The sequence below is a fragment of the Haemophilus parainfluenzae genome (assembly GCF_003252755.1).
In the GTDB taxonomy this organism is placed as follows: Bacteria; Pseudomonadota; Gammaproteobacteria; order Enterobacterales; family Pasteurellaceae; genus Haemophilus_D; species Haemophilus_D parainfluenzae_N.
Genome location: NZ_QEPT01000005.1, coordinates 1 through 57,671 on the forward strand (window position 1 = coordinate 1; position 57,671 = coordinate 57,671).

Below are 57,671 nucleotides of genomic sequence, written 5' to 3' on the forward strand. Positions count from 1 at the left end.
GTTTTAAGTTTTCTAAACCTTGTTCAATATTGCGAATATTTAATATATCCCCCTGCGCCATTGGCATGGCAAACCATAAGGTACCACGGGTGGCAAACGGAATCGCACTTTGGTCTTGTAATTGAATACGACCTACTTTACCTGGAATCACAGTGAGTACGAGCATGCCTGAACGCAAATCCTGTGGCTCTACCACCACACGGGTAGTGACATATCCCAAATCAATTAAACGATTTTGAATACGGCGAAGTAATACGTTAATCCCCTCCGAGCCTATACAAGCCGGCAGCGCAAAATCACGCTCAGCATAAACAGACTTCAATGCCCAAGAGAATTGGCTTGGTTGGATTAATTTAAGAGAAGAAGCTGATGAATTTTCTTCTTCAGCTTGATAATCGGTTAGCACCAATTGATTGATAGGAAAACACTGTGCTTCATTCTGTGGAAAGCCACGAGAGGCTTCTTTTTCCCCCTCTAAACGCACATTCGCGGATTGCGTTTGCTGGGCTAAAATAGCCGCATCCTGTTCAGCTTGTTGCCTCTGTTGTTTGGCATCGATTTGTTTTTCTACATTTGCATTTGGTGAGCTTGGCGCCGCCAACGCGAAAGAGGAAATAAATAATAAACTAGAAAGAAAAGAGCGAGATAAGTTTTTCATTATACATCAGAGATTAAGTTATTGATAAATCTGCGATATGATATCAAAACTTGTTTTAAAATTCTATAAACTCATATTCTCAATAAAAAAGTGCGGTCAGTTTTTAAGAGGTTTTAAAACGCTTTGAAAATTGACCGCACTTTATAGCTAGATATTTAAATATTTTATGCTATCCAAACCAAATATCCCTCTGGGTGACCAAAATACGATTAGCTAATTCATTTAGCTTTCAGTATTCGCCCTAAATAAAAACAAAAGAAGAGAGAGATAAATACTATAGGGAAAAAATCCAATACTTTTAATATATTAACTTTACTAAAGTTAAAATTAAACTTTGATAATACATACAAATATGTCATAGCTAATACAAATATCGTCATTTTAAATATCTTAAAAAGATCTGTCTTATTCATTTTTAAACTCATGTTCACTTAATCCTAGATCATTTAGCTCTTTTTTAGCAAAATCTAGCATATAGGCTATTAATTCTCTATATTTGTTATCCGGATGTATTTCTAGAAATCTTTCACAAGCTTTTTCTGTATATTCTAGATTTTCCCGTTCTGTTACAATAGCTATCCAATCAGGATCATCAAATCCATCTTGAAAATAAACTCCTTCAAAATGATCTCTTGGATCGGGGCTATTCATATCTGGATGATACCAATAACAACCTTCTTGTGTATAACCATCCTTATCTACTAGCACTAAATAAACCGCATATAAGAAAACACCATAATCATATAAAACAGAGAAACATTGCTTTACTGTTCTTTCAGGATTATCTTCATCAAAATTTACTTTATAAAAAAAATTATATGATTTAGATCTGATTGGTATATAAGAAAAATCATCTTGAGTGAACATTCTTAACCTCTACTGTTTTTATTCAAATATATTTTATATTCAATTCGTTATAAATTACATTTTCCCTTATCCCACTTAGAATCTTGATAGCCACATTCAGCTGGCCAGTATCGGTAATATCCCTTTCTTTCCATACAAGATTGAAATTCTTTGTATTTACCAGTTTTATTGATATAGTGAAGTTCTTGATCTCCATATTTACTACCGCAGCTAACAGCATCTTTCCAACGCTGTTGCTGATCAGTTTTACCTATACTATAAGGCTTTTGATAATGTGCTATAGCTGGCCATAATTTGCCTTTATCAACACAATTAACCATTTGTGGAGTATAAAAACATCCGTTTGAATACCAACATCCGTTTAATATAAAACAAAGAAGAAATGAGGTGTATCTCATTTTATTACCTCCTATTTTCATCAAAAGTTCAAACAACATATTAATTTCCTGTTGGCGTATTTTTCATGATTCTTTCAAATTGCTTACCATCAACTGAATAAGATACAAATTTCAATAGTAAAGAATATCACAGAAGTATTGTCTAACCACATCCCATTAAGCATTATGGGATTCACTTAAAGTAAAACACCACAGATAACCTGCCGTTTTTTACAATATATTTGCTATAAAAAATAAGTGCTATAAAATAGCCACAACAAGCAAATGGTAATTAATGAGATTGGCTCGATATGAACAATGTACAAAAGAAATATTTTATTGGCCTAACCCATTTTTTGGGAAATGTTCTCGGCCCTAAATACGAAGTCGTATTTCATTCTTTTGATAAGAATAAGGCTCATATGGAAGCCATTGCGAATAGCCATGTTAGCGGACGGACCCTTTCCTCTCCACTTAGTTCTTTTGGTTCTAGTTTGTTGCAGGATAAAGTATATTTAGATAAGGATTTTGTCTTTAACTACAAAGCGGTGGCAGATTCCGAAAAAGTCATTCGAGGTGCAACTTATTTCATTAAAAATGGGGATAAATTAGAAGGCATCCTTTGTATTAATCATGATACCTCTGAGTTGGTTGATGTGATGACCAAATTAATTTCACTGGAAAACCTTGGAAACTTCGTCAATATTTTAGGTATTGATGATGCCTTTGCTGAAGTGGAAGAAGCCGAAATAATTAATAAAGAAAAACTCGAAAACTCCATCGAAGATATCCTTTGTGAATACCTTGATTTCACCCTATTACATTCCGATAAACCACTCAGCTTAAGACAACGGGAAAATGCAATTAAAGTCTTATTTGATAAGGGTATTTTCAATATCAAGGGTGCCATTCCGATGGTGGCGAAATATTTGAAAATCTCAGAACCTAGCGTATATCGCTATCTCAAAGCGATCAAGGAAAAAGCATAAAAAAGCGCGGTCAATTTTCAAGAGGTTTTAAAACTCTTTGAAATTTGGCCGCACTTTATATCCCAGGCTATAAAAGCAAACTTTCGCTAATTACCATTAAATAAAACCTCCATAAACTCAAAGAAATCTTTTTCCGATACTTCATCAGGAGAAATCATTTTGTTATATATAATATCTATATCTCTATTTTCTAATTTATATATTTCCAACCCTACCCAATGACTACTCCAGAGCTCAATAGTTGCTGTTTTTTTATTTGAATATAAGTCAAATCTAGTTAAATAACCAAAATCTCCCTCTTTCTCAAAATCAACTTGAACAACTCCGAATTTTTCAATTACCCTAGGGTAAACAACATTTTCAAAAAAATTAAATATATCCATTATTTTTTCTAGCACTCTTATATTATTAATTTACCTATAAAAATAGACACAAATTTTGACTTTTATTTCATCTTTGATGTTTCCCAGTTGTTTAAAATATCATAAATAAACTCTACATATTCTTTTTCAGGATGTAATTCTAAAAAACGTTTGCATGCCTTTTTAAAATACATAAAGCAGATTTCTTCAGATACATGAATCTGGTATCTAGGATCACATAGGCCTCCAATCTCAAACCTTACCCCTTCAAAGTGATCTTCTGAAAATGGGCTATTCATATCAGGGTAATAGCAAGCAGCTCCCTCCTCACAGAATCCATCTTTTTCTACTAGAACAGAATAGATAGATTTTAAAAAATCTCCCTCATAATATACATTGTCAATATACCCACTTATAGTAAGTTCTATTTTATCATTTTCATGTACAACTTCTTTAAGAATAGGTGTATAGAAAGCTCCTATAGGAATGTACTTAGGAATGGTGTTATTTAGGGTGAACATTAGTTACTCCTTTAGTATCTTTATCAATATAATAACGAAATTTTTTCACTACCAATAGTAAAATGACACCTTTCCCAAGACTGATAATAAAATAAAAGAGCGGTTAAAAACACAGTGATTTTTAACCGCTCTTTTTATTTTAATCCGTATTATTAACCCACTACTTCAGGCAATATACCTAATTTAATTAGGAATGGGATACTCACGATAATAATCCCTAGAATTGAGACAAAGAGTAGGACCCCTGAACCACCCGGCACACGATAAGGTAAGTTTGGATGTTGATGACGAGCTTTCCAAACCAATGCTGCCGGCAATACCACTGCATAGAAAGCAAACATTTGTCCTGCATAGCCTAATGCAAGGATGAAGCCTTCTGGATAGAAGAATGCAAAGAGCAATGGCGGAAGGAAGGTTAAGAAACCTAAACTTAAACGGTTTGCTGAAATATTGAAGGCACGTTTTAATAAGTCGTCAATACATTCTAGTAAACCGAGTGCTACCCCTAAGAATGAGGTAATCAGTGCTAAGGCAGAGAAGATTTTCACGACAGCCGCAATAATGGTGCTGCCTGTAATCACACGAACGGCCTCAATCAATCCATTTAATGTTGGATCTTGATTAAGGATTTCTAAGAATCGGCTTTGGCTTAACACACCGTGAGTAGAAAATTGCCATAAAAGATAACCCACTAATGTGATTGCAGAGCCCACAATAATAGAAAATCTTAAGGCTTTTACATCACCTTCTAAATATTTATTTAAGCAAGGAATTGAGCCGTGGAAACCAAAGGCGGTAAAGAAAACCGGGCTAGCCGAAATCAATAGCGCTTTATCAATTGGCATAGCCATTAAGTTATCGATTTTAATTTCGGGGATCATCAATCCAAGCACAATGAATAGCGCTGCAATCATCGCGATAAATAAGAAACGATTTAAGGCATCCACAAAGCTTGTGCCAATTGCCACGAAGATACCAAAGAAGATCGTAAATGCCAGGATAGAACCTTTCATTTTGAAATCAGGTGTCGCAAAATCAGGTAAAGTTGAAGCAAGAATTGCACCACCACCGGTTACATAGGCGGAAAGTAATGCATAAAGGAAAATCATTAATACGCTGGTTGCGACAATTCGTCCTGGTCGACCAAAATACTGTGCGGCAAGGGTGCCAATACCGGCATCATGTTCAGCAGTTTGATAAACCTCAACAAATAATAATGCGCTATAGGTGAGCAGAATCCATAAAAGAACAAGTAGAACAACTGTAAACGTGAAACCTATTCCTGCAGAGGTGAGAGGCATGGCAAGCATCCCTGCCCCAATCATCGTCCCTGAGGTAATCAAGGTACTTCCCAATGTTTTGTTCATAAGTTTTCTCCTTTCCGATTATCGTAGAAAGGCTAGTCACTTCCTTATTTGACAATACATCAAACTACAATGTCATTAGAATGTTTTCGCATTTTTCTCATTAACCAAATATTTTTTAGATACAAAAAGCCCTTACCCCGTTACTGAGGTAAGGGCGGTAGGCCTATTTTTGTTCAAAACGTGCAGTGAAGAAACGTAATTGTTTTGGTTCATACACGAAACGAAGCCCTTTAATATCCTCTTTATGTTTGAATAAGTGGATAATACCATCAGCAACTAAATCCATGTGCGCATAGGTGTAAACACGACGAGGAATAGTAATACGTACAGTTTCAAGTTTTGGATGATGGTTTTCGCCAGTTTTGATATCACGACCAGCTGAAATAATACCACGTTCCATTGTACGCACACCGCATTCAACATAGATTGCTGCCGCTAATGCTTGTGCTGGGAAGTCTTCTTCTTGTTTCAAATGTGGACAGAAACGACGTGCATCTAAGAACACCGCATGACCACCAATTGGTTCTACAATCGGTACACCCGCTGCTTTTAATTTTTCACCGAGATAACGTACTTGTTTAACACGGTGTTCAATGTACTCTTCCTGAGTTGCTTCTTTCAAACCGATCGCCATCGCTTCCATATCACGACCAGCCATACCACCGTAAGACGGCATACCTTCGAACACCACAACCAATTCTTTCGCTTTCATGAACAATTCTTCATCATTCATACATAAGAAACCACCGATATTGGTTAAGCAGTCTTTTTTACCACTCATTGTACAACCATCTGCATAGCTGAACATTTCTTGAACGATAGATTTGATTGAGCGATCTTGATAGCCTGGTTCTTGTTCTTTAATGAAATAAGCATTTTCAATACAACGAGTTGCATCGTAGAACACTTTAATGCCGTGTTTTGCGGTTAATTCACGAACAGCTTTCATGTTTGCGATAGAAACCGGTTGACCACCCGCTAAGTTTACTGTTACCGCCAAGCACACATAAGCAATATTTTCAGCGCCTTTTTCGTTAATTAATTTTTCTAATTTTTTAACATCAATATCACCTTTGAATGGGATATCTAATGTCGCATCATGTGCTTCATCACGAATAATATCGTAGAAAATACCGCCATTGGCTTCTTGGTGGAAACGTGTAGTAGTGAAATACATATTACCTGGTACGTATTGACCCGGTTTAATCGCGATACGAGAAAGAATATTTTCAGCACCACGTCCTTGGTGAGTTGGCACAATATGTTTGAAACCAAATAAGTCTTGAACTGTTTCTTGTAAATGATAGAAGTTGCGGCTACCTGCATAAGCTTCATCACCCATCATAATACCGGCCCATTGACGATCACTCATTGCATTTGTACCACTATCGGTTAAAAGGTCGATATAAACATCTTTTGAATCAAGTAAGAAGGTATTGAAGCCTGCGGCTTTCATTGCTTTTTCACGTTCTGCTTTTGGTAAGATTGAAACAGGTTCAACACTTTTAATACGGAACGGTTCTGCTGGATAGTATGCCATAATAAATCTCCTATTATGTTAGGTTTAAAGTCCATGATTATTAACCCGCTACTAAAAACATCTATCATCGAGTTGCTGGCATAGTACTGAATTTTTTTCTGCAATACTGTGATCAAAGTCACAAATCGATAAAATTTTATCAAATTCATATAAAAATATTTTTATTTGATAATTTTATATCAAAACATCATAAGCATTCTGATTATTAGAGCAAGTAAACAAGCGAGTTGGACTAACCAGTTTTCTCAATAGAACAACATAGGAATGGTGTTGCAGGCGGGATTGCTATGAGAGGACGATATTTCGGCAAAAGAAGCATCAAAAATACAAAAAGTGCGGTCAATTTTTGAGAGGTTTTAAAACTCTTTGAAAATTGACCGCACTTTATAGGTTTACGCTATCTTTAAAAAGAAATTCACATACCATTTTAACGTTATTTTGAACACTATCATTTTTTCATGGTGTGCATACAATCCATAACTTTCAAACTTATGACCTCTCGTTCCTCATTTGTCTTATCAGGAAGATTTTTATATTTCTCATAACATGATTCAAAAGTTTTTTGTTCCTCATATGTCCTTTTAGGTATCACATCCCCATTCCAGAAACGAACAAAATAACTATCAGAAGAAACACATGCAGTCAAAATACTACAAAGCAAAAAAATACTGAGATTTATCTTACTCATGTTTTATCTCCAAAATATTTTTTCATTCCAACCGATCTAATCTCGTTTGAAAAAGAGAAGATATATCGGCAAAGCAACCACCTGAAATTTTAGAGACATAATTAAAGCTTCTTTCATAAGAACTACATATTGCAAATTATTTCTTCCCATATCGAACTGAACTATCACCATAAACAAGAAAAATATGAATGCAACAGCTATAAAAAATTTTAATATTTTTAAAATCATTATTTATTTAGATGGCAAGTATATACCCCACCTTTCTCCTTTCCTCTAACGCATATTCCTTTTATATATTAAATAGTCATACAAAATTAAAACTAAAAACATAAAAAACCAAGGACTCTTTGTAAAAATTTTTTCTGAAAAATCTATTAATTTAAGTTCAATGATCTATCTTCTCTTTTGCTAAAATCGCAAACACTGCAACAACAAAAGCATAAGGATAAACATCTTCTAGAAAATCTACAAAATTTTCTACACGCCCATACCAAACCCACTCGGTTATATATAAAATAATAACGCCAGATAAAACAACAATAGATAATTTAAATACTTCCAAAATAAATTTCATTAAATATCCTTATTTTCTTCCTGTAAGAAGATAACTGCCTAAAATCGCTGGTATGGGAATCAACAATGATAACAATATCTCAGTCTTTGAAGAAAAAACAACCCTTGTAGAAAACTCACCATTGGCTAAAAAATCAAGCAACAAATTTATCGATAGTAATAGCAAAAAATACAAAAAACCATTAATAAATAAAATTTTATCAGTTTCAATATCATTATTTATATCTCTACATCATTGATGTATCAATCATTCTATAGATTCTTTAAATATATAAATACTTATTTACTATTATTACCACCTATAAATTTATTTATAAAAAAGCAAAATAAAAACAATACAAACAAAACCGGAAATAATTTAACTATTGATATCAAATCAATCTTATTAAAATTAAAATTGAACTTCGATAGCGAATATAAATATAAAAAAACTAAAGCTAATAATGTTAATTTTAGAATTTTAAAAAAATCACTTTTTCTCATTTAATTATGACCTTATTACAGTCTGTGTATGATATACAAATTAATATCCTTTTTCTTTCATGCAACTATCTACATATCCTATACGATCATCATATCCTTCTTTTTCATTAGGATATATTTTATAAGCCTTATCAAGACATTCTTTAATTGCACTCATCTTAGATTCGGAAGGACGAATACCATCATTCCAGAACCTAACTATGGGATCATTGACATCTGAAGTACAAGAAGTCAGTAGTGTAAATAAAGGTATTAGTATATTTTTTTTCATTTTCTTACTCATTATTTTATTACTTGAGATTTAACTTCAATTAGTGAAAATAGATTTTACAACATCTGACTGAATCACCTATTAAACCTCTCAACAATCATACCAAAAATTGCTCATTCTTAAACCAATTGAACGACCCTTTTGAACTAACTAATTTTCCACATAGTCAAAGCAATCGTAAAAGGAATGCTTTTACACGCCGGATTGCATAAGTGCTTAGGCAAGCAATCCCGACAAAAATAGAGGAGTAGATTTATGAAATCTAAATTGATGAAAGGGTTAGTGATTGTTGCATTAGCAGGAAGCTTAACCGCTTGTGAAATGGACAGACAACAACGTCATACTGCAACAGGTGCAGCAATCGGCGGTGTAGCCGGTGGTTTATTAGGTGGTGATATTGCCACAACACTCGGCGGCGCAGCATTAGGTGGCGTAATCGGTAGTCAAGTGAATAAAGGCGGAGACTACGATGACAGAGAATATCGCCATCATAAAAAACATAAAAGACATCACCACAACAGAAGACATCGTGATTGGGATGACGACTGGGATGATTAATTCAAAATACAGATAAAAATGACCGCACTTTTGAGATACAAATCAAAGTGCGGTCGTTTTTTTAGGGATTTTTTTATGAATTAATAAGGATTACCACCAACCGAGTAGTTTCATCCATAATCCACCTACACCAAACCAAATCACTAATGAAAGGATGGAAACAATAAAGCTCACGCCCCACCACTGACCGGTTGAGTTATAACCTGAACCGTATAGTGCTGGACCAGGACCACCTGCGTATTGCGTTAAACTCATGGATAAAGTTGAGGTGTAACCTAAACCAATTGCAGCAATGATTGGCGGTGTACCCACAGCAATAGCCGCTGCCACGAAAGCGAGATACATTGCGGAAATATGCGCCATGGCTGAAGCAAAGAAATAGCGGGTATAGAAATACACCAACACTAAAATAGTAAAGGCAACTGGCCAGCTGAAATCGCCCACAGATGCGGAAATGTGGGTGGAAATCCAAGTGATTGCACCGTATTTATTAAGCGCATTCGCCATCATCACCAATACCGCAAACCAGAACATCGTATCCCATGCGGTGGTTTCTGCCACGATATTTTTCCAGCTCATAATATTGGTTAATAATAAAATCACTAAACCGATAAACGCTGAAATTGTTGCAGGAATATGGAAGACTAAATCACCCACCGTCCAAAGGAATAAAAGAAGGATAAAGTCTAGGGCAAGAATCCATTCCGCTTTGCTCATTGGGCCCATGCTTTTTAATTCTTCACGTGCCATTTCTGCCATTTTAGGCGTATCTTTTAATTCTGGCGGATAAATTAAATATACGAAATAAGGTAAGACGATTAAGCTCACAACACCCGGTACGATTGCCCCTAAGAACCATGTCATCCAAGTGATTTCTACACCTTGGCTTTTCGCAAGTTCTGCAATTAACGGGTTACCCGCCATGGCGGTTAAGAACATGGTACAAATAATGGTATCGATTTGAGAAACAGCAATCGCTAAGAATGCACCTGCACGACGAGCAGTTGGACCCGGTTTGGACTCATACGCATCAGCAATAGATTGCATAATTGGGTACATAATACCGCCCCCACGCGCAGAAGCCGAAGGAATCCCTGGACCGATGACAACATCAGCCAACGCCATACCATAAGCCACACCCATCATTTTTTTACCAAAACGACCAACGAAGTACAGCGCGATACGTTTACCTAAACCGGTTTTAATCACCGCGCGAGATAAAAACATGGCAATAGCAATCAACCAAATTGTGCCGTTTGCAAAACCGGATAACATGCCGACATCGCCTTGTTTTGGCGAAATTGGCGTAAGCCCTGTCAAACCACTAATCACCAAGGCAACTAGCGTTGCAGCTCCCATAGGCATCGCTTTAGCGATAATAGCCACAATGGTTGCCACAAACAGCGCTAGCATTCCCCATGCTTTTGCGGATAAACCTTCTGGTGTCGGGATCAACCAAATCCCTAAACCAACGATGACGGCAATCAGCAGCCCCTGCCATTTAAAGCCAAGTTTGACTTCTACTGCTGGAATTTTACTTTCCATAGGATAACTCCTAGATAAATGAACAAAAAATAATTCATCACGGATAACGACTGTGACGCAATCGATTAAATAAGTGGGTATAAAGATACCACTTATTTAGTATGAGTAAAGATTTAAGCGATGTTTTTAATAAAATTTGATGGAAACTTGATGCAGATTAAAAAACAACTTTAAGAATGAAGAAATTGATTCACGCGTTCAAGTACCACTTTTCTCACGTTATCCTTTTCAAAAAGGATTTCATGTTTTGCTTGAGGTACAAGCATAGATTCGGCATGCGGAAAAAGTGCGGTCAATTTTTCAAGATTTTTGTTATCTACAATCTTTTCTTTTTCCGCTTGTAGGATAAGCACTGGTGTTTCCACTCTTGGAATGATTTTAGGGAGCGCTTTGATTGCATTTAAACACAAATGTACCCAACGGAAAGTCGGGCCGCCTAAGTGAATAGTAGCGCGTTTTCGATTAATTCGGTTCATCCATTTCATTCGCGTTTTAGAATGGCTGAGTTCATTAAGGTTTAAATCTGCCGGTTTGTAATGTCCTTTACCAAAAACATAGCGATGACCTTGACCAAATGCCATCATTGTTGCAATGATGACTTTATCTCGTAATGGATGTTTCATCGGAACACCAAAGAAAGGCGAAGAAAGCACAGCCTTTTTAATATGATGATCGTAATTGGCTAGATAATAGGTGGAAATCAAAGCTCCTAGGGAGTGGGCGAGAATATATTGCGCTTGATAAGCATAAAGTGCGGTCGTTTTTTCAATGATTTTTGCCATATCATCGGTATAAAAACGAAACTCATCTAAATGCCCTTTTTGAGGAATAATACGCTGTGAATAGCCTTGTCCTCGATGATCGAAAAGCAAAACATCATAACCTTGTTGGTAAAAATCATAAGCCAACTCAGTCCATTTCAGCATATTTTCTGCTCGACCATTGACCAAAATAATCAATTTTCTGACCGCACTTTCAGGCTGAACCAAATGACGATAAGCCAATTTGATATTTCGTTCACCGGAAAGATATTGCGTCGGAAATTGCTCAAAAAAAGGCAATAACTCCGTAAGAGCAAATTGATGAAAATGAGGTTCTCTGATCATAATTTTCCAATGAAAAGGGCGTAGTGAATACGCCCTTTGCCGTGAAAATAAAACTTATGCTACCAATTGTTTTAAGATACGGCGAACTGGCTCTGCAGCACCCCATAATAATTGGTCACCTACAGTGAATGCCGCTAAGTATTCTGGACCCATTGCCAATTTACGTAAACGACCAACTGGTACGCTTAATGTGCCTGTTACTTTAGCTGGGGTTAATTCACGTAATGTGGTTTCTTTGTCGTTTGGAATTACTTTCACCCATTCGTTGTGAGCCGCTAAAATTTGTTCAATTTCTTCTAACGGTAAGTCTTTTTTCAGTTTGATGGTGAACGCTTGGCTATGACAACGTAATGCACCGATACGTACGCATAAACCATCTACTGGAATTGGATTGTCGCTTAAACCTAAGATTTTGTTGGTTTCTGCATAGCCTTTCCATTCTTCTTTAGTTTGTCCTGTTTCAGGAAGAAGTTTGTCAATCCAAGGGATTAAGCTGCCCCCTAATGCTGCACCAAAGTTATCCGTTGGGAAGCTATCAGAACGCATTTCTGCAGTCACTTTACGTTCAATATCTAAAATTGACGAAGCAGGGTCTTTTAATTCGCTTGAAACCGCTTGTTCTAATAAGCCCATTTGTGAAAGTAATTCACGCATATTTTTTGCGCCTGCACCTGAAGCCGCTTGGTAAGTTGCGACAGATACCCATTCCACTAAATCTTTTTCAAATAAGCCACCGATAGCCATAAGCATTAAACTTACTGTACAGTTACCGCCCACGAAAGTTTTAATGCCTTTTTTCAAGCCTTCAGAAATCACGTGTTGGTTTACCGGATCAAGCACGATAATCGCATCATCTTTCATACGTAGTGCAGACGCTGCATCAACCCAATAACCGTCCCAACCTGTTGCTTTTAATTTTGGATAAACTTCATTGGTATAGTCGCCACCTTGACAGGTCACGATAATGTCTAATTTTTTAAGTTCTTCAATGTCGAATGCACTTTTAAGTTCACCCGCTTCTTTACCTGCAAATACAGGGGCTTTTTGACCTGCTTGAGAAGTGGTGAAGAAAACTGGATTAATATTGGCAAAATCTTGCTCTTGCACCATACGATCCATTAATACGGAACCGACCATTCCGCGCCAACCGATAAAACCGACGTTTTTCATGAGTTTTTCCTTATTTTATGTTGTGTTGAATGGGTCTATTAATTACAGGCTTTATGCTACAAAATCAAGCTTTTTTAGAAAAAATGAGGCTTTGTTTAATTTTTCTCAATAAAAAATCCCCTTTCGGGGATTTATTGATTATTTATCTGCTTTTTTCGTAGTTTTCTTTACCGTTTTTTTCGGCTCTGTTTTAGCTTCAGATTTGACCGCACTTTTCTTTGTCGTAGTAGACTTTGTAGCCTTCTCTTTTGTGGTTGTCGATTTAGTCACTTTTTTCTTTGGCTTTTCAGCTAAATTTGCTGCTTTCCATTCCTCAAATTTTTCAAGTAACACTTTACCCATTGGGCTTGGATCGCCTGTAAATAAGGTTTGTAAGCCATTATTTTCAATGATATGACGGCGAAGTTCTAAACGCTCTTGATGATTTTCAGCTAAACGAATTGCACGTTCAACATATTCATCTACCGTATTTGCAATTAACCATTCCGGTAAACCTAAACGTTTGAATAACCCCTCATCAATATGTTCATGGACTTCTGCACCGGTTTTACATATACCTACTAAACCTAATGTCACCATATCAATAATGCCATTCGTATTCCCGAATGGGAATGGATTCACCATCATATCGCAGTTATGCAAAATACGAAGATATTGATCATAAGGCGCATGTGGATGAGCTGTCGCATCATTACCTAAATAAGATTTAATAAAACGCTCAACATAAGGATGAGTCACACCACTGGATTGACCTAAAGCAAAGTGGAAATGAACCTTAACATTCGCACGATCACGAATAGCCTTTAATGCTGCTAAGAAATATGGGTTAAGCTTCATTGTGGTAGAAGCAATACCAATATTCACCACTTCAGGATTTTCACGTAAGCGATATTCTACGTGTTGCGGTGCAAGCGCTGAAGGCACATAAGGTAAGGCATCTTTAGGTAAACGCAATAATTGCTCACTAAAGCATTTTTCAGAACCAACGTAGTCATCTTCTACAATTACATATTCAATAAAATCAGAATGTGTCGTCGCTGGATGGCCTAAAGCAATCACTTGAACCGGTGCAAGACGCGTATTACTTGCAAAAATGGTAGTTAAATCCATCCCAATACTTGGCATATAAAGAACGGCTGCACCATTTTTTTCACAAATCTCTTTTAATTCATTCAATTTACTAAAAATATTATCACCTTTTAATAAATGGAATTCATCAAACACTGCTTGGCCTGCTGCATCTACAGCATCATTACCTACACCAATTAAATGAAAACGCTCACGCGCAGCAATCATTGAAGTGGAATGCGTACGGTAAATTGAATGAGATGAATGGAAATGCTCCAATAACACCACCATCACAGGTTTACCATTACGCTCACCTAATTTAGTGACATCGCGATCTGTCCATCCACCTTGCAATAAATGACGGCGAATAACTTGGTTTAATGCTTTTTTCACCCAGTGTTTATTTTCAGCAATATCGTAGCTGCAATGCATATACACATCATGTGAAATTGCACTCGGCACATTATTTAAGTTTTTAATCGTCGCTAATTTTTCAGGGAACCATTGTAAAAGCGTACCACGCTTAGAAAACGCTTGATCAGTACCGATAAAACGGGGTGATTGCAATGCAAAACAAAGTGATGCACATAATTCAGGGTCTAAATTCCATAAAGCATCAAGATTAACATTCACATTAGATTCTGGCAGATAGAAAATACAGAATTTAATTAATGATGATCTCGCATTATCTAAATGAAAATCGGATAAATTGGTTTTATCTGGATTGCGGTTATAAGTCTGCAACACATGATCCGCATTCACAAAAGGTGATGATGCAAAAATCATGTTAATCCAACGTTGTAAAGTAAAGAAACGCTGTGCCCCGCCTTCCGAAATATCTAATTTAGGATCAGAAAACAGCTCGCTCATTGCTACTGCTACACGGGTACAAAAATGCTTGATCTTCTCTTGTGCTAATTCATCATTTAATTGGCTAGGATAATCAATTTCAATGCCTTCAATGCCACCAAAATTAGTATCAATTTTGCTTAAAATGTCGAGCAATTCTACGCAAGCAGCTTCATAATTTTTTGCTGCAACTTCTTGTTCAAAACGGATAACACTGGGTTGTTTTTGTGTTTCTGCCATTTCTAAATTCCTTTGGTAAAAAATAAATAAGATTAATAATTAACAGGTTCCCCACAGATCGTATTCATCTGAATGGGTAATGGTTACTTTAATAAATTCGCCCACTTTCACAGGCACGCCACTTAGATTTTCAATATAAACTAAGCCATCAACTTCGGGTGCATCGGCTTTTGTACGGCCAATGATACCTTCTTCATCAATTTCATCCACGATTACATCAAGCGTTTGGCCAATTTTTTGTTTTAATCGTTCAGCCGAAATTTCTTGTTGTAACTGCATAAAGCGGTGAAAACGTTCTTCTTTTACATCTTCAGGCACTTGGTCGGCCATTTCGGTAGCCGGTGCGCCTTCTACTGGGCTAAATTTGAAACAGCCCACACGATCAAGTTGTGCTTCTTTTAAGAAATCCAATAACATTTGAAAGTCTTCTTCTGTTTCACCTGGGAAGCCTACAATGAAAGTTGAGCGTAGGGTTAAATCTGGACAAATCTCACGCCATTGCTTGATACGCTCTAAAGTGCGGTCAATTTTTCCTGGTCTTTTCATCGCTTTTAAAATTTTTGGACTCGCGTGTTGCAATGGAATATCCAAATAAGGCAACAATAGACCTTCCGCCATTAATGGAATTAAATCATCCACGTGAGGATAAGGATAAACGTAGTGTAAACGTACCCAAATGCCTAATTTTCCAAGCTGTTTACACAAGGTCATTAAGTCATTTTTAATTGGCATACCATTCCAGAAAGCCGTTTTCACGCCACCTTCTTTACGTTGTGTATCCATCGCATAAGCAGAGGTATCTTGTGAAACGACCAACAATTCTTTCACACCCGCATCAGCAAGACGTTTTGCTTCATCCAATACTTGCGTGATAGAGCGGCTTTCCAAATCCCCACGTAATGAAGGGATTATACAGAATGTACAACGGTGATCACAGCCTTCTGATATTTTCAAATAAGCATAGTGTTTAGGTGTTAATTTCACCCCTTGTTTTGGTACAAGACTGGTGTAAGGATTATGCTCTGGTTTTGGTACATATTTATGTACTTGTGCCATGACTGTTTCATAACTGTGCGGACCGCTCACTTCCAAAACTTTCGGATGAACTTGGCGAATTTGATCTTCTTTCGCCCCTAAACAGCCGGTCACAATCACGCGTCCGTTTTCTTCCAACGCCTCTCCAATGGCTTCTAGGGATTCCTGCACGGCACTATCAATAAATCCACAGGTATTTACAATGACTAAGTCCACATTTTCGTAACTTGGTACAATGTTATATCCATCTGTACGTAATTCGGTCAGAATTCGTTCAGAATCTACTAAATTTTTAGGACAACCTAAACTTACAAAGCCAATATTTGGCGTTGATTTTTGCATAAATTTATTCTCAGCTATCATCATCTTTCAAAACTTCGGATTTTACTCAATTTCAAGCAGAAAGGCGATAAATTAAAGGTAAATAGATTGTAAATTTACCCATTAAAGTCCTTTTTTCAGGTAGAATAACGCCCGTTTTTTTAATTTACTCATATTCATTATTAACATGGAAAATTCTTCTCTTTTTTCGACCGCTCTTGAACAGATGGCTTATTTACTTATCCTAGGGAAAATGCTTCTCGGCCTTGTACTTGGTGGGATTATTGGCTTAGAACGTGAACTTAAACACAAACCGGTTGGTGTCAAAACTTGTGCCATTATTGCGGTGACAACTTGTGTACTGACGATTGTCTCCATTCAAGCCGCAGAACATTATGCTCAAGTTTCAGATAATATCCGAACTGACCCTATGCGACTTGCCGCACAAGTAATCAGTGGCATAGGTTTCTTAGGTGCAGGGGTTATTTTGCACAAGAAAAATGATGCGATTTCAGGTTTAACCACTGCAGCAATTATCTGGGCTGCAGCGGCTATCGGTGTAGCAACAGGTGCTGGTTTTATTTTTGATGCCATTATTGCCACTTTAATGATTTTAATCGCCATCCGTATCAGCCCGATTGTGCAACGTTATGTTCGTCGTAAAACCTATAAAAAGCGTACTCGTTTAGCTATTCAACTGAGCTCTGCTAACGGCATCAGCAAAGTGACAGATTTATTATTGAAACATGATTACCGCATTGAAAATATCTCAGTAAAAGACCAAGCGAGTGGCGAAGTTCGCTTGCAAGTGAGATGCTACAACATTGATAATGAAATGCTAAAAGATGTCTATACGCTGTTAAAAACAGAAGATGAAGTACTGAGTGTGGATGTAGAAAATTAAATCAGATCGCAATATAACACTATCATAAAACAACTACTTGCTAAACATATAGTTAAATTGGATAACGTCATGAATTTACAAGATAATTTCGAGCAGCATACGCCTGATGCATAAGGCTATGTTTGTTTATTTGCAAGGGTTCGCGCGTTTTGGAAATGAAAAGCTACATAATAACCTACACTTATGTAGCTTTTATAGCTGAGGGGGCAAATTATCTCAGAGATGTTTGAGTGAAATACCCAATAGAATTGTCTATGATATCTGGGTATTTTGACCAATCAATGTTGAGTATAAACTTACTTTTACACTTTTCAAGACATCTATTCGTTTTTAGTCTTAAGTTTCTATTCACCTTTGTATCATCATCTACTTTAGCTTGTAGATACGATTTAACCGCTAGAGGAATACTTTTCTCCTCTTTTATATAAGGAAGGAAATCCTTAAATTGAGAGGCGATTTTATTTCTTCTATAAATGAGAATTCTACTGAATGGGTTTTCTAGCATTGAAACCTCCGATAGAAAAAGTGGTTGTTGATATGGCGGTTTTATTCTTAATTCTAAGCGAGTAATGCTCCGCTTAATATGTTCTCTCTTAACTATAAGGTTATTTTGGTAAACATCTTCAACTTCTTGAAATTTTAGTTTCTCATATACTAAAAGGTAAGAACTAGAACGTTGAGAACCAATAGCATAATTGTTCTTACAATCATCTTCGTTACCTAAGAAATTCCGCCCTGTTCTAGCATTAGGAATAGAGAAGTAATAATTTCTTAGAAATCGCTTGCTGTGTACATCAAGGGTAAGATCGATTCGAGTTACTCTACTAGTTTGTAACAGCATATCAATAACCTCTACCCCAATATGTTTCTTCAGCCATTTGATCACATTAGGTATGTCTCTATTTTTTGCATATTGTGGAGATAACTCAAATCTAACTCTAGGCTCATTAAGTTTTCTTGGGAAATCGTAAGATAATAGCAGATAAAAATCAGGATTTTTCATCGAAGTAATTTTTATACCACAGCGGTAATGTTTAACTTTTATACTACATATCTCATATTTTCCAGATCTAACCTGCTTTAACTTATCAAATTTTTTGTATACACCCCAGAATTCTTCAGCTGGTATTATTTTTGATACAAAAGATAGCTTATCAATTCCCATATAAATAGGGTATTTTTTGAAAGTACCTACACAGATAAAGTTATTCTTTCTATAAATAGCATTTCTGTTTACAAGAATGGTATTTTTCATAGCTAATTTCCTATTGAGTTGTTGTATTATTTAATAAATATGCTTGTAACGTGCTAATAGAGTGATTGGAACTTGAATTACATGCACATCCTCTATTTACAATCCATTCATCAATTTCCGTTTCTAACCACGCAACAGCTCTCAATGACAGTTTCTTTGGTGGTGGAAAATCAGATGTTTTGATTAGTCGGTATATAGTTGATTTGGATAACGTTGTTTTTGCCATTACTTGGCTTAGTTTGATTAGTTTCATAAAAACCTCATTTATTACCAAAAGGCGGAATTACCCTTTGCGAGGTTTCCTTTACAGAAGTGAATATTTAGCTCTTAAACTGGCTGACAGTCAGTTATAAATAGCCTAAAATAACTGACTGTCAGTTTTATTAATTTAGTTGCTGACTGTCAGTTGATTTAAGGAAGAAAAGTGAGTACGAATTTTATTGGACAAACAAGAAAGCAAAAGAGAAATTGTGAAGAGCAACAGCGTAGAAGGAAATCAATCAAGGAACGCTTTCCCAAGACGGTTACATTCCATACTTATGAGGATATTGATGAAAAAATAGCAAGAAGACAGATGAAGATAGCAAAAGCCTTTGAAATAGTAGGAGAAAAGATAAGACAAGCGGAAGTAAAATCTTTAGCTATTACTTATTATATTTATATTCACGCAAGAAAAGAAAAATTAAGAATATTGCGTCAAATCTATAGATATGCAGGTGAGGAAAATATGACTTTAGATAAATTACTTAAGTTGTTAGATAAAAATGTTCCCCTGAAAAAAGAGAAATGGAATCGAGAAATCCTACTTGCTTATTTATTCTTTAGGGATGAAAGAGATAAAAAATAGTGAACTAGGTAAAATTTCAGAGATTTTTACGCTATTTGTACCACAACTATCAAAAAGAACTAATTTTTCGTTATCGTAACTTTTTATCAAACTCCAATGATAGTTAGTCGAGAATAATACTATTGAGTTAGATTGGCTTTCTAGATGAGAAGATATAAGTAAGGGAATTTTTGAGTGTCTTCTTATGTTAGGGTAGTCTATTCTTATTTGCTTATGTATTTTAGCGGTATGATTTAATAAATACTTCATTTGGTGAAGATCCAATCCACTCGTGAGTAGATCATAAATACCCCAGTTATTCATATAAGCTAAAAGTAGCTCGTGAAATAATGGTTTTCGCTTAATTTTCTTATTTGATACGAAATAGACTGCATTTACTATGCTATAAATTCCGCATAAACAGTCTAATTCCCCCTGTTGCAATGCTTTCATGCAAAATAAAAATATGTTTATATATCAATATTTTAACATATTTTTTAGCATCTACAAAATAGTCTCAAGGAAGACTAAAAGACCACGTTTTTTGTCCGCACTTAACCTATCTAAATGAGCATAAAGTCTATTTCTAATACGATCTTCTGAAACAGGAATAAATTTCTGTTTATCATTAATTTTTTGATCTGATATGCAATCTATAAAAAACCAGCTAATTTCGGTATTCAATGCTGCGGCAATTTCGACTAGATGTGCAACATTAATCTTATTTTCACCTCGCTCATAACGAGAAAGTTGCTGTTGTGCGATACCAATTTGCTCCGATAGCACGGAGGCACTTAATCCAAGCTCTTTACGCTTTTGCTGAATCCGCTTTCCTATCAATCTATCGGTTTCTGTTACTGAAAGTTTCGACATTATCTAGCCTTAAAATCATCTTTTATAGCTATTTTGTAGCTGTTTTACTCCTTTAAAAATATCGGTTATAGTATATTTTACGAATATCACCTATTTAAGGATTTTGTTATGAAGCATTCTTTTACACTTATTCATTGGTATGGACCTTTTGAGCTTTCTGAAGTGATTGAATCAGATTGGGGAAAAGAGAGCGGGCTCTATTTGTTTACAGGAAAACAAAAAGATGAGACTGAGAGCCAAATTCAATACTGCGGTATTTCGGAACAGTCCTATGCATCCCGATTTAAAACTCATCATAAACACTGGAAAATTGATAGTGAGCGAGAGGTTTGGTTAGGGATTATTGAATCTACACCTTACCCTCATATGAATGGAGCTTATTTAGCCTATTTGAAAGAGCCTGAGCGCTTACTTACCTATTATTTACAAGCTCCATTAAATGAGAAAAATCGTATTTTGAAACCACGACCAATGACAGTAATCAACTATTGGTTTACAAAAGATAAAGAACTTAGAAGAAAAAATGTTCACGTAGCTCAGCAAGGTATGCACAGTGTCATTTCTTGGGATGGTGAAAACTGGCATTTAGGTGATCTTAAAATTGTTTCAGATGAAGAGGAATAACCAGCTATGCAATTAGATGATTTTAATATTACTTCTGAATATATGGAATATTCAGATAGTAGTAATAAATCCGAATGGGGGGAACCACTACCTTGCTGGATTAAGTATGAAAGTGAATCTAAAGAATTAAGTATTAAGTTTGAATATGAACAAGAGGGAAAGCCTAATACTTATGTTTGGTTTAAAGGCATAGTAGATATGCTCACTTATCCTTGTTCAGTAGAGCTAAGATCAAATAAACCTAATGTTACAGAAGAATCAATGTTGTTAGAAATAATAAATGATGGTGAAAATTGGTACTTTGAGGGAGTAGTTTATGATCCTTATACAGAAAAGATTGATGGTGTATTAGTCAATAGAATTGCTGAACGAATGATCTATATCAATCAAGTTGATCCTGATGAAAGCGATCTTGACTTTTAATTAATAACCCAGAGGTTTTTATGTTTTCAGATAATTTGTTATTTCCGACAGATTTATTGGATAGACATTATAATGTGAAATTGCCAGATATGAAGAAAGCGTTATCTATGTTTGGAATCACAAATGCAAATATTAGCTACTCTATTGGCCCGGTGGTAATAACTTACTATATCAAATTAGAATTTGATCGCTTAGAAAAGGAAAGTATCAATCAAATTTCTGATCCGACAAAATGGGCTAAAATATTGAATGTTCGTGCAGTAAGAATGATTCCGAGTGAATTTGGCATACTATCTTTGGAAATTCCACATAATAATCACCATACAATTTCACTTAAAGAGGTGATTGGTTCCGAGGTTTTTATTAATAGCAATGATAAGTTACCGATCGCTTTAGGTGTAAATCCAGAGGGCAATCCTGTAGTAATTGATTTAGCCAAGACACCTCATCTTTTGATTGGGGGAGGTACAGGAGCAGGAAAATCAGTCTGTATTAATACTATTCTTATCAGTCTATTATCAAGATTTGATGAAAAACAACTTAAATTGATATTAATTGCTCCGAAGATCGTTGAATTATCACCTTATAATGATATTCCTCACCTCATTACACCTGTTATCACTGATATGAAAAAAGCCATGCAAGCCTTAAAATGGTGCGTAGATGAAATAGAACGCCGCTATCAGCTTTTATCATTGTGGGAAGTGCGCAATATCGAAAGCTATAATCAGAAAATCTGCCGTTTAAATGCGGAAGGTATTGCTAAAGATACATTTAGTCCATTACCTTATATTGTGATCGTTATTGATGAATTTGCCAATCTAATGCTGACATCTGGTCAGCAGACGGAAGAATGTATAGTGCGTATTGCACACAAAGCAAGAGCAGTGGGGATTCACTTAATTCTCGCCACACAACGCCCTGCTAGCGATGTTATTACAGGTGTTATTCGGGCAAATATTCCTAGTCGTATTGCATTTACCGTGACAAGTGCGGTAGATTCTTGTACTATTCTTGATCAGCGTGGCGCGGAAACATTGTTAGGGCGAGGTGATATGCTATATTCTGGATCAGGCTCTCCAGATTTAACTCGTATTCACGGTGCGTTTATCAGTGATGAAGAAATAGTTGCGATAACCGATTTTTGGCGTCTGTGCGGACAAACTCAATATCAAGAAAATATCTTCACTGAAGAGGTATTTTCGCCAGTTAAGACTGAGCTTGATCCCTTATTTGATATTGTGCGTAAATGGGTAATTGAAACTCAAACTATTTCAATATCAGCAATTCAACGCAAATTTAACCTTAGCTTTAGTCGAGCCGCTCACATTATGGATCAGCTTGAAACAGAAGGTATTGTATCTGAGCTATCAAAATTGGGAAAACGGCAGTTACTCATAACAGAAAATTAAAGAATAAGCAGGGAACTGCCTATTTTTGCTCTGTTAGTAAATCATCTAGGTAATCAGCCCATTTTTGTAACCAAATTTTACATTCTTTATCGTAAGTATGTAGATTATAAGTGCCTTCAATTCCTTTCTTAGAATGTCCTAGAATAGCCTCGCCAACTTCATTCGGGCACCCCAATCTCGCCAAACCTGTTCGAACTGTTCTACGCAGATCGTGTGGCGACCAATGTTCAATGTCTAACATTGCCCCACTTTTTCTAAGTATCCAAGTTCTTTCGGTAAGGTATTTTTGTTGGATAGGCTTTTCTTGTAATCGCATTTGAAATAAGTATTTTGTTGAACGATCAAATGTTTTAAGAAGATCTACTGTTTGATTAGATAGCTGAACATAGCGAGATGTGCCAGTTTTAGTTTCTCGAAGAAAAATTGTCTTCATTTCTAAATCAATATCATCCCAAGCAATAGCGCAAATTTCCCCTGTTCGACAGCCTGTGAGTAATGTAAGTAGAAATACGTTTTGGATTTTTTCTGTTAGTCTTGATGTTTTCAGCCATTTTAGGAATATCCCTAATTCACGGTGATCAAATGCTCTAGTTCCTTTGTTATTAGTGAGTTTAATGGTTGTCATTTTTAACGTTTCTTTTGCTAATAATGCAGGGTTTACAAAATTTTCATCAAATTTATCTAGTCCAATAGCAAAACGATATGCCGCAGTCCACTCTCTAAGAACACTTCCTGCTTGCACGCTTGCACCTCGATTGTTCACGATATTTGTAATATGTTCGGCGATTTCTTTTCTTGTCATAGAAGAGGCTAATCTATCGCCAAATGGAATGACTACATCATTGTATAAAGTTCGTCTAACTTCATCTTGCCCTTTAGGTTTTCTTGCTCCAACTATTAAACGACCATTTTCACTATAGTGATCTTCAATATATTGCGATAAGTAAAGTTCAACAAGATCTTTGACATAAAAGAGTTTCTGGCTTTCTTTTTGAGCTTGCTCTTTTTTAAATTCTTTTAATTCGGTTGCAGGACAGCGACCAGCTAAACGAATATGTTTTAGCTCTTTTAGCTGCTTTCTTGCCTCTGCTAGGCTAGTTTGAGGAAATGAGCCTATTTTTACTTGAGTTAGCTTTTTAGTTATCGGGCTAGAATATCTATAAAAAAATGTTTTTATACCAGTTTTACCACAAGTTACCCTTAGACCTGAATACTCACCAATATCAGCTTTATCAAAATCTTTAGGCTTCATCATTTCAATAGTTTTCGTAGTTAATGGCTTTTTCATAGCATTACTCATAAAATATTCCGATAAATTCCATTTTTTGCTATATGTATATTATACTATAAGCTATAAAAACCTACAAAAAAACCTACATTTTAGTATAGGATTTAGTGAGTCTTCATAAAACCTAATGAAACTACTAGATACAATAAATTTTATATATATTGTTTAAAATCAATATATTAAAAGGATTAAATAGATGATTTTTGAAGAGAATTTCCAACAACATACGCCGATGATGCAGCAATATCTCAAGTTAAAAGCAGAAAATCCTGACATTTTGTTATTTTATCGAATGGGGGATTTTTATGAGCTTTTTTATGATGATGCAAAAAAAGCGGCAGCGTTGTTAGATATTTCTTTAACTAAACGTGGACAATCAGCAGGTAATCCCATTCCCATGGCGGGCGTGCCTTATCATGCGGTAGAAGGTTATTTAGCAAAATTAGTGCAATTAGGTGAACCTGTAGCCATTTGTGAACAAGTGGGTGATCCTGCCACATCAAAAGGGCCGGTTGAACGCAAAATTGTACGAATTGTGACACCAGGTACAGTGAGTGATGAAGTCCTTTTACCAGAACGCCAAGACAACTTAATTGTGGCCGTTTATCAGGAAAAAGAAAAATTTGGTCTAGCCACATTAGACATGACATCTGGACGTTTTCAGCTTTGTGAACCTCATTCAAAAGAAGCCTTACAAGCTGAATTACAGCGTATTAATCCCGTAGAATTACTTTATTGTGAAGATTTTGCCGAAATGGCCATTATCGAACATTATAAAGGCCTACGTCGTCGTCCTATTTGGGAATTTGAACTTAGTACGGCGATTTCCGAACTTAATCGTCAATTTGGTACAAAAGATTTACGTGCATTTGGTGTAGAAAAATCACCTCTTGGCTTGGCAGCAGCAGGCTGTTTATTGCAATATGCAAAAGAAACACAACGTGCTTCTCTGCCACACATTCAAAGCATCAGTGTCATTCAAAATAACGATAATATTCAATTAGATGCTGCAACACGCCGAAATTTAGAACTCACTCAAAATCTTGCAGGTGGCACAGAAAATACGCTTGCTTCAGTATTAGATAAATGTGTTACGCCAATGGGCAGCCGTTTGTTAAAACGTTGGATTCATCAACCTATCCGTCAAACAGACATTCTATTAAAACGCCAAAAAACGATTGGTGAAATTATTGAGCAAGATTTGTATCACGAATTGCAGCCTTATTTGCAACAAGTGGGCGATATGGAACGGATTCTTGCCCGTGTAGCACTGCGTTCTGCACGTCCTCGCGATCTCACACGTTTACGTACCGCATTAGAACAAATTGAACCGATAAAATCGCTGATTCATACAAAAACATCATCAAATTTGACCGCACTTTCCACGCAAATTGGTGATTTTTCCGCGCAAATCGAGCTACTTCAAAAAGCAATTATTGAAACTCCTCCGTTATTAATTCGCGATGGTGGCGTTATTGCTGAAGGCTATAATGCCGAATTAGATGAATGGCGAACCCTTTCCGCTGGCGCAACACAATATTTAGAAAATTTAGAACAACGCGAACGAGAAAGCACGGGCATTGATACCTTAAAAATTGGCTTTAATGCGGTGCATGGCTATTATATTCAAATCAGCCAAGGACAAGCCCATAAAGCACCGATTCATTATGTTCGCCGTCAAACTTTAAAAAATGCCGAACGTTACATTATTCCTGAATTAAAAGAATACGAAGATAAGGTTTTAAAGTCAAAAGGCGCGGCGCTTGCTTTAGAAAAGCAACTTTATGATGAATTATTTGATTTATTATTGCCACATTTAGGTCAATTACAATTAGCCAGTTTGGCATTGTCTGAATTGGATGTACTTGTTAATCTCGCAGAACGAGCAGAAACCTTAAATTATGTTGCACCACAATTTAGCGATGAAATTGGCGTAAAAATTGAAAATGGTCGACATCCTGTAGTGGAGCAAGTTTTAAAAGACCCTTTTATTGCCAACCCTGTTAATCTCAATCAGCAACGTCATTTACTGATTATTACAGGCCCAAATATGGGTGGTAAAAGTACCTATATGCGTCAAACAGCTTTAATTACGTTAATGGCCTATATAGGCAGTTTTGTGCCAGCTGATAGCGCGGTTATTGGGCAAATTGATCGTATTTTTACTCGAATTGGTGCCTCTGATGATTTAGCCTCTGGTCGTTCTACATTTATGGTGGAAATGACAGAAATGGCGAATATTCTTCATCAAGCTACTTCACAAAGTTTGGTTCTTATTGATGAAATTGGACGCGGAACCTCTACTTATGATGGGCTTTCTTTAGCTTGGGCCTGTGCTGAATGGTTAGCGAAGAAAACTCGTTCGCTTACGTTATTTGCGACCCATTATTTTGAACTCACTGCGCTGCCAGAACAAATAGAAGGCATTGCCAATATTCATTTAGATGCATTAGAACACAATAATACTATTGCCTTTATGCATGCCGTTCAAGACGGTGCGGCAAGTAAAAGTTATGGTCTTGCTGTTGCAGCGCTGGCAGGTGTACCTCAATCTGTTATTAAACTAGCGAAGCAAAAATTACATCAGTTAGAAAAATTGTCGGCACAAAATGGTGATCAACAAATTCAACATTTAAGAGCGTTAAATCAACATCAAGGTGAATTGGCTTTTGAGGCAGAGCCTGATGCTTTACGCGAAGCCATTGAGCAGCTTGATCCAGATGAATTAAGTCCAAAACAAGCCTTAGCTTATTTGTATCAATTGAAGAAAATGCTGTAAGAAATAAAAAAGAGCTGTCAAAAAATTCATTGTTTTTTATGACCGCTCTTTTATTTTCACTAATTTCTTAAAATCTCATAGATTTCAGCATCTTTTCTATCGAGATAATGGATGGATTGGATTTTACGAATAGTGCGTGATTTACCACGGATTAATAAAGTTTCTGTGGTGGCCAAGTTACCACGACGAGAAATCCCTTTAAGCAATTCACCGTGCGTAATTCCCGTTGCAGCAAAAACAAGGTTATCATCACGTACTAAATCTTCTAATTTTAAGATTTCATTAACCTTCACGCCTAATGCTTCACAACGTTGAACTTCTTCAGTGGCAATTTTACGGTTTTCTTCTGTATCACCTTTCACTTCATTGCGTGGAATAAGACGAGCTTGCATATCTCCACCTAATGCACGAATTGCGGCAGCTGCAGCCACACCTTCAGGTGCACCGCCAATGCCATAAACCATATCCACTTCAGCATCTGGTAAACAACATAAAACCGAAGCCGCCACATCACCATCTGGAATAGCCATCACGCGAATACCTAGATTATGCATTTGTTTAATCATTTCATCGTGACGTGGCTTAGCGAGCACCATCACGGTTAAATCCGATAAAGATTTACCTAAACGAGAAGCCACTCGACGAAGATTTTGTTCAATCGGTAAACTTAAATCAATCATGCCTTTCACTTCAGGACCGACGACTAATTTTTCCATATACATATCAGGCGCTTTTAAGAAGGTACGTTTACCACCAGCTGCCAATACTGAAATGGCATTTGATTGGCCCATTGCGGTCATTCTTGTGCCATCAATTGGATCAACCGCAATAGAAACGAGTTCACCATTACCTGACCCTACTTTTTCGCCAATATAAAGCATTGGTGCTTCGTCAATTTCCCCTTCACCAATCACAATTTCACCGTCCATATGGATTAAATTCAGCATATAACGCATGGCTTTGACTGCTACATCATCCGCCGCATTTTTATTACCACGTCCAAGCCAAGTATAAGCCGCTAATGCAGCTGCTTCGGTTACTCTTGAAAATTCAATAGCTAATGCACGATTCATTTTTCTCTCCCAATGCAAAAAGTCTCGTTATTTTATCACTAAGCAAACGTTTGCATAATAAATTTTGACAATAGGCTTTTAAAAATAGGATTAAGTGGGTAGAATAAAGCCATTTCGGACTTATTTTAAAAAAGGAAATCACTATGTCTTTAGAAATTTTAGATCAGCTTGAAGAAAAAATTAAACAAGCAGTAGAAACGATTCAATTACTTCAACTTGAAGTAGAAGAGTTAAAAGAACAAAAAAATCAATCTCAACAATCAGTAGAAGCCTTGCGAAATGAAAATGAGCAACTTAAAAATGAGCACCGCAACTGGCAAGAACATATTCGTTCATTGTTGGGTAAATTCGACAACGTGTAATGACTATAAAGGCTTAGAAAATCTAAGCCTTTTTTTTATTATTAGGAAACAATATGAATATTTGCGTAATTTCAGGCAGCACCTTAGGCGGCGCTGAATATGTGGCGGAGCATTTAGAAGATGTGCTAAAAACTCAAGGTTTTTCTACCGCACTTTTCCACGGACCAGAACTTGATGAGGTGATTGATGAAAATATTTGGTTGATCGTCACTTCAACACATGGTGCAGGTGAATTACCTGATAATTTAAAACCACTTTTTGAACAAATTGCGGCATCAGATAAAGATTTATCTTCCCTCCGCTTTGCCGTTGTAGGCTTAGGTAATTCAGATTACGATACATTCTGTCATGCCGTAAATAAAGTCGAAACACAATTAAGTAAAAAAAGTGCGGTCAAAATCTGTGAGAGTTTAAAAATAGATGTCTTGCATGTTGATGATCAAGAACAATTTGCGGAAGATTGGCTGCCACAATTTATAAATGCACTTTAGTCATAATAAAGCGATAATTTGAGTTATCGCTTTTTCTTTATCCATTATCAAAAAAAATTACCTGTGGATAACTTTAATAAAACCTGTCAAAAACATGTTCTTTTCCACTGAATAAATATAAGGGTTGTTTTAACTGTGGATAAAATTGAAGGTTATCCACAAGAAAAAAACGTCAAACTGATGACATTTCAACACAGTCTAAAATGATCAAACGTCTTCATTTAAAAAAGGAAAAGGATCTTATTCACAGTGTAAAAGGATCCTAATAGTAACAATAATAAGATCTTTATATATAAATAGATCTTATCTTTATTATCTCTCGATCTTCTCTCATCACAGATTGAATTCTTGCTTTCAAGCACACGGAATTTTCAGTAGAATAGCGCCTATTTTTAGATCGAAGATCAAATTGAAGACGAAGAGAGAGATATGTTTTACACCGAAAATTATGATGTGATCGTTGTTGGTGGCGGTCATGCTGGGACAGAAGCCGCATTGGCACCAGCACGCATGGGATTAAAAACCCTGTTATTGACACATAACGTTGATACCCTTGGACAAATGTCATGTAACCCCGCTATTGGTGGTATTGGTAAAGGCCATTTAGTGAAAGAAGTGGATGCCATGGGCGGTTTAATGGCGCATGCTGCAGATAAGGCGGGGATTCAATTTCGTACTTTAAACAGCAGTAAAGGGCCTGCTGTACGCGCAACTCGTGCTCAAGCTGACCGCGTGTTATACCGTCAAGCTGTACGCATCGCACTAGAGAATCAACCTAATTTAGATATTTTCCAACAAGAAGTAACCGATATTTTAGTTGAGCAAGATTGCGTTTGTGGTGTGGAAACCAAAATGGGGCTTAAATTCCGTGCTAAATCGGTGGTTTTAACTGCCGGTACTTTTTTAGCGGGTAAGATCCATATTGGTTTAGAACATTATGAAGGCGGTCGAGCTGGTGATCCGGCATCCGTTACACTTTCTCATCGTTTACGTGATTTGAATTTACGCGTTGATCGTTTAAAAACCGGTACACCACCGCGTATTGATGCACGTACAATCAATTTTGATATTTTAGCTAAACAGCATGGTGATGAGGTGTTGCCTGTGTTCTCTTTTATGGGATCAGTGGATGATCACCCTCAACAAATTCCTTGTTATATCACCCATACTAATGAACAAACTCATGAAGTGATCCGTAATAACTTGGATCGTAGTCCAATGTATACCGGTGTGATTGAAGGAATCGGTCCGCGTTATTGTCCATCTATTGAAGATAAAGTGATACGTTTTGCGGATCGTAATTCACATCAAATCTATTTGGAACCAGAAGGCTTAACCAGTAATGAAGTGTATCCAAACGGGATTTCTACCAGTTTACCGTTTGACGTGCAATTGGGCATTGTGAATTCGATGAAAGGTTTGGAAAAAGCGCGTATTATCAAACCAGGTTATGCCATTGAATATGATTATTTTGATCCGCGTGACTTAAAACCAACGTTAGAAACTAAATCGATTTCGGGTTTATTCTTTGCGGGTCAGATTAATGGTACAACCGGTTACGAAGAAGCAGCAGCACAAGGCTTATTGGCGGGGATTAATGCAGGTCTTTATGTACAAGAGAAAGAAGCATGGTATCCACGTCGCGATCAATCCTATACTGGTGTATTGGTTGATGACCTTTGTACGCTTGGTACCAAAGAACCATATCGCGTATTTACTTCTCGTGCAGAATACCGTTTGTTATTACGTGAAGACAATGCAGACATTCGTTTAACGCCAATTGCCCATGAATTAGGTTTGATTGATGAGGCTCGCTGGGCACGCTTTAATCAAAAAATGGAAAATATTGAGCAAGAACGTCAACGCTTACGCAGCATTTGGTTGCATCCGCGTTCTGAATATTTAGAAGAAGCGAATAAAGTACTTGGCAGTCCACTTGTGCGTGAAGCCAACGGTGAAGATTTATTACGCCGTCCAGAAATGACCTACGATATTTTAACTTCTTTAACGCCATACAAACCTGCAATGGAAGATAGAGAGGCCGTAGAACAAGTGGAAATTGCCATTAAGTATCAAGGCTATATTGAGCATCAACAAGAAGAAATTGAAAAACAAAAACGCCACGAAAATACAGCTATCCCGGCTAACTTTGATTACAGCAAAGTGTCTGGTTTATCTAATGAAGTACGTGCGAAGTTAGAACAACATCGTCCTGTTTCAATTGGCCAAGCGAGCCGAATTTCAGGCATTACTCCTGCGGCAATTTCAATTATTCTGGTGAATTTGAAAAAACAAGGTATGCTAAAACGCGGTGAATAATGTTTAGAAATGAAAAGTGCGGTTAATTTTGACCGCACTTTTTTTATAGGCTTAACTTAAAAAAGTTATTAGTGATCGAGAGCTTGTTTCACTGCTACATCCAATCCTGCTGTTGGACGTCCAAGCAATTTCTCAAGGGTTTTGTCTTCTGAGAATAATGCACCGTTTGACGCATCTACATCCCATTGTGCAATTAAGCCTGCAAAGCCTTCATTTAATCCTGCTTGCACAAGTGCTGCGGCATAATCTGCTGCAGGAATATCCACGTAAGGGATATCTTTACCTGTTTGTTTGCTGATTTCTGCGGCAAGGTCGGCTAACGTCCAGCTGGTTGATCCGGCAAGCTCGTAAGTTTGGTTTTCATGACCTTCACTTAATGCAACATTTACCGCTACTTCAGCAAGTTCTGCACGGAGTACAGACGAAATTTTGCCGTTTTTTGCTGAACCGTAGAAAGCATTGTTTGCCAACGCTGCTGGGATGGACGCGGTATAGTTCTCTGTGTACCAGCCATTGCGTAAAATGGTGTAAATGATACCGGAGGCTTTTAATGCGGCTTCGGTTTCAACGTATTCACCGGCAAGGGATTTTACCGTATTGTCGTTAGTGGCACCGAGTAAGCTGGTGTAAATAATGTGTTTCACGCCTGCTTTTTTTGCCGCTTCAATCACGTTGTTGTGCTGTACAAAACGCTGACCGATTTCATTGCTTGACACCAAAATTAACGTATCCACGCCTTGTAATGCCTCTACTTGCCCTTCTGTTTTTGAATAATCAAATTTGCGGGCTTCTACATCTGAAATTTTTGCAGGATTACGCACAAGAGCGATGACGTTTGAGTGTTTTGCTTTTAATAAGTTTAGGGCGATTGCGCCGAATTGACCTGTTGCACCAGTAATTGCGATAGTTTTAGTTGTCATAAGGTTTTCCTTCTCGCTAAGTTTAAGTTGTGTTTGAACAATTTGATTGTTCGCTTGATGTGGCGTATTATATTTTTAAAACTTACTTTTAGGAAGTACTTACAAAAATGTAAGTTTTAGAAAAGTTTAAAAATATTTTTTAATTAATTGATTTATAAGGAATTAAAAATGGAAAAAATTTTTGATCGGGGCAATGTATTAGCTTCAGCTTGTCCATCTCGCCAAATTTTGCAGCATTTAACAAGCCGCTGGGGAGCATTGGTATTAGTCACTTTGAATTCTGGCACAAAACGTTTTAGTGAACTCCGTCGTGCTATTGATGGTGTTAGCGAACGTATGTTGACAAAAACACTACAAGAGTTAGAAGCAGATGGAATGTTAATTCGTAAATCCTATAATACTGTGCCACCACAAGTAGATTACACATTAACAGAATTTGGAGCAGAGGCTTCTAATAAGATGTTTGAGTTAGTGGATTGGTTGGAAACAAATTTAGGGAATATTTTGGCAAGCCAGAAGAAATAATGTTTCAAGGTAGGCATTTTCAAGTAGAATGACGACAAACAGACAAGATAGATAGAAAAATGAAAGCAAAACTCGAAAATTTACTGACTCAAGCAGAAATCCAATTAACAGATCTACAAAAAGATCAACTGATTCAGTTAGTACAATTACTCAATAAATGGAATAAAGCCTATAACTTAACCTCTGTGCGTGATCCACAGGAAATGTTAGTGAAACATATCTTGGATAGTATTGTTGTTAGTCCTTATTTACAAGGGGATCGTTTTATTGATGTAGGAACCGGTCCAGGCTTGCCAGGTCTGCCTTTAGCCATTATTAATCCTACCAAACAATTTGTCTTGTTAGATAGTTTAGGTAAGCGTATTAGCTTTATTCGAAATGCAGTACGTGAGTTAGGACTAACAAATGTAGAACCTGTTCTTAGCCGCGTTGAGGAATACCAACCTGAACAAAAATTCGACGGTGTACTAAGTCGTGCATTTGCTTCGTTAAAAGATATGACAGATTGGTGTCATCATTTGCCAAAGAAAGATGGATATTTTTATGCCTTGAAAGGCATTTATCACGAAGATGAAGTTCAAGAATTAGACAAAAAATTCGAAGTAAAAGACGTAATAACTTTACATGTTCCTGAGCTTGTAGGTGAACGACATTTAATCGTTTTACGATAAAACACACTTTTTTTGTGACGATTTTGTGAATATTTTTTTAAAAGTGTGATTTGTTTAACATTTTTTAGTGGTTTAAAAGTTGAAACTCTTTGTAGCACGGGTATAATTAGATGGTTTTTGTATTTTAAAAAAATAAGATAATGTCTAAGGTTTTAACACAGGCTAAAAATCGATATCAAAAGGCGATAATCATTGAGTCGGTTTGTCTTGTTGTTTTTGGGGTATTCCTTGCAATTTGGCAAGGTGAAAGTGCGGTAGATTTCAGTTTAGGATTTATCAGTGCTTTTGTACCATTTTGTGCTTTTGCTTATATTGTTTTTTTTCGCAAACAAGATTTTTCAACAAAATTAAAGGCATTTTATCTTGCTGAAGTAGTTAAGTTTCTATTCACTATTTTGTTGGTTATAACCTTTTTTAAATGGTTTGAAATTACTAATTTTTTACTGTTTTTTAGCGGTTTTATGGTGGCATTATTATTGAATAATTTGCTTCCTTTTTTGTTTAGATAAAACAGCATCCATTTTATTATTTTTTATACAGGGTATTTATTATGTCAGGACAAACCTCGATTGAGTATATCCAGCACCATTTGACTTACCTAACCACAGGGGAAGGATTTTGGGCCTTTAATTTAGATACATTTTTCTTTTCTATCGTTTGCGGTTTAGTTTTTATTGGTATTTTTTATAAAGTAGCTAAAAAAACGACAACCGGTGTTCCAGGAAAATTGCAGTGTGCAGTTGAAATGGCTGTAGAATGGATAGATGGTGTCGTTCGTGAAAACTATCATGGAAAACGAGGGGTTATTGCGCCATTAGCATTAACTATCTTCGTTTGGGTGTTTATCATGAATGCAATTGACCTTGTACCTGTTGATTACATCCCTCAACTTTTTGCTTTAATTAGCGGAGATCATCATATTCCTGTACGTGCCGTGCCTACTACAGATATGAACATGACCTTCGCAATGTCTATTTCTGTATTTATTCTAATTCTGTTTTATACCGTGAAATCTAAAGGTATTACAGGATTGGTTAAAGAATATACGTTACATCCTTTTAATCATTGGGCTTTTATTCCCGTAAACTTACTATTAGAGTCTGTTACTTTAATTTCAAAACCAGTCTCTCTTGCTTTACGTTTGTTCGGTAATATGTATGCTGGTGAGTTGATTTTCATTCTTATCGCAGTGATGTATTCAGCTAATGCTTTCGTTGCTGCTATGGGAGTGCCATTGCATTTAGTTTGGGCTATATTCCATATTTTGGTTATAACGTTGCAAGCCTTTGTTTTCATGATGTTAACTGTTGTTTATCTCAGTATCGCTTATAACAAAGCCGAACATTAATTAACTTTTTTATTAACAAACCGGGCGAAAGCCTTAACTCAACTTGGAGAAATCTTATGGAAACTGTAATTAGTGCAACAATTATTGCATCTGCGATTATGCTTGCTTTTGCTGCTTTAGGTACTGCAATTGGCTTCGGTCTTTTAGGTGGTAAATACCTAGAATCTGCAGCTCGCCAACCTGAATTAGCTAACTCACTACTTACAAAAATGTTTATCGTTGCAGGTCTATTGGATGCGATTGCTATGATTGCAGTTGGTATCGGCTTGTACTTTGCATTTGCAAACCCATTTGCCTCATTATTAGGTTAATAAACAACAAACAGCCTATTAAAGAAGGGGGTATGTTGTGAATATTAATGCAACATTAATTGGCCAAACTATAGCATTTATCATCTTTGTATGGTTTTGTGTTAAATATGTATGGCCACCAATTATTAAAGCAATTGAGGAACGTCAGAGCCAAATTGCGAACGCGTTAGCGTCAGCTGAAGCAGCGAAAAAAGAGCAAGCAGATACTAAAAATCTTGTGGAACAAGAACTTTTATCTGCAAAAGTACAAGCTCAAGAGATTTTAGATGCTGCGAATAAACGTCGCAATGAAGTGTTAGACGAAGTGAAGGCAGAAGCCGAAGAACTGAAAGCAAAAATTATTGCTCAAGGTTATGCTGAAGTAGAAGCAGAACGTAAACGTGTTCAAGAAGAATTACGTGTTAAAGTGGCTTCATTAGCAGTGGCTGGTGCTGAGAAAATTGTGGGTCGTTCTATTGACGAAGCGGCAAACAATGACATTATTGATAAATTAGTTGCAGAGTTATAAGAGGCTTAGCTTATGTCAGAATTAACTACAATAGCTCGCCCTTATGCAAAAGCTGCATTCGACTTTGCCATTGAACAAAGTGCGGTCGAAAAATGGACTGAAATGTTAGGTTTCGCTGCTGCCGTAGCTGAAGATGAAGCGGTAAAAGCTTACTTAAGTAGTTCTCTTTCTGCACAGAAATTAGCTAATACAGTAATTTCTATTTGTGGCGAACAATTGGATCAATATGGGCAAAATCTTATTCGGTTAATGGCTGAAAATAAGCGTTTGAGTGCGATTCCTACCGTGTTTGAAGAATTTAAACATTATGTGGAAGAACATCAAGCTATTGCAGAAGTTGAAGTAACTTCTGCACAACCATTGAATGCAACACAAATCGAAAAAATTGCAGCTGCAATGGAAAAAAGATTAGCTCGCAAAGTGAAATTAAATTGCAATGTAGATAGCTCACTGATTGCCGGTGTAGTGATTCGTACAGAAGATTTTGTGATTGACGGAAGTAGTCGTGGACAACTTGCTCGTCTCTCAAATGAGTTGCAATTATAAGAGGAATACAAGATGCAACTAAATTCAACTGAAATTAGTGAATTGATTAAAAAACGCATCGCTCAATTTGACGTGGTGAGCGAAGCCCGTAATACAGGGACAATTGTTTCTGTAAGTGACGGGATTATTCGTATTCATGGCTTAAGCGATGTGATGCAAGGCGAAATGATCGCCTTACCAGGCAACCGTTACGCAATGGCACTTAACCTTGAACGTGATTCTGTTGGTGCGGTAGTAATGGGTCCTTACGCAGATTTAGCGGAAGGTATGGAAGTACAATGTACTGGCCGTATTCTTGAAGTACCAGTTGGTCGTGATTTATTAGGTCGTGTGGTTAATACACTTGGTCAACCAATCGATGGTAAAGGTGAAATTGAAAACGATGGTTTCTCTCCTGTTGAAGTTATTGCGCCAGGTGTTATTGATCGTAAATCTGTTGATCAACCAGTACAGACTGGTTATAAAGCAGTTGACTCAATGGTTCCAATCGGTCGTGGTCAACGTGAGTTAATCATCGGTGACCGTCAAACTGGTAAAACAGCATTAGCAATCGACGCAATCATTAACCAACGTGATTCAGGTATTAAATGTATCTATGTCGCGATCGGTCAAAAAGCGTCGACTATTGCAAACGTAGTGCGTAAATTAGAAGAGCACGGTGCGCTTGAAAACACAATCGTTGTTGCGGCATCTGCATCTGAATCAGCTGCTTTACAATATTTAGCGCCTTATGCCGGTTGTGCAATGGGTGAATATTTCCGTGATCGCGGTGAAGATGCGTTAATCGTTTACGATGACTTGTCAAAACAAGCCGTTGCTTATCGTCAAATTTCATTATTATTACGTCGTCCACCAGGTCGTGAAGCCTATCCAGGTGATGTATTCTATCTACACTCACGTTTACTTGAACGTGCAGCACGTGTAAATGAAGAATACGTAGAAAAATTCACTCAAGGTGCAGTAAAAGGAAAAACTGGTTCTTTAACCGCTCTTCCAATTATTGAAACTCAAGCAGGTGACGTTTCAGCATTCGTTCCAACCAACGTAATTTCGATTACCGATGGTCAGATTTTCTTAGAATCTAACTTATTTAACTCTGGTATTCGTCCAGCGGTAAACCCAGGTATTTCGGTATCTCGTGTGGGTGGTTCTGCACAAACTAAAGTAGTGAAAAAATTAGCTGGTGGTATCCGTACTGCATTAGCTCAATATCGTGAATTAGCGGCGTTTGCTCAGTTCGCATCTGACCTTGATGATGCTACCCGCAAACAACTTTCTCACGGTGAAAAAGTCACTGAATTATTGAAACAAAAACAATATGTACCGCTTAGCGTAGCAGAGCAATCTGTGTTGCTTTTCGCGGTTGAGTTTGGCTATTTAGAAGATGTGGAATTGCAAAAAATTGCAAGTTTTGAAGCCGCACTTTTAGATTACGCTCGCCGTAACCACAGCGAGTTTATGGCTGAATTGACCAAAACCGGTAATTACAATGATGAAGTTAAAGCATCATTGAAAGCGATTTTGGATAACTTTAAAGCCAACAGCGCGTGGTAAAAGTAACGGAGAAATAAGATGGCAGGTGCAAAAGAGATAAAAACCAAAATTGCCAGTGTACAAAGTACACAAAAAATTACAAAGGCAATGGAAATGGTGGCGACCTCGAAAATGCGTAAAACGCAGGATCGTATGTCAGCTTCTCGTCCGTATTCTGAAACAATACGAAATGTTATCAGCCACGTCTCTAAAGCAAGTGTTGGTTATAAACACCCATTTTTAATTCAACGCGAAGTGAAAAAAGTCGGGATCTTAGTGGTCTCGACTGACCGCGGAATGTGTGGTGGTTTGAATATTAACTTGTTTAAAACCGTAATGACAGAAATCAAACAATGGAAAGATAAAGGAGTTAATGTTGAATTGGGTTTAATTGGCTCAAAAGGCATTAGTTTCTTCCGTTCATTAGGATTACCTGTTCGTGCACAACTTTCCGGTTTGGGTGATAATCCGACAATGGAAGACTTAATTGGTGTTGCAAACGGTATGTTTGGTAGCTATAAAGACGAAGAAGTAGATGCAATTTATATTGCCTACAATAAATTCGTTAATACAATGGCACAAAAACCTGTTTATCAACAATTAATACCATTACCGGCATTAAAAACCGATAATTTAGAGCAAAGACAAAGCACCTGGGATTACCTTTACGAGCCTGAGCCAAAAGTCTTATTAGACAGTTTGCTTACTCGTTATTTGGAATCACAAGTGTATCAATCTGTGGTAGATAACCTTGCTTCCGAGCAAGCTGCTAGAATGGTAGCAATGAAAGCGGCAACTGATAATGCAGGTAATTTAATCAATGACTTGCGATTAGTTTACAATAAAGCCCGTCAAGCAAGTATTACAAATGAATTAAACGAAATCGTCGCCGGCGCGGCAGCGATTTAATGAAAGAGGAACGGTAATGTCAGCAGGAAAAATTGTACAAATCATCGGTGCGGTGATTGACGTTGAATTCCCACAAGATGCAGTACCAAAAGTTTACGATGCATTAAAAGTTGAATCAGGTTTAACCCTTGAAGTTCAACAACAATTAGGTGGCGGTGTAGTTCGCTGTATCGCATTAGGTACATCTGACGGCTTAAAACGTGGCTTAAAAGTAGAAAATACGGGTAACCCAATTCAAGTTCCAGTAGGGACTAAAACGCTAGGCCGTATTATGAACGTATTGGGTGAACCAATCGATGAGCAAGGTGAAATTGGCGCGGAAGAAAATTGGGCTATCCATCGTCCAGCACCAAGCTACGAAGAACAATCTAATAGTATGGAATTATTAGAAACTGGTATCAAAGTTATCGACTTAATTTGTCCATTCGCAAAAGGTGGTAAAGTGGGTCTATTCGGTGGTGCGGGTGTAGGTAAAACCGTTAACATGATGGAATTAATCCGTAATATCGCGATCGAACACTCAGGTTACTCTGTTTTTGCGGGTGTGGGTGAGCGTACTCGTGAAGGTAACGACTTCTATCATGAGATGAAAGATTCTAACGTATTAGATAAAGTATCATTGGTTTACGGACAAATGAATGAGCCACCAGGTAACCGTTTACGTGTTGCGTTAACCGGTTTAACTATGGCTGAAAAATTCCGTGACGAAGGTCGTGATGTATTATTCTTCGTGGATAATATCTACCGTTATACCCTTGCTGGTACTGAAGTGTCTGCGTTATTAGGTCGTATGCCATCTGCGGTAGGTTACCAACCGACATTAGCAGAAGAAATGGGTGTGTTACAAGAACGTATCACTTCAACCAAAACAGGTTCTATCACCTCTGTACAAGCGGTATACGTACCTGCGGATGACTTAACTGACCCATCTCCGGCAACAACCTTCGCGCACTTAGACTCAACAGTTGTATTAAGTCGTCAAATTGCGTCTTTAGGTATTTATCCTGCGGTTGACCCATTAGATTCAACTTCACGCCAATTAGACCCACTCGTTGTTGGTCAAGAGCACTATGATGTAGCGCGTGGCGTACAAGGTATCTTACAACGTTATAAAGAATTGAAAGATATTATCGCAATTCTTGGTATGGACGAGTTATCTGAAGATGACAAACTTGTGGTAGCACGTGCACGTAAAATTGAACGTTTCTTATCACAACCATTCTTCGTTGCTGAGGTATTCAACGGTACTCCAGGTAAATACGTTTCTTTAAAAGAAACTATCCGCGGCTTTAAAGGTATTTTAAACGGCGAATACGATCATATTCCAGAACAAGCGTTCTACATGGTCGGTACAATCGACGAAGCGCTAGAAAAAGCCAAAAATATGTAATCACTTCAAGTCATTTGAAGGAGAACAAAAATGGCGACATTTAACCTAATAATAGTCAGCGCAGAGCGAAAAATCTTTGAAGGTGCTGTGAAACAAATCCAAGCAACAGGTGTGGAAGGTGAACTAGGTATTTTACCAAACCACACTCCTTTGATGACGGCGATTAAGCCTGGGATTGTTAAATTTACCCTTGAAGATGGCAATGAAGAAGTTATCTATGTTTCGGGCGGCTTCTTAGAAGTTCAACCTAAAGTAGTAACGGTACTTGCCGATGTTGCAATTCGCGGTAGCGAGTTAGATGCAGATCGTATTCGTGAAGCGAAACGTAAGGCGGAAGAAAATATTGTGAATCACGCAGTTGATGTAGATCATGATTTACTTGTAGCTAAACTTTCTAAAGAATTAGCGAAACTTCGTGCTTACGAACTTACTGAAAAACTCGTTAAATCAAAACGATAAGATAATGATAATAAAAAAGAGCGGTTATTTTGACCGCTCTTTTTGTTTTTCTATCGTAAGAAATATCGATACGCTTTACTTTCACTAACATCTTCATAAACATAGCCGAGTTCTGCTAAAGCTTGTTCAAATTCTGCGTTATCTTTTTCGCCTAATTGGAAAGCCGCAAGAATATTACCGTAATCGGCTCCATGTGCACGGTAATGGAACAATGAAATATTCCAACGTTTACCCAATATTTCTAAGAATTTAAGTAAAGCGCCTTTTTGCTCTGGAAATTCAAAGCTATAAAGTCGTTCATGATGATTAGAAACTCGTCCACCTATTAAATAACGCACGTGAGTTTTGGCGATATCATCATTAGACATATCTTCTACATCAAAGCCATTTTTCGTTAAGTCAGCAATAATCTCCGCTTTTTCAGATTCATTGGTCGTGCGCACACCAACAAAAATACAGGCCTTTTGATTATCTGCATAACGATAACTGAATTCTGTTACTGCACGATTACCGATGACATGAGCAAATTTCAAGAAACTACCAGGTTGTTCAGGCATAGTTACAGCCAATAAAGCTTCACGGTTTTCACCAATTTCGCAACGCTCTGAAACATAACGTAATGTATGAAAGTTGAGGTTGGCACCGGATAAAATCGCTGCCATATTTTTACCTTCTAGATTGTTTTGTTTTACGTATTTTTTTAAACCAGCTAGACCTAGGGCGCCAGATGGTTCTGCGACAGCACGAACGTTTTCGAATAAATCTTTCATTGCTGCACAAACTTCATCGCTGTCTACCAGCACCATACCGTCTAAATATTTTTGACATAAACGGAATGTTTCGTCACCAATACGTTTTACCGCTACACCATCAGCGAATAAGCCAACATGTGCTAAATCTGTAGGTTCACCTTTTTCTAAGGCTGCATTCAAACAAGCTGAATCTTTGGACTCTACACCAATGACTTTAATTTCCGGCATAAATTGTTTGAGCAAAATGGCTACGCCAGCGGCGAGACCCCCACCACCGACTTGCACAAAGACATAATCCAAATCAGCTACCTGTTGTAGCATTTCCATCGCCAATGTACCTTGCCCCGCGATAACCAATGGATGATCAAATGGGGGGATAAATGTCATCTGTTTAGATTTTGAAAGCTCAATGGCTTTGGCTTTAGCTTCATCAAAATTAGCTCCGTGTAACAACACTTCACCACCAAAACCGCGGACTGCATCCACTTTAATGCTCGGTGTATTTTGTGGCATAACAATTAATGCTTTTAAGCCAAGTTGTTTAGCGGATAAAGCAACGCCCTGTGCATGGTTACCCGCAGAAGCAGCAATGACACCAGCCTGTTTTTGTTCATCAGAAAGGCTAGAAATCATCGCATAGGCACCACGCAGCTTAAAGCTATTTACTGGTTGGCGGTCTTCACGCTTAATCCAAATATTATTATGTAGGCGATCAGACAATTTACCCATTTTTTGTAGCGGCGTTACGGTAGCGGCTTCATATACTCTGGAACCAAGTTTGACAATCGCGTTAATGTAATCCGATTGAGAGGGTTGAGGATTGGTGAGTAGGTTTTTCATGATATTTGTTGTTTATGATGAAGTGCGGTTAATTTTTTCTTTATTTTTATCCTCCTCTCATAAAAGAGAGGAGGAATGATTAGAGATTATTTTAATAGGCTTTTATCACGCACAGCACCTTTATCCGCAGATGTCGCGAAGTGGCCAAATACTTTTAAGGCGAATGACACTTCACGTTCACGGTGAGCTGGTTGCCAGCCTTTGGCATCTTGCTCGGTACGGCGTTTTGCTAATTCTTCATCGCTGATTTTAAGATTAATCGCGCGATTTGGAATATCGATTTCGATAATATCGTCATCATGTACTAAACCGATGGCACCACCAGAAGCTGCTTCAGGAGAAGCGTGACCAATAGATAAACCAGATGTACCACCAGAGAAACGACCATCCGTTAATAAGGCACATTTTTTACCTAGGCCCATTGATTTTAAGTAGCTCGTTGGATACAACATTTCTTGCATACCAGGGCCGCCTTTTGGACCTTCGTAGCGGATGACTACTACATGGCCTTCTTTAACTTTACCACCTAAAATGCCAGCTACCGCATCTTCTTGGCTTTCGAATACGATTGCACGACCGGTGAATTTCCAGATAGACTCATCCACACCCGCCGTTTTTACGATACAGCCGTCTTTAGCGATGTTACCAAACAATACCGCTAGACCGCCTTCTTGAGAAATCGCATTTTCTTTGTTACGGATACATCCACTTACACGGTCATCATCTACGCTATCCCAACGACAATCTTGTGAGAAGGCTTGCGTGGTACGAATACCTGCAGGGCCGGCACGGAAGAATTTGTGTAATTCTTCGTCTTTATTACGAATGATATCGTATTGATTTAATTGTTCTTCTAGTGTTGTTCCTAACACGGTTTTGGTATTACGGTGGATTAATCCTGCGCGATCTAATTCACCCAATAAGCCCATAATGCCACCTGCACGGTGTACATCTTCCATGTGGTATTTATTGGTGTTTGGGGCGATTTTGCTTAAGCAAGGTACAACGCGTGATAAGCGGTCAATATCTTCCATTTTGAAATCTACGCCTGCTTCTTGAGCAGCCGCTAATAAGTGTAAAACGGTATTACTTGAACCACCCATCGCAATATCTAAACTCATGGCATTTTCAAAGGCTTCAAAGATGCCAATTGAACGTGGCAATACACTTTCATCGTCTTGCTCGTAATAACGTTTACAAAGCTCAACAATTTGACGACCAGCTTTTAAGAATAATTCTTTGCGGTCAGTATGGGTCGCTAACATCGAGCCATTGCCAGGTAAAGATAAACCTAAGGCTTCGGTTAAGCAGTTCATTGAATTAGCAGTAAACATCCCTGAGCAAGAACCACAGGTAGGGCAAGCACTGCGCTCAATCGCATCAATACGCTCATCACTTACATTCGGATCTGCAGCTTCAATCATTGCATCCACTAAATCTAAGCGAATAAGTTGATCGGATAATTTCGTTTTACCCGCTTCCATTGGGCCGCCTGAAACGAAGATTGCTGGAATGTTTAAACGCATTGCGGCCATTAACATTCCCGGGGTGATTTTGTCACAGTTAGAAATACATACCATCGCATCAGCACAGTGAGCATTAACCATATATTCTACGCTGTCCGCGATTAAATCACGGCTTGGTAAGGAATAAAGCATCCCGCCGTGGCCCATTGCGATTCCATCATCCACCGCAATGGTATTGAATTCTTTTGCCACGCCGCCTGCTTTTTCAATTTCCGCCGCGACCAGTTGTCCCATGTCTTTTAAATGCACATGCCCCGGGACGAATTGGGTGAAGGAGTTCACTACCGCAATAATGGGTTTTCCGAAGTCATTTTCTTTCATCCCTGTTGCACGCCATAAGGCACGTGCACCTGCCATATTACGACCTTGTGTACTGGTCGCAGAACGTAGTTTTGGCATAAATAATCTCTCCAAGTAAATTTTTGTTAAAGTTCGTTATGTTGTTTAATTTCTTCGTTAATGAATACTGCCAAATCTCCCCTACCCCTCTTTGCTAAAGAGGGGGGAATCTTTAGTTAATGAGCAACAATTTTCTCACTTTCATTTTAGTTAGCTAAATCATAAACGCTAAGATCTAATTTTATCTCATTTCAATCCCCTCTTTAGCAAAGAGGGGTAGGGGAGATTTGTCAGAAGATAATACGAAGAAATTATTTGATAAAATTAAGTTTATAAATGTAATTATTCAGATAAAGAGCCTATCGATTAAAATAAAAGTGCGGTCAGATTTTACAGTGATTTTTAACCGCACTTTATTGCTATTTAACGGAATGGGCAAGGATCAAAAAATGTACCGAATCCAGTGCTTGAATCTTTGTCACCCAAACAAGTTAACATAGCAACCGGAAACCATAATGGTGCGGTTAAAATAGTCAGTGGGTTAATAGTTTTATCATCATCAGAATACGAAGAGGTATTAACTTTACTACCATAATATCGGTCCACCGTTGCCATAATCGGTTTTGCAAGTTTATATTTTGCTAACAATTCATCTCGATTTTCATATTGTCGACTAACACCTCTCGCCTCATAAATCACATCATAAATATCAAACTGAGCTGAAATGCCATAGCGTTGTTGCAATTTATTTTTGAGTACTTCTGTTGTCTGCTGGAACATAAATGTCTTTAATAATTCACTGCGTTGTTTTTCCGTTAAGTTATCTACCCGTGCATACAATCTTAACGTTGCAATAACCTGTTTGTCTTCTTGATCAATAAGGAAGACCGGTTCCACCTTTTCAACTGTTTTGGTATAAGAGCTATTTAAAAATTTCGATAAATCAGAGATTGCGGGGCCTCGGAGTTCAAAATTTTCCTTATTGGTAAAGACGAAAAGTCCACCATCTTGGCTAAACATAAACATCTCAATGGGTTCTTTACTTGATGTTACATTAGACTGTATATTTTTATCTACCGTACATGCTGATAAACACAATAATGAACACAGCATTATGAATGATAATAGCTTTTTCATTTTTGATTCCTTTACTTTATTTCAATCACATCCGGCAATTTTGCTAACTGATTTACCAACAGATCAAAAGTGCGGTCAGATTTTACAGTGATTTTTAATGGCACTTGTGTTTCCACTAGTGCCATTTCCATATTAGTCACAGTGAAACCGCGCAAGCGAATAACGCGTAATACACGTTCTAAAACTTCAGGACGATGTTGAACAGTCAATTCAAAAGTATATTGGTTCATTTTAAATTTCCTCCAACATATCAGCATTACATGCACCCGGTGGGACTAATGGCCACACACATTCATCAGATGGAATACATACTTGTAGCAAATAAGCGGTTTCGCTATTTAATAAACGATTAAGCGCTTTATCTACTTCGTCAGCTTGTTCAATGCGTTCAGCTGGAATATCAAAGGCTTTCGCTAACATCACGAAATCAGGGTTATCTTCTAAAATAGTTTCAGAACGACGTTTATTCCAGAAAAGGTCTTGCCATTGACGCACCATACCAAGGCGTTGGTTATCTAACAGCAAAATTTTTACCGGCAAATTACCGCGTTTGATTGAGCCTAATTCTTGAATGTTCATCATCAATGAGCCATCGCCTGTCACTAAAATCACTTCATCATGAGGACGTGCTTTTTTCGCGCCTACCGCTGCAGGTAAACCAAATCCCATTGTGCCGAAGCCTGCGGAGGTGATATAGTTTTCTGGTGCAAAATGACGCATATGTTGCGCAGACCACATTTGATGTTGGCCCACATCGGTACAAATCACGGCATTTTGAGGTTTACGCTGTGAAAGTGTGTTAAGCAATGACCAAGGGTTAATAGGACGATTACCTTCATTATCGATATAAGTGAAATCGAGTTTGGCTTTTAACGATTGGATGTGTGCTCGCCAATCATCAATTGCAAGCGGAATACTTAAAGCCTCTAAGGCTTGAATTAAATCACCTTGAAGGGCGACATTTGCCATGCGAAGTTTGTTGATTTCCGCGGCATCAATATCACAATGAATGACTTTCGCATGTGGAGCAAAACTGTCTAATTTACCGGTCACACGGTCATCAAAACGTGCACCGCATACTAATAATAAATCACATTCTTGCACGGCAACGTTTGCAGCTCTTGTACCGTGCATACCAATCATACCCATATAAACGGGATCGGTTGGGTCAATTGAGCCTAAACCTTTCAATGTTGAAACAGATGGCATTTGGGTGATTTGTAGGAATTTTTTGACCGTTTGTGTAGCTTTCGCCATACCAACACCGCCACCCACATAAAGCACCGGTTTTTTCGCTTGCGCCAATAATGCTTTTGCTTCAGCTAATTTTAATTCTGAAAGTGCGGTTGGTTTTACGATCGGTTTGACTATAGGTTTGATATGTTCTGGCACATCACTTACTTGGATGTTGCGAGGCACATCAATGAGAACAGGGCCAGGTCTGCCACTTTGTGCAATTTGAAAAGCGGAAGCAATAATTTCAGGAAGTTCTTCAACAGATTGAACAATATAGCTGTGTTTGGTACACGCAAGGGATAAACCTAAAACATCGGCTTCTTGGAAAGCATCTGTACCGATAAGTGGTGCTGCTACTTGACCAGTAAATGCCACGATAGGTACAGAATCAGCAAAGGCGTCGCCTAAACCTGTTACTAAGTTGGTTGCGCCTGGGCCTGACGTTGCGACACATACGCCAACTTTACCCGTAGAGCGAGCATAACCAATCGCGGCTATTGCGGCACCTTGTTCATTACGACAAAGGAGATGGTCAAGACCTGAGTCATAGATGGCATCATAGGTTGGCATGATTGCCCCGCCTGGGTAGCCGAAAAGATCGGTTACACCGTGCGCTTTTAAACATTCGATAATGAGTTGTGCGCCTGTCATGTTGCTTCCCGTTTTTATGATTATTAAATAATTTTATGAATATTGAAGTTTTGCATTGTAGCGGAATTTTTCGCCTTTGGTTAGGTTTTCGCGAAAAAACAGATGAAAAAAACACGATAACCAAGATTATCGTGTTTTTTGATGAGAAGTGCGGTCAGAAAATACGATGTTTTCTGTACGCAAAATTAGAAGCCGGCTTGTTTTTCTAATTGTTCGACAAGCGCATCGTCTAAACCTAACGCTTGCGCTAAATCTGCTAAGAAAATGATTTCTTTGCGAGATAAATCTTTACTTACTAAACGAGCAGCTAAGTATACATTGCTTGCAAGTGCAGTATCGTTGCCTACAAGACGAGCAATTTCATTGATAGAAATTGGATTTTGAATTTCTTGTGCAAGCCATTGTGCTAATTCAGGATTGTTACCTGCTTCGTTTGCAATAGTTTGTTTTTCATCTTCAGTAATTTCACCATCTGCTGCCGCTGCGGCGATCATAGTACGTAAAATTAATTCACCTGCATCTACATGGCTTGATGAGTTTAATACATCAAATGCATTTTCTGAGATTTTTGGTTGGCTGCTTTGTTGGGATTTTTGATAGTTTTGGTAAGCTTGATAAGCAAGGTTACCTAAAACGGCAAGCGAACCTAATTTAGCTAGGCTTGCACCGCCACTACGGCCTAAAATCATCGATAAAATACCGCCTAACGCTGCACCACCACCTACTTTGGTGAGAGAGTCGATAGTTTGATTGCCAGTTTCAAGTTTGCTTGCAGAGTTTTTAGCGACATCTAAAACTTGGTTTAAAATGCTGTTAAGATCCATAAATGTTTCCTTTTGGTTGTTTTGTTGACAGTAGTTAAATACGGCTTTTAGACAGTAAAATTAAAAAAAAATTCACTGAATTTAACCTCTCTTTAAACCAAGTTCTTGACTCGGTTTTAGAATTCATTATATTGAAATCTTTCTTCATTCAAAAGGAACTTAATATGACGCAGTCAAACGCAAAGCGCGAGACCTTCTCTGGTCGGAAAGCATTTATTATGGCGGCGATTGGATCCGCTGTTGGTTTAGGAAACATTTGGCGTTTCCCTTACACCACTTATGAAAACGGAGGCGGTGCATTTATTATCCCTTACCTTATTGCACTTTTAACCGCCGGTATTCCATTGCTTTTTTTAGATTATGCAATTGGTCATCGCCATCGTGGTGGTGCACCGCTTTCTTATCGTCGCTTTAACCCACACTTTGAAGTGTTTGGTTGGTGGCAAGTAATGGTGAACGTCATCATCGGTCTTTACTACGCAGTAGTATTAGGTTGGGCGGCAAGCTATACCTATTTCTCACTTAATTCTGCTTGGGGTGACCAACCGATTGATTTCTTCCTACACGAATTCTTAAAAATGGGTGAGATCAGCAACGGTGTGAGCTTTGAGTTTGTAGGCATGGTGACAGGCCCATTAATTGCTGTATGGTTAGTGGCGTTAGGCGTGCTTTCTTTAGGTATTCAAAAAGGAATTTCTAAATCTTCAGATATCTTAATGCCTGTTTTAGTCGTAATGTTTGTGGCATTGGTGGTTTATTCTTTATTCTTACCTGGTGCAGAAAAAGGCTTGAACGCGTTATTTACACCAGATTGGTCAAAACTGTCTAACCCAAGCGTGTGGATTGCGGCTTACGGTCAAATCTTCTTCTCTCTTTCCATCTGTTTCGGGATTATGATCACGTATGCATCGTACTTGAAAAAAGATTCTGATTTAACAGGTAGCGGCTTGGTTGTCGGTTTTGCAAACTCAAGTTTTGAAGTACTTGCAGGTATCGGTGTATTTGCGGCATTAGGTTTCATCGCAACTGCACAAGGTGTAGAAGTGAGTGAAGTGGCAAAAGGAGGTATTGGTTTAGCCTTCTTTGCATTCCCAACTATTATTAACAAAGCACCATTCGGTGAAGTATTAGGGGTATTGTTCTTTGGTTCATTAACCTTTGCGGCATTAACCTCATTTATCTCTGTTATTGAAGTAATTATTTCAGCGATTCAAGATAAACTCCGTTTACGTCGAGCAAAAGCGACCTTTGTTGTTGGTTTACCAATGATGGTGGTATCAGTCATTTTATTTGGTACGACAACTGGCTTACCAATGCTTGATGTGTTGGATAAATTTGTAAACTACTTCGGTATTGTAGCAGTGGCATTTGTTTCATTAATTGTGATTGTAGCAAATGAAAAACTAGGCTTATTAGGCAACCACTTAAATCAAAGCTCTTCATTCAAAGTCGGTTTCCTATGGCGTTTATGCATTGTCATCACCACCGGTATTCTTGCCTTTATGTTATTGAGTGAAGGTGCGAAGGTATTTACAGAAGGTTATGAGGGTTATCCAAGTTGGTTCGTAAATACCTTTGGTTGGGGTATGGCAATTTTGCTTGTAGTCGTTTCGTTCATTCTTTCTCGTTTAAAATGGAAAAATGAAGACAACTTCAAGCTTGAAGAAAAAGGAGAATAAAGATGACAAGTATTGCAATTACAATGATGATTGTGGCGCTTTTAGTGATTTGGGGCGGCTTGATCTTTTCCTTAATCAGACTTCCAAAAGAAGAAAAATAAGGTCAAAATTGACCGCACTTTGATATAAGTAGGGCGTGCTGAGCACGCCCTTTTTTGTTATTTCGATAAATCGATTTGATATACCGCAAAGCCAACTTCGTCAGTGCCGACTTTCTTCATTGGGTATTGCGCATTGTCTTGAATAAATTTCGCGGCTTGTTCGCTTGGCGAGGTTTCAAAACGCACGTCTAATTTATCGTTACCTTTAATTGCTGCAAAACGCCAGTTTTTATCCGCACTTGGGTTTACATGGCCATTTTTTTCGCTTTCTGCTTTGATATAATCCGCAAGAATTTGGCGGTTTTCATCAGGAGAAGCGTAAACAATGTGCGCATCGCCTGTGCCTGGGAATTTATTACCGTAAGCACGATAGTTGTTAGTTGCAATTAAGAATTCTGCTTTTGGATCAACCGGTTTACCTTGGTAAGTTAAATTCACCACGCGGTGTGAGTTCGGGTTAATCAATTTACATTCGCCGTCATAACGCGGTGGTTGAGTTAGGTCGAATTCATAATTTACGCCGTCAATCACATCGTAGTTATAAGTACGGAAACCGTCCCAATCAAGTAAAGATTGTGGTTTGTCACTTGTTGGATCGATTTGTTTAAACATCCCTGCGCTACATTCTAACCATTCTTTCAATTCTTCACCTGTTGCTTTGACAACAACTAAGGTATTTGGATAGAGGTATAAATCTGCTGCATTACGGAAGGTTAATTCACCTTTGTTAACTTCAGTATAGCCAGTAGGGTCATTTTTACGTCCGCCGGCTTTAAATGGTGCGCCCGCACTTAAAATTGGTAAGCCCGCCATTGCCGCAACACTTGGTGCTACCTTTTCCACATAAGCTTTTTGTGCTTGGTTCACAATTTGAATGGTTGGGTCATCTTGCACTAGGGCTAAGTAGCTATACATGTTATCGGTCGCTTTACCGATTGGCTGTGCCACGAATTCACGGGTGGCTTCATGCACAGGTTTTAAAAGTGCGGTCAATTCTGCATCACTTTCTGTGGTCGCTTTTTTGTTTTCTGCATCGTAAATTGGACGAAGAGCCGCTTTACCATCAGCCACTAACCATTTGCCGTTGTGTTGAGCAAGGGTTAAGTCAATCACACTGATGTTGTTTGCCCAGTAACCTGCCATACTTTCAGGCACGCCTTTCACAGTACCTTTAGCAATATCCGCATTGGGTGATTTGGCGAACTCTTTATTCGGGAATAAACGGTGAGAATGACCGAATACAATCGCATCAATGTGTGGTACATCAGCAAGGTAGAATGCTGAGTTTTCTGCACCTTCTTGATATGGTTCGTCAGATGGCCCAGTGTGTGCAAGTGCCACAATAATATCGGCACCTTTTTGTTTCATTTCTGGCACATATTTTTGTGCGGTTTTCACGATATCGCGCGTTTCAACTTTGCCTTGTAAATTTGCTTTATCCCACACCATAATTTGTGGTGGCACAAAACCGATATAACCAATGTTTAGTTTGTGCGTTTTACTTTGGCTATCCACCACTTCTTTCGTTTGAATTACATAAGGTGTGAAATAGGGCTCTTCAGTGCCTACTTTCACTACGTTGGCATTGATGATAGGAAATTTAGCTTGTTTAATCGCATCCGCTAAATAATCTAAGCCATAGTTAAACTCGTGGTTACCTAATGTGCCCACTTCATAGTGCATTGCATTTAAGCAATCTACGGCTGGGTTTGGTTTGCCTTCTTTATAACCTTTAGCCGCTTGATAGTCAGCGATTGGGTTACCTTGGATTAAGTCACCGTTATCAACTAAAACGCTGTTTTTTACCTCTTGACGAGCTTGACGAATCAAGCTTGCAGCACGGATAAAACCGAATTTCTCAGTCGGTGCATCTTTGTAGTAATCGAAGTCAGTCAAAAAACTGTGAATATCGGTCGTTGCTACAATACGTAAATCGACTTGTGTGTCGCTTTTCGCAAAAGCAAAACGGCTCGCACTTAAGGCTAAAATGCTGCTTGCGCCAAGCTGGATGAAATCTCTTCTGTTGATCATATGTGCTCCTGTTGTGTGAGAATTGACGGGATTTTAAATCTCTTTTACATATAAAGAAAGCGCAATATAAAGTTCTGAAATGAAGTGTGATGAGCATCACAAAATAAAGGATTGAATTCGGTTGCAAAACTTCACGTTTGGGACAAAAATAGGCTATCCAATCCGCTAAAAATTAAGTCATTCACAGTAAGGTAGCCTGCATTTATTGATGGCATCCGATAAGGAGATAGCTATGGCTTTTAATCTTAAAAATAGACACCTATTGAGTCTTGTTCATCATTCAGAACGAGAAATTAATTACTTGTTAGATTTATCACGTGATTTGAAATGTGCTAAATATGCAGGAACAGAGCAGCAACAACTTAAAGGTAAAAATATCGCACTGATTTTTGAAAAGACCTCAACGCGAACCCGTTGTGCTTTTGAAGTAGCGGCTCATGATCAAGGTGCACAAGTGACTTACATTGATCCAAATTCATCTCAGATTGGGCATAAAGAAAGTATGAAAGACACTGCGAGAGTCCTTGGGCGAATGTATGATGCGATTGAGTATCGAGGCTTTAAACAAAGTACTGTTCAAGAACTTGCGGATTATGCAGGTGTGCCTGTGTTTAATGGTTTAACGGATGAATTTCATCCAACACAAATGCTTGCGGATGTTCTTACGATGATTGAACATTGTGACAAGCCACTTCGTCAAATTAGTTATGTGTATATTGGTGATGCGCGTAATAACATGGGGAATTCTCTTTTATTGATTGGGTCTAAACTTGGGATGGATGTGCGTATTTGCGGTCCTAAAGCCTTATTGCCAGAAGCCGGTTTTGTTGAAATGTGTGAAGGTTTTGCTAAAGAAAGTGGTGCGCAAATTACTGTCACTGAAGATATCGACACAGCCGTAAGAGGTGTTGATTTTGTGCATACCGATGTTTGGGTTTCAATGGGCGAACCATTAGACGCTTGGGCAGAGCGCATTAAGTTATTGCTTCCTTATCAAGTCACGCCAGAACTCATGAAGCGTACGGGTAATCCAAAAGTAAAATTCATGCATTGTTTACCTGCATTCCATAACAGTGAAACCCAAATGGGTCGTCAAATTGCAGAAAAATATCCTGAATTAGCAAATGGTATTGAAGTCACAGAAGATGTTTTTGAGTCTCCGATGAATATTGCATTTGAACAAGCTGAAAACCGTATGCATACCATTAAGGCGGTAATGGTGGCAAGTTTAGCTTAGGAAAGCTCTCGTTAAATTGATAACGTTATTCATCATCTAATTTTAATAATAATTTATTTCCGTAGTTTTTGTGGTTTTATTTTATATGAAATTTAAATTTATTTTTTGATAACGATCACATTTTTTGAAAAATATTATTGACATAATCTTTGCATGAGAAGAGAATATACCTAACAAAGGTTAGTTTAGATAAAAAGAAGGATTTTTTCTATGCTACTGCGTACATATATACACAGATACGTCCATACGAAAGTATTGAGACTTTTACGGTTTAATCCGATAAAAGGTCGCTCTTTGATGGCTCATATCCGTCGTACACGCCATATTATGATGCCGTCTCATCGCTCTTGCTTTTCATACTCAGTATTCGCTTCTCAAAACAAACCATCCAATACGACTCTCTAAACAGAGTTTTTCTCTCTGTTTAGAGAGTCTCCACAGATTAATTTCTGAATATTTTTGTGTTGCCTAAAATAGGCAAAAAATATTTTTTCGAAATTAACTTAATCTTATTTAATTTAAAATAAAAAATTATTACTTTAGTTTTTTTATAAAAAACTAGAGAAGGTTTTTTTATTCTAAATAAATCTATTGTGTTATTAAAATTAATAACGCAGGGTAGCTTTACGTCAAAAAATAAATAAAAGGAGTTTATTATGTCAAACTTAAAAATTGCATGTAGTCCAAAAGTTGAACAATATTTCTCTACAAATAGAGAATTAGTTGAAATTACCAAAACAGACTTTACTGATGTTGCTGCTATTGTGCTGACATCGGGGGATGTAGGTGAATACCTTGAACGTATTCAAGCAACAAACTTTGGTATCCCAGTATTTGTTGTTCAAACAGAAGAAGAACAAGTTGATCCAAAATTTTATGATGCTATTTATCATATTCAAGATTTAAATGGTTATGACATTAAGCTTTATAGTCGTCAAATCGAAACTGCAGCAAAACTTTATGAAGAAAAAATGTTACCGCCATTCTTCAAAATGTTAAGTGAATATGTGGAAATGGGTAATATTGCTTTTGACTGTCCAGGACACCAAGGTGGTCAATACTATCGTAAACATCCAGCAGGTCGTTTCCTTTATGACTTCTACGGTGAAAACATTTTCCGTTCAGATATTTGTAATGCTGACGTGAAATTAGGTGACTTGTTAATTCACGAAGGGGCAGCTTGTGATGCACAAAAATATGCGGCTCAAGTATTCAATGCAGATAAAACTTACTTCGTATTAAATGGTACATCTTCTTCAAACAAAGTTGCGTTAAACGCAGTACTTGCTCCGGGCGATTTAGTATTATTTGACCGTAATAACCATAAATCAAACCACCATGGTGCATTAATTCAAGCGGGTGCAACTCCAATTTACTTAGAAACTGCACGTAACCCATTTGGTTTCATTGGTGGTATCGATAGTCACTGTTTCGAAGAAGATTATTTGAAATCATTAATTAAAGAAGTCGCACCTGAAAAATTAAATCAAAAACGTCCATTCCGTTTAGCGGTTATCCAATTAGGTACTTATGACGGTACAATTTATAACGCACGTCAAGTGGTAGATAAAATTGGTCATCTTTGTGACTACATCTTATTCGACTCTGCATGGGTAGGTTATGAACAATTCATTCCAATGATGAAAGACTGCTCGCCATTATTGCTTGAATTAAATGAAAATGACCCTGGTATTTTAGTGACTCAATCTGTTCATAAACAACAAGCAGGTTTCTCACAAACTTCACAAATTCACAAAAAAGATAAACACATTAAAGGTCAAGATCGTTATGTAAACCACAAACGTTTCAATAATGCCTTTATGTTACATGCATCAACCAGTCCATTTTATCCATTATTTGCGGCATTAGATGTGAATGCGAAAATTCAAGGTAGTGAAGCGGGTCGTCGTTTATGGCATGAATGTGTGAAAGTGGGTATCGAAGCACGTAAATTAGTATTAAATCACTGTGAATTAATTCGTCCATTTATTCCAACCACAATTAAAGGTAAAAAATGGCAAGATTATGACACAGAAGAAATTGCAACTAATCTCGAATTCTTCAAATTCCACCCAACAGATACATGGCATAAATTTGAAGGCTATGCTGATGAACAATACTTCGTTGACCCATGTAAATTCTTGCTTACCACGCCAGGTATTAGCTTAGAAACCGGTGAATATGAAAAATTTGGTGTACCAGCAACTATTCTTGCTAACTACTTACGTGAAAACGGTATTATTCCGGAAAAATGTGACTTGAACTCAATTTTATTCTTGCTCACTCCGGCAGAAACCCTCACCAAAATGCAAACTTTGGTTGCTCAAATCGCCTTGTTTGAAAAACACATTAAACAAGACTCTTTATTAAAAGATGTATTGCCAACTGTGTACAAAAACAACGAAGACCGCTACAAAGGTTACACAATCCGTCAATTATGCCAAGAAATGCATGACCTTTATGTAAGCCGCAATGTAAAACAACTTCAAAAAGATTTGTTCCGCAAAGCGACATTACCAGAATATGTATTAAATCCACATGATGCAAATATTGAGTTAGTGCGTAACAAAGTTGAACTCGTTCCGTTGACTGATATTGTTGGTCGTGTGGCTGCGGAAGGTGCGTTACCTTACCCTCCAGGTGTGTTATGTGTAGTGCCAGGAGAAAAATGGAGCACTACAGCACAACAATATTTCCTTGCATTAGAAGAAGGGATCAATACATTACCTGGTTTCGCACCTGAAATCCAAGGGGTTTACTTACAAAAAGACCCTGATGGACGTACTCGTGCATATGGCTATGTTTTAACTGACTATTAATAAAGAGAGATTGTGAGGATCTTCTTCATAACTCTCTCAGCACAAACAAAAAAGTGCGGTTAAAAACATCTGATTTTTTGACCGCACTTGTAGGAGTATAAATTATGAGTGCTAAAAGTAATAAAATTGGTGTGGTACAACTCACCATTCTTACCATGGTTAATATGATGGGTTCTGGTATCATTATGTTACCGACCAAATTAGCCGAAATTGGGACTATCTCCATCGTTTCTTGGCTTGTAACAGCCGTTGGTTCAACAGCCTTAGCTTACGCATTCGCACAATGTGGTATGTTCAGTAAAAAATCTGGTGGTATGGGCGGTTATGCGGAATACTCTTTCGGCAAAGCCGGTAACTTCATGGCAAACTACACTTACGGTGTGTCGTTAGTTATTGCGAATACAGCAATCGCGATTTCTGCTGTGGGTTATGGTTCCGAGTTCCTTGGTGCAACCCTTTCTCCACTTTCTATTGCATTATGGACAATCTTTACACTGTGGCTTGCGACCATTCTTAACTTTGGTGGTGCTAGAATCACTGGTAACATCAGTTCATTCACTATTTGGGGTGTAATTATCCCTGTGGTCGGTATTTCTATCATCGGTTGGAAATGGTTTGATGGTACGATGTATATAAATTCTTGGAACCCACACAATGTGCCTACCTTTGAAGCGATTGGCGTCTCTATTTCAATGACATTATGGGCGTTCTTAGGATTAGAATCAGCTTGTGCGAATGCAGATGCTGTTGAAAACCCAGAGAAAAACGTACCAATCGCAGTACTTGGTGGTACTTTAGGGGCAGCGGTAATTTATATCGTTTCAACTAACGTGATCGCAGGTATTGTACCTAACCTTGAACTTGCTAACTCAACAGCACCATTTGGTTTAGCCTTTGCTCATATGTTTAATGAAACAATCGGTAAAGTCATCATGGGCTTAATGGTTATGTCTTGCTTTGGTTCATTATTAGGCTGGCAGTTCACTATTGCTCAAGTATTCAAATCTTCAGCAGAAGAAGGTTATTTCCCAGCATTCTTCAAAAAAGTTACCAGTAAAGATGCACCAATTGTTGGTATGGTGACTATTACTGCGTTACAAACTTTACTTTCTCTAATGACAATTAGCCCATCATTAAATAAACAATTCAATGTGTTAGTGGACTTAGCAGTGGTCACAAACGTCATTCCATACTTGCTCTCAATGGCTGCTCTTGCAGTGTTATTGAAAGCGGAAAATGTTGCGCCACAAAAATATAAAACAACCGTTTTTGTTGCCTTTATTGGTTCTCTCTATAGTATCTATGCACTTTATGCAGCGGGTGAACAAGCGATGTTATATGGTTCAATTGTGACCTTTATTGGTTGGACATTGTATGGCTTTGTTTCTTACAAATTTGATCTTAAAAAATCACAAGCTAATTAAAAAAGAAAAGCCTACATTTTCATGTAGGCCTTTCAAGTGGTAGGTTGCAATAAGCTAAGTACAAAAGAGCGGTTGAAAATTTAATTGTTTTCAACCGTTCTTTTTATTTAGGACAATACTCTCAACAATACAGGCTGAAATTCCGTTTGTTGACCGAGTTTTCGGGTGTAACGTTTAACCATGACAAAGGAAAGTGCGGTCAAAATAAAGATTAAAATCGCACGCATAAGTTCATTTTCACTGATATAGCTAGAAAGCAATGTTGCAACTAATAAAGTGAAAAGCGGTACGATATACATCAATAATGCAGAAAATAACATGGATTTTTCTTCTAGACCGATTTCTACCATTTGGCCTGCACGGAGTGGCGTGATGGTTTCTAGCGTAAAGATATGTTCACCTCGTTTTCCGTTAAGCTCAGAAAGAGAAGCTGTTCCACAGGCTTCTCTAGCCGAACAAGCTCCACAGGCGCTTTGTGACTGACATTTCACTTTAGCAAGACCGGTTTCTGCATCATAGCTCATCACAATGGCACTTTCTTTTAGCATCGTGCTTCTCCCATATAAATATCAAAGCGGTGATTTTTGGTTTCACGACTAACATGGGGCGCTTTTTGCGCTAAGAATTCCGCATAATCAGGACGTTTTACCACCACGCGTTTACGGGCTAATTGTAGCGCAGGTGTCAAGAGTTCATCGGCATCCAAATCGGCACCAACCAAATGTTGGAATACACGCA

At 37.7% G+C, this 57,671-nt stretch carries 57 protein-coding genes (1 of these 57 running past the window's edge); 28 read left to right on the forward strand and 29 right to left on the reverse strand.

Annotated features, from left to right (window positions below; genetic code table 11):
- The 3 genes from DPV95_RS07005 to DPV95_RS07020 form a co-directional block, all read right to left on the reverse strand.
- Positions 1-658: POTRA domain-containing protein (locus DPV95_RS07005; protein WP_133253132.1), on the reverse strand; the 658-nt coding region annotated here is incomplete at its 3' end.
- A 405-nt stretch (positions 659-1,063) separates the two neighbouring features.
- Positions 1,064-1,525 carry a ribonuclease toxin immunity protein CdiI gene (gene cdiI / locus DPV95_RS07015; protein ID WP_111406865.1) on the reverse strand — a complete coding sequence of 154 codons (462 nt, stop codon included), beginning with the start codon at positions 1,523-1,525 and terminating at the stop codon, positions 1,064-1,066.
- A 47-nt stretch (positions 1,526-1,572) separates the two neighbouring features.
- Positions 1,573-1,962, reverse strand: a complete 390-nt coding sequence (locus DPV95_RS07020) for a hypothetical protein (RefSeq protein WP_243583169.1) — start codon at positions 1,960-1,962, stop codon at positions 1,573-1,575.
- A gap of 251 nt (positions 1,963-2,213) precedes the next feature.
- On the opposite strand from DPV95_RS07020, the gene DPV95_RS07025 reads away from it, so the two are divergent.
- A complete protein-coding gene (locus DPV95_RS07025; protein ID WP_111406866.1) occupies positions 2,214-2,891 on the forward strand; it encodes a helix-turn-helix transcriptional regulator in 678 nt (225 codons plus the stop codon).
- 86 nt (positions 2,892-2,977) lie between these two features.
- Here the strand turns inward: DPV95_RS07025 and DPV95_RS07030 are convergent, their stop codons facing one another.
- The 6 genes from DPV95_RS07030 to DPV95_RS07065 all read right to left on the reverse strand — a co-directional run bounded on the left by DPV95_RS07030 (position 2,978) and on the right by DPV95_RS07065 (position 8,708).
- On the reverse strand, positions 2,978-3,274 hold the full coding sequence (locus DPV95_RS07030; RefSeq protein WP_049384238.1) for a hypothetical protein: 297 nt from the start codon (positions 3,272-3,274) through the stop codon (positions 2,978-2,980).
- A gap of 62 nt (positions 3,275-3,336) precedes the next feature.
- A complete protein-coding gene (gene cdiI, locus DPV95_RS07035; protein WP_080971710.1) occupies positions 3,337-3,774 on the reverse strand; it encodes a ribonuclease toxin immunity protein CdiI in 438 nt (145 codons plus the stop codon).
- Positions 3,775-3,926: 152 nt separating this feature from the next.
- Entirely contained in the window at positions 3,927-5,141 is a 1,215-nt protein-coding gene (locus DPV95_RS07040; RefSeq protein ID WP_111406867.1) for an aromatic amino acid transporter, read from the reverse strand.
- Between the two features lie 163 nt (positions 5,142-5,304).
- Positions 5,305-6,681, reverse strand: coding sequence for a tyrosine phenol-lyase (locus DPV95_RS07045; RefSeq protein WP_111304718.1), 1,377 nt, complete (start codon positions 6,679-6,681; stop codon positions 5,305-5,307).
- A gap of 1,073 nt (positions 6,682-7,754) precedes the next feature.
- Positions 7,755-7,943: a hypothetical protein gene (locus DPV95_RS07060; protein ID WP_111406870.1), complete on the reverse strand. Its 189-nt coding sequence runs from the start codon at positions 7,941-7,943 to the stop codon at positions 7,755-7,757.
- A gap of 522 nt (positions 7,944-8,465) precedes the next feature.
- Positions 8,466-8,708 carry a hypothetical protein gene (locus DPV95_RS07065; RefSeq protein WP_005694971.1) on the reverse strand — a complete coding sequence of 81 codons (243 nt, stop codon included), beginning with the start codon at positions 8,706-8,708 and terminating at the stop codon, positions 8,466-8,468.
- Between the two features lie 243 nt (positions 8,709-8,951).
- Between DPV95_RS07065 and DPV95_RS07070 the strand changes: the two genes are divergently transcribed.
- Positions 8,952-9,254: a YMGG-like glycine zipper-containing protein gene (locus tag DPV95_RS07070; protein WP_111406871.1), complete on the forward strand. Its 303-nt coding sequence runs from the start codon at positions 8,952-8,954 to the stop codon at positions 9,252-9,254.
- Positions 9,255-9,344: 90 nt separating this feature from the next.
- Here DPV95_RS07070 and DPV95_RS07075 read toward each other — a convergent pair whose 3' ends face one another.
- From DPV95_RS07075 to rimO, 5 genes are all read right to left on the reverse strand, one after another.
- On the reverse strand, positions 9,345-10,799 hold the full coding sequence (locus tag DPV95_RS07075) for a DASS family sodium-coupled anion symporter (protein ID WP_111406872.1): 1,455 nt from the start codon (positions 10,797-10,799) through the stop codon (positions 9,345-9,347).
- 170 nt (positions 10,800-10,969) lie between these two features.
- Entirely contained in the window at positions 10,970-11,905 is a 936-nt protein-coding gene (locus DPV95_RS07080; RefSeq protein ID WP_111406873.1) for an alpha/beta fold hydrolase, read from the reverse strand.
- Between the two features lie 54 nt (positions 11,906-11,959).
- Positions 11,960-13,075: an aspartate-semialdehyde dehydrogenase gene (asd, locus tag DPV95_RS07085; protein ID WP_049366716.1), complete on the reverse strand. Its 1,116-nt coding sequence runs from the start codon at positions 13,073-13,075 to the stop codon at positions 11,960-11,962.
- 138 nt (positions 13,076-13,213) lie between these two features.
- Positions 13,214-15,232 (reverse strand): UDP-glucose:protein N-beta-glucosyltransferase, encoded by a 2,019-nt coding sequence (locus tag DPV95_RS07090; protein ID WP_049366715.1) that lies wholly within the window; start codon positions 15,230-15,232, stop codon positions 13,214-13,216.
- A 39-nt stretch (positions 15,233-15,271) separates the two neighbouring features.
- Positions 15,272-16,609, reverse strand: coding sequence for a 30S ribosomal protein S12 methylthiotransferase RimO (rimO, locus tag DPV95_RS07095; protein ID WP_049366714.1), 1,338 nt, complete (start codon positions 16,607-16,609; stop codon positions 15,272-15,274).
- A gap of 166 nt (positions 16,610-16,775) precedes the next feature.
- Between rimO and DPV95_RS07100 the strand changes: the two genes are divergently transcribed.
- A complete protein-coding gene (locus DPV95_RS07100; RefSeq protein WP_049366713.1) occupies positions 16,776-17,492 on the forward strand; it encodes an MgtC/SapB family protein in 717 nt (238 codons plus the stop codon).
- 211 nt (positions 17,493-17,703) lie between these two features.
- Here the strand turns inward: DPV95_RS07100 and DPV95_RS07105 are convergent, their stop codons facing one another.
- Both DPV95_RS07105 and DPV95_RS07110 read right to left on the reverse strand, forming a co-directional pair.
- Positions 17,704-18,747, reverse strand: a complete 1,044-nt coding sequence (locus DPV95_RS07105; protein ID WP_005699267.1) for a hypothetical protein — start codon at positions 18,745-18,747, stop codon at positions 17,704-17,706.
- A gap of 10 nt (positions 18,748-18,757) precedes the next feature.
- Complete coding sequence (locus tag DPV95_RS07110; RefSeq protein ID WP_046938925.1) at positions 18,758-19,000, reverse strand: AlpA family transcriptional regulator; 243 nt, start codon at positions 18,998-19,000, stop codon at positions 18,758-18,760.
- A gap of 171 nt (positions 19,001-19,171) precedes the next feature.
- Here DPV95_RS07110 and DPV95_RS07115 point away from each other — a divergent pair, with 171 nt between their 5' ends.
- A complete protein-coding gene (locus DPV95_RS07115; RefSeq protein ID WP_049366711.1) occupies positions 19,172-19,594 on the forward strand; it encodes a hypothetical protein in 423 nt (140 codons plus the stop codon).
- Between the two features lie 483 nt (positions 19,595-20,077).
- On the opposite strand, the gene DPV95_RS07120 is transcribed toward DPV95_RS07115, so the two are convergent.
- A complete protein-coding gene (locus DPV95_RS07120; RefSeq protein WP_005699313.1) occupies positions 20,078-20,446 on the reverse strand; it encodes a helix-turn-helix domain-containing protein in 369 nt (122 codons plus the stop codon).
- A 108-nt stretch (positions 20,447-20,554) separates the two neighbouring features.
- On the opposite strand from DPV95_RS07120, the gene DPV95_RS07125 reads away from it, so the two are divergent.
- The 3 genes from DPV95_RS07125 to DPV95_RS07135 are packed head-to-tail and all read left to right on the forward strand — an operon-like array spanning position 20,555 to position 22,905.
- Entirely contained in the window at positions 20,555-21,070 is a 516-nt protein-coding gene (locus DPV95_RS07125; protein WP_005699280.1) for a hypothetical protein, read from the forward strand.
- A 6-nt stretch (positions 21,071-21,076) separates the two neighbouring features.
- Positions 21,077-21,493: a hypothetical protein gene (locus DPV95_RS07130; protein ID WP_049366710.1), complete on the forward strand. Its 417-nt coding sequence runs from the start codon at positions 21,077-21,079 to the stop codon at positions 21,491-21,493.
- Positions 21,494-21,513: 20 nt separating this feature from the next.
- A complete protein-coding gene (locus DPV95_RS07135; protein ID WP_053087308.1) occupies positions 21,514-22,905 on the forward strand; it encodes a DNA translocase FtsK in 1,392 nt (463 codons plus the stop codon).
- Between the two features lie 19 nt (positions 22,906-22,924).
- Here DPV95_RS07135 and DPV95_RS07140 read toward each other — a convergent pair whose 3' ends face one another.
- Complete coding sequence (locus DPV95_RS07140) at positions 22,925-24,205, reverse strand: tyrosine-type recombinase/integrase (RefSeq protein WP_005699348.1); 1,281 nt, start codon at positions 24,203-24,205, stop codon at positions 22,925-22,927.
- 184 nt (positions 24,206-24,389) lie between these two features.
- Between DPV95_RS07140 and mutS the strand changes: the two genes are divergently transcribed.
- Positions 24,390-26,972, forward strand: a complete 2,583-nt coding sequence (mutS, locus tag DPV95_RS07145) for a DNA mismatch repair protein MutS (protein ID WP_049366709.1) — start codon at positions 24,390-24,392, stop codon at positions 26,970-26,972.
- Positions 26,973-27,031: 59 nt separating this feature from the next.
- Here the strand turns inward: mutS and glpX are convergent, their stop codons facing one another.
- A complete protein-coding gene (gene glpX, locus DPV95_RS07150) occupies positions 27,032-28,045 on the reverse strand; it encodes a class II fructose-bisphosphatase (RefSeq protein ID WP_049366708.1) in 1,014 nt (337 codons plus the stop codon).
- A gap of 143 nt (positions 28,046-28,188) precedes the next feature.
- Here glpX and zapB point away from each other — a divergent pair, with 143 nt between their 5' ends.
- The 3 genes from zapB (at position 28,189) to mnmG (ending at position 31,217) form a co-directional block, all read left to right on the forward strand.
- Positions 28,189-28,407: a cell division protein ZapB gene (gene zapB / locus DPV95_RS07155; RefSeq protein ID WP_005699085.1), complete on the forward strand. Its 219-nt coding sequence runs from the start codon at positions 28,189-28,191 to the stop codon at positions 28,405-28,407.
- A gap of 53 nt (positions 28,408-28,460) precedes the next feature.
- Complete coding sequence (gene mioC / locus DPV95_RS07160) at positions 28,461-28,898, forward strand: FMN-binding protein MioC (RefSeq protein WP_049366707.1); 438 nt, start codon at positions 28,461-28,463, stop codon at positions 28,896-28,898.
- A gap of 429 nt (positions 28,899-29,327) precedes the next feature.
- Complete coding sequence (gene mnmG, locus DPV95_RS07165) at positions 29,328-31,217, forward strand: tRNA uridine-5-carboxymethylaminomethyl(34) synthesis enzyme MnmG (protein WP_111406874.1); 1,890 nt, start codon at positions 29,328-29,330, stop codon at positions 31,215-31,217.
- Positions 31,218-31,285: 68 nt separating this feature from the next.
- Here mnmG and DPV95_RS07170 read toward each other — a convergent pair whose 3' ends face one another.
- Positions 31,286-32,137, reverse strand: coding sequence for an SDR family oxidoreductase (locus tag DPV95_RS07170; RefSeq protein WP_111406875.1), 852 nt, complete (start codon positions 32,135-32,137; stop codon positions 31,286-31,288).
- Between the two features lie 168 nt (positions 32,138-32,305).
- Here DPV95_RS07170 and DPV95_RS07175 point away from each other — a divergent pair, with 168 nt between their 5' ends.
- The 11 genes from DPV95_RS07175 (at position 32,306) to DPV95_RS07225 (ending at position 40,337) form a co-directional block, all read left to right on the forward strand.
- The gene (locus DPV95_RS07175; protein ID WP_111406876.1) at positions 32,306-32,662 is read left to right on the forward strand and encodes a winged helix-turn-helix transcriptional regulator; all 357 of its coding nucleotides are present in this window, start codon (positions 32,306-32,308) and stop codon (positions 32,660-32,662) included.
- A gap of 59 nt (positions 32,663-32,721) precedes the next feature.
- A complete protein-coding gene (gene rsmG / locus DPV95_RS07180) occupies positions 32,722-33,333 on the forward strand; it encodes a 16S rRNA (guanine(527)-N(7))-methyltransferase RsmG (protein WP_111406877.1) in 612 nt (203 codons plus the stop codon).
- Positions 33,334-33,473: 140 nt separating this feature from the next.
- Positions 33,474-33,842: an ATP synthase subunit I gene (locus tag DPV95_RS07185; protein ID WP_005699282.1), complete on the forward strand. Its 369-nt coding sequence runs from the start codon at positions 33,474-33,476 to the stop codon at positions 33,840-33,842.
- Positions 33,843-33,883: 41 nt separating this feature from the next.
- A complete protein-coding gene (gene atpB, locus DPV95_RS07190; RefSeq protein WP_111406878.1) occupies positions 33,884-34,681 on the forward strand; it encodes a F0F1 ATP synthase subunit A in 798 nt (265 codons plus the stop codon).
- A 56-nt stretch (positions 34,682-34,737) separates the two neighbouring features.
- Entirely contained in the window at positions 34,738-34,992 is a 255-nt protein-coding gene (gene atpE / locus DPV95_RS07195; protein WP_005699353.1) for a F0F1 ATP synthase subunit C, read from the forward strand.
- A 37-nt stretch (positions 34,993-35,029) separates the two neighbouring features.
- Positions 35,030-35,500 carry a F0F1 ATP synthase subunit B gene (gene atpF / locus DPV95_RS07200; RefSeq protein ID WP_005699345.1) on the forward strand — a complete coding sequence of 157 codons (471 nt, stop codon included), beginning with the start codon at positions 35,030-35,032 and terminating at the stop codon, positions 35,498-35,500.
- Positions 35,501-35,512: 12 nt separating this feature from the next.
- A complete protein-coding gene (gene atpH / locus DPV95_RS07205; protein WP_111406879.1) occupies positions 35,513-36,046 on the forward strand; it encodes a F0F1 ATP synthase subunit delta in 534 nt (177 codons plus the stop codon).
- Between the two features lie 12 nt (positions 36,047-36,058).
- Positions 36,059-37,600 carry a F0F1 ATP synthase subunit alpha gene (atpA, locus tag DPV95_RS07210; protein ID WP_111406880.1) on the forward strand — a complete coding sequence of 514 codons (1,542 nt, stop codon included), beginning with the start codon at positions 36,059-36,061 and terminating at the stop codon, positions 37,598-37,600.
- Between the two features lie 18 nt (positions 37,601-37,618).
- Positions 37,619-38,488 (forward strand): F0F1 ATP synthase subunit gamma, encoded by an 870-nt coding sequence (atpG, locus tag DPV95_RS07215; RefSeq protein WP_005699311.1) that lies wholly within the window; start codon positions 37,619-37,621, stop codon positions 38,486-38,488.
- Positions 38,489-38,504: 16 nt separating this feature from the next.
- Positions 38,505-39,878, forward strand: coding sequence for a F0F1 ATP synthase subunit beta (gene atpD / locus DPV95_RS07220; RefSeq protein ID WP_049366701.1), 1,374 nt, complete (start codon positions 38,505-38,507; stop codon positions 39,876-39,878).
- Positions 39,879-39,908: 30 nt separating this feature from the next.
- Positions 39,909-40,337: a F0F1 ATP synthase subunit epsilon gene (locus DPV95_RS07225; RefSeq protein ID WP_005699104.1), complete on the forward strand. Its 429-nt coding sequence runs from the start codon at positions 39,909-39,911 to the stop codon at positions 40,335-40,337.
- Positions 40,338-40,387: 50 nt separating this feature from the next.
- Here DPV95_RS07225 and ilvA read toward each other — a convergent pair whose 3' ends face one another.
- The 6 genes from ilvA to DPV95_RS07255 all read right to left on the reverse strand — a co-directional run bounded on the left by ilvA (position 40,388) and on the right by DPV95_RS07255 (position 47,642).
- The gene (gene ilvA / locus DPV95_RS07230; protein WP_049366700.1) at positions 40,388-41,929 is read right to left on the reverse strand and encodes a threonine ammonia-lyase, biosynthetic; all 1,542 of its coding nucleotides are present in this window, start codon (positions 41,927-41,929) and stop codon (positions 40,388-40,390) included.
- Between the two features lie 86 nt (positions 41,930-42,015).
- On the reverse strand, positions 42,016-43,854 hold the full coding sequence (gene ilvD, locus DPV95_RS07235) for a dihydroxy-acid dehydratase (protein WP_049366699.1): 1,839 nt from the start codon (positions 43,852-43,854) through the stop codon (positions 42,016-42,018).
- Between the two features lie 363 nt (positions 43,855-44,217).
- The gene (locus DPV95_RS10630; protein ID WP_239660973.1) at positions 44,218-44,931 is read right to left on the reverse strand and encodes a hypothetical protein; all 714 of its coding nucleotides are present in this window, start codon (positions 44,929-44,931) and stop codon (positions 44,218-44,220) included.
- Between the two features lie 11 nt (positions 44,932-44,942).
- Positions 44,943-45,161 carry an acetolactate synthase 2 small subunit gene (gene ilvM, locus DPV95_RS07245; RefSeq protein ID WP_005699189.1) on the reverse strand — a complete coding sequence of 73 codons (219 nt, stop codon included), beginning with the start codon at positions 45,159-45,161 and terminating at the stop codon, positions 44,943-44,945.
- A 1-nt stretch (position 45,162) separates the two neighbouring features.
- A complete protein-coding gene (gene ilvG / locus DPV95_RS07250; protein ID WP_049366698.1) occupies positions 45,163-46,818 on the reverse strand; it encodes an acetolactate synthase 2 catalytic subunit in 1,656 nt (551 codons plus the stop codon).
- A gap of 185 nt (positions 46,819-47,003) precedes the next feature.
- Entirely contained in the window at positions 47,004-47,642 is a 639-nt protein-coding gene (locus DPV95_RS07255) for a tellurite resistance TerB family protein (RefSeq protein ID WP_005699277.1), read from the reverse strand.
- Between the two features lie 164 nt (positions 47,643-47,806).
- Here DPV95_RS07255 and DPV95_RS07260 point away from each other — a divergent pair, with 164 nt between their 5' ends.
- Together DPV95_RS07260 and DPV95_RS07265 are read left to right on the forward strand one after the other, a co-directional pair.
- The gene (locus DPV95_RS07260) at positions 47,807-49,321 is read left to right on the forward strand and encodes a sodium-dependent transporter (protein WP_049366697.1); all 1,515 of its coding nucleotides are present in this window, start codon (positions 47,807-47,809) and stop codon (positions 49,319-49,321) included.
- 2 nt (positions 49,322-49,323) lie between these two features.
- A complete protein-coding gene (locus tag DPV95_RS07265; protein ID WP_032804161.1) occupies positions 49,324-49,422 on the forward strand; it encodes a methionine/alanine import family NSS transporter small subunit in 99 nt (32 codons plus the stop codon).
- A gap of 57 nt (positions 49,423-49,479) precedes the next feature.
- On the opposite strand, the gene cpdB is transcribed toward DPV95_RS07265, so the two are convergent.
- Positions 49,480-51,453 (reverse strand): 2',3'-cyclic-nucleotide 2'-phosphodiesterase, encoded by a 1,974-nt coding sequence (cpdB, locus tag DPV95_RS07270; RefSeq protein WP_049366696.1) that lies wholly within the window; start codon positions 51,451-51,453, stop codon positions 49,480-49,482.
- 232 nt (positions 51,454-51,685) lie between these two features.
- Here cpdB and DPV95_RS07275 point away from each other — a divergent pair, with 232 nt between their 5' ends.
- The 4 genes from DPV95_RS07275 to potE all read left to right on the forward strand — a co-directional run bounded on the left by DPV95_RS07275 (position 51,686) and on the right by potE (position 56,933).
- Positions 51,686-52,690, forward strand: coding sequence for an ornithine carbamoyltransferase (locus DPV95_RS07275; protein ID WP_049366695.1), 1,005 nt, complete (start codon positions 51,686-51,688; stop codon positions 52,688-52,690).
- 210 nt (positions 52,691-52,900) lie between these two features.
- Positions 52,901-53,095 carry a leader peptide SpeFL gene (gene speFL, locus DPV95_RS10675; RefSeq protein WP_005694931.1) on the forward strand — a complete coding sequence of 65 codons (195 nt, stop codon included), beginning with the start codon at positions 52,901-52,903 and terminating at the stop codon, positions 53,093-53,095.
- Between the two features lie 251 nt (positions 53,096-53,346).
- Entirely contained in the window at positions 53,347-55,509 is a 2,163-nt protein-coding gene (gene speF, locus DPV95_RS07285; protein WP_049366694.1) for an ornithine decarboxylase SpeF, read from the forward strand.
- A 104-nt stretch (positions 55,510-55,613) separates the two neighbouring features.
- The gene (gene potE, locus DPV95_RS07290; RefSeq protein ID WP_049366693.1) at positions 55,614-56,933 is read left to right on the forward strand and encodes a putrescine-ornithine antiporter; all 1,320 of its coding nucleotides are present in this window, start codon (positions 55,614-55,616) and stop codon (positions 56,931-56,933) included.
- 107 nt (positions 56,934-57,040) lie between these two features.
- On the opposite strand, the gene DPV95_RS07295 is transcribed toward potE, so the two are convergent.
- Positions 57,041-57,481, reverse strand: coding sequence for a SoxR reducing system RseC family protein (locus DPV95_RS07295; RefSeq protein WP_165818932.1), 441 nt, complete (start codon positions 57,479-57,481; stop codon positions 57,041-57,043).
- Positions 57,475-57,671, reverse strand: the 3' portion of a protein-coding gene (locus tag DPV95_RS07300) for a class I SAM-dependent methyltransferase (RefSeq protein WP_111304735.1). 571 nt of this gene lie beyond the right edge of the window; 197 of the gene's 768 nt are visible here — the last part of the coding sequence; the start codon falls outside the window, past its right edge; its stop codon occupies positions 57,475-57,477. Before DPV95_RS07300 ends, DPV95_RS07295 begins: the two co-directional genes overlap by 7 nt.

What these genes read in the sequence shown, in the direction of transcription:
- cdiI (WP_111406865.1), bottom strand. Translation starts at nt 1,525, where the DNA reads ATGTTCACTCAAGATGATTTTTCTTATATACCAATCAGATCTAAATCA.
- DPV95_RS07020 (WP_243583169.1), bottom strand. Translation starts at nt 1,962, where the DNA reads ATGTTGTTTGAACTTTTGATGAAAATAGGAGGTAATAAAATGAGATAC.
- DPV95_RS07025 (WP_111406866.1), top strand. Translation starts at nt 2,214, where the DNA reads ATGAACAATGTACAAAAGAAATATTTTATTGGCCTAACCCATTTTTTG.
- DPV95_RS07030 (WP_049384238.1), bottom strand. Translation starts at nt 3,274, where the DNA reads ATGGATATATTTAATTTTTTTGAAAATGTTGTTTACCCTAGGGTAATT.
- cdiI (WP_080971710.1), bottom strand. Translation starts at nt 3,774, where the DNA reads ATGTTCACCCTAAATAACACCATTCCTAAGTACATTCCTATAGGAGCT.
- DPV95_RS07040 (WP_111406867.1), bottom strand. Translation starts at nt 5,141, where the DNA reads ATGAACAAAACATTGGGAAGTACCTTGATTACCTCAGGGACGATGATT.
- DPV95_RS07045 (WP_111304718.1), bottom strand. Translation starts at nt 6,681, where the DNA reads ATGGCATACTATCCAGCAGAACCGTTCCGTATTAAAAGTGTTGAACCT.
- DPV95_RS07060 (WP_111406870.1), bottom strand. Translation starts at nt 7,943, where the DNA reads ATGAAATTTATTTTGGAAGTATTTAAATTATCTATTGTTGTTTTATCT.
- DPV95_RS07065 (WP_005694971.1), bottom strand. Translation starts at nt 8,708, where the DNA reads ATGAGTAAGAAAATGAAAAAAAATATACTAATACCTTTATTTACACTA.
- DPV95_RS07070 (WP_111406871.1), top strand. Translation starts at nt 8,952, where the DNA reads ATGAAATCTAAATTGATGAAAGGGTTAGTGATTGTTGCATTAGCAGGA.
- DPV95_RS07075 (WP_111406872.1), bottom strand. Translation starts at nt 10,799, where the DNA reads ATGGAAAGTAAAATTCCAGCAGTAGAAGTCAAACTTGGCTTTAAATGG.
- DPV95_RS07080 (WP_111406873.1), bottom strand. Translation starts at nt 11,905, where the DNA reads ATGATCAGAGAACCTCATTTTCATCAATTTGCTCTTACGGAGTTATTG.
- asd (WP_049366716.1), bottom strand. Translation starts at nt 13,075, where the DNA reads ATGAAAAACGTCGGTTTTATCGGTTGGCGCGGAATGGTCGGTTCCGTA.
- DPV95_RS07090 (WP_049366715.1), bottom strand. Translation starts at nt 15,232, where the DNA reads ATGGCAGAAACACAAAAACAACCCAGTGTTATCCGTTTTGAACAAGAA.
- rimO (WP_049366714.1), bottom strand. Translation starts at nt 16,609, where the DNA reads ATGCAAAAATCAACGCCAAATATTGGCTTTGTAAGTTTAGGTTGTCCT.
- DPV95_RS07100 (WP_049366713.1), top strand. Translation starts at nt 16,776, where the DNA reads ATGGAAAATTCTTCTCTTTTTTCGACCGCTCTTGAACAGATGGCTTAT.
- DPV95_RS07105 (WP_005699267.1), bottom strand. Translation starts at nt 18,747, where the DNA reads ATGAAAAATACCATTCTTGTAAACAGAAATGCTATTTATAGAAAGAAT.
- DPV95_RS07110 (WP_046938925.1), bottom strand. Translation starts at nt 19,000, where the DNA reads ATGAAACTAATCAAACTAAGCCAAGTAATGGCAAAAACAACGTTATCC.
- DPV95_RS07120 (WP_005699313.1), bottom strand. Translation starts at nt 20,446, where the DNA reads ATGTCGAAACTTTCAGTAACAGAAACCGATAGATTGATAGGAAAGCGG.
- DPV95_RS07125 (WP_005699280.1), top strand. Translation starts at nt 20,555, where the DNA reads ATGAAGCATTCTTTTACACTTATTCATTGGTATGGACCTTTTGAGCTT.
- DPV95_RS07130 (WP_049366710.1), top strand. Translation starts at nt 21,077, where the DNA reads ATGCAATTAGATGATTTTAATATTACTTCTGAATATATGGAATATTCA.
- DPV95_RS07135 (WP_053087308.1), top strand. Translation starts at nt 21,514, where the DNA reads ATGTTTTCAGATAATTTGTTATTTCCGACAGATTTATTGGATAGACAT.
- DPV95_RS07140 (WP_005699348.1), bottom strand. Translation starts at nt 24,205, where the DNA reads ATGAGTAATGCTATGAAAAAGCCATTAACTACGAAAACTATTGAAATG.
- mutS (WP_049366709.1), top strand. Translation starts at nt 24,390, where the DNA reads ATGATTTTTGAAGAGAATTTCCAACAACATACGCCGATGATGCAGCAA.
- glpX (WP_049366708.1), bottom strand. Translation starts at nt 28,045, where the DNA reads ATGAATCGTGCATTAGCTATTGAATTTTCAAGAGTAACCGAAGCAGCT.
- zapB (WP_005699085.1), top strand. Translation starts at nt 28,189, where the DNA reads ATGTCTTTAGAAATTTTAGATCAGCTTGAAGAAAAAATTAAACAAGCA.
- mioC (WP_049366707.1), top strand. Translation starts at nt 28,461, where the DNA reads ATGAATATTTGCGTAATTTCAGGCAGCACCTTAGGCGGCGCTGAATAT.
- mnmG (WP_111406874.1), top strand. Translation starts at nt 29,328, where the DNA reads ATGTTTTACACCGAAAATTATGATGTGATCGTTGTTGGTGGCGGTCAT.
- DPV95_RS07170 (WP_111406875.1), bottom strand. Translation starts at nt 32,137, where the DNA reads ATGACAACTAAAACTATCGCAATTACTGGTGCAACAGGTCAATTCGGC.
- DPV95_RS07175 (WP_111406876.1), top strand. Translation starts at nt 32,306, where the DNA reads ATGGAAAAAATTTTTGATCGGGGCAATGTATTAGCTTCAGCTTGTCCA.
- rsmG (WP_111406877.1), top strand. Translation starts at nt 32,722, where the DNA reads ATGAAAGCAAAACTCGAAAATTTACTGACTCAAGCAGAAATCCAATTA.
- DPV95_RS07185 (WP_005699282.1), top strand. Translation starts at nt 33,474, where the DNA reads ATGTCTAAGGTTTTAACACAGGCTAAAAATCGATATCAAAAGGCGATA.
- atpB (WP_111406878.1), top strand. Translation starts at nt 33,884, where the DNA reads ATGTCAGGACAAACCTCGATTGAGTATATCCAGCACCATTTGACTTAC.
- atpE (WP_005699353.1), top strand. Translation starts at nt 34,738, where the DNA reads ATGGAAACTGTAATTAGTGCAACAATTATTGCATCTGCGATTATGCTT.
- atpH (WP_111406879.1), top strand. Translation starts at nt 35,513, where the DNA reads ATGTCAGAATTAACTACAATAGCTCGCCCTTATGCAAAAGCTGCATTC.
- atpA (WP_111406880.1), top strand. Translation starts at nt 36,059, where the DNA reads ATGCAACTAAATTCAACTGAAATTAGTGAATTGATTAAAAAACGCATC.
- atpG (WP_005699311.1), top strand. Translation starts at nt 37,619, where the DNA reads ATGGCAGGTGCAAAAGAGATAAAAACCAAAATTGCCAGTGTACAAAGT.
- atpD (WP_049366701.1), top strand. Translation starts at nt 38,505, where the DNA reads ATGTCAGCAGGAAAAATTGTACAAATCATCGGTGCGGTGATTGACGTT.
- DPV95_RS07225 (WP_005699104.1), top strand. Translation starts at nt 39,909, where the DNA reads ATGGCGACATTTAACCTAATAATAGTCAGCGCAGAGCGAAAAATCTTT.
- ilvA (WP_049366700.1), bottom strand. Translation starts at nt 41,929, where the DNA reads ATGAAAAACCTACTCACCAATCCTCAACCCTCTCAATCGGATTACATT.
- ilvD (WP_049366699.1), bottom strand. Translation starts at nt 43,854, where the DNA reads ATGCCAAAACTACGTTCTGCGACCAGTACACAAGGTCGTAATATGGCA.
- DPV95_RS10630 (WP_239660973.1), bottom strand. Translation starts at nt 44,931, where the DNA reads ATGAAAAAGCTATTATCATTCATAATGCTGTGTTCATTATTGTGTTTA.
- ilvM (WP_005699189.1), bottom strand. Translation starts at nt 45,161, where the DNA reads ATGAACCAATATACTTTTGAATTGACTGTTCAACATCGTCCTGAAGTT.
- ilvG (WP_049366698.1), bottom strand. Translation starts at nt 46,818, where the DNA reads ATGACAGGCGCACAACTCATTATCGAATGTTTAAAAGCGCACGGTGTA.
- DPV95_RS07255 (WP_005699277.1), bottom strand. Translation starts at nt 47,642, where the DNA reads ATGGATCTTAACAGCATTTTAAACCAAGTTTTAGATGTCGCTAAAAAC.
- DPV95_RS07260 (WP_049366697.1), top strand. Translation starts at nt 47,807, where the DNA reads ATGACGCAGTCAAACGCAAAGCGCGAGACCTTCTCTGGTCGGAAAGCA.
- DPV95_RS07265 (WP_032804161.1), top strand. Translation starts at nt 49,324, where the DNA reads ATGACAAGTATTGCAATTACAATGATGATTGTGGCGCTTTTAGTGATT.
- cpdB (WP_049366696.1), bottom strand. Translation starts at nt 51,453, where the DNA reads ATGATCAACAGAAGAGATTTCATCCAGCTTGGCGCAAGCAGCATTTTA.
- DPV95_RS07275 (WP_049366695.1), top strand. Translation starts at nt 51,686, where the DNA reads ATGGCTTTTAATCTTAAAAATAGACACCTATTGAGTCTTGTTCATCAT.
- speFL (WP_005694931.1), top strand. Translation starts at nt 52,901, where the DNA reads ATGCTACTGCGTACATATATACACAGATACGTCCATACGAAAGTATTG.
- speF (WP_049366694.1), top strand. Translation starts at nt 53,347, where the DNA reads ATGTCAAACTTAAAAATTGCATGTAGTCCAAAAGTTGAACAATATTTC.
- potE (WP_049366693.1), top strand. Translation starts at nt 55,614, where the DNA reads ATGAGTGCTAAAAGTAATAAAATTGGTGTGGTACAACTCACCATTCTT.
- DPV95_RS07295 (WP_165818932.1), bottom strand. Translation starts at nt 57,481, where the DNA reads ATGCTAAAAGAAAGTGCCATTGTGATGAGCTATGATGCAGAAACCGGT.